The organism is Deltaproteobacteria bacterium (assembly GCA_003194485.1).
GTDB lineage: Bacteria > Desulfobacterota > Dissulfuribacteria > Dissulfuribacterales > UBA3076 > UBA3076.
Genome location: PQXD01000010.1, coordinates 23,571 through 80,401, shown reverse-complemented (window position 1 = coordinate 80,401; position 56,831 = coordinate 23,571). Strand labels below are relative to the sequence as shown.

At 47.3% G+C, this 56,831-nt stretch carries 51 protein-coding genes and 1 pseudogene; 23 read left to right on the top strand and 29 right to left on the bottom strand.

The features are described from left to right. Window positions 1–228: 228 nt before the first annotated feature. Together C4B57_07250 and C4B57_07245 are read right to left on the bottom strand one after the other, a co-directional pair. Window positions 229–1,695: an IMP dehydrogenase gene (locus tag C4B57_07250; protein PXF54449.1), complete on the bottom strand. Its 1,467-nt coding sequence runs from the start codon at window positions 1,693–1,695 to the stop codon at window positions 229–231. Continuing rightward, window positions 1,658–2,683, bottom strand: coding sequence for a hypothetical protein (locus tag C4B57_07245; protein PXF54448.1), 1,026 nt, complete (start codon window positions 2,681–2,683; stop codon window positions 1,658–1,660). The genes C4B57_07250 and C4B57_07245 overlap by 38 nt, the downstream gene beginning before the upstream one ends. A gap of 414 nt (window positions 2,684–3,097) precedes the next feature. On the opposite strand from C4B57_07245, the gene C4B57_07240 reads away from it, so the two are divergent. The 6 genes from C4B57_07240 to C4B57_07215 all read left to right on the top strand — a co-directional run bounded on the left by C4B57_07240 (window position 3,098) and on the right by C4B57_07215 (window position 8,571). Continuing rightward, window positions 3,098–4,381: a sigma-54-dependent Fis family transcriptional regulator gene (locus tag C4B57_07240; protein PXF54447.1), complete on the top strand. Its 1,284-nt coding sequence runs from the start codon at window positions 3,098–3,100 to the stop codon at window positions 4,379–4,381. Between the two features lie 425 nt (window positions 4,382–4,806). Beyond that, entirely contained in the window at window positions 4,807–4,995 is a 189-nt protein-coding gene (locus C4B57_07235) for a twin-arginine translocase TatA/TatE family subunit (protein ID PXF54446.1), read from the top strand. 70 nt (window positions 4,996–5,065) lie between these two features. After that, a complete protein-coding gene (locus tag C4B57_07230) occupies window positions 5,066–6,427 on the top strand; it encodes a hypothetical protein (protein PXF54445.1) in 1,362 nt (453 codons plus the stop codon). Continuing rightward, a complete protein-coding gene (ccsB, locus tag C4B57_07225; GenBank protein ID PXF54444.1) occupies window positions 6,427–7,275 on the top strand; it encodes a c-type cytochrome biogenesis protein CcsB in 849 nt (282 codons plus the stop codon). The genes C4B57_07230 and ccsB overlap by 1 nt, the downstream gene beginning before the upstream one ends. Window positions 7,276–7,410: 135 nt before the next feature. Further along, on the top strand, window positions 7,411–7,629 hold the full coding sequence (locus C4B57_07220) for a twin-arginine translocase TatA/TatE family subunit (protein PXF54443.1): 219 nt from the start codon (window positions 7,411–7,413) through the stop codon (window positions 7,627–7,629). A gap of 33 nt (window positions 7,630–7,662) precedes the next feature. Next, a complete protein-coding gene (locus C4B57_07215; protein PXF54442.1) occupies window positions 7,663–8,571 on the top strand; it encodes a nucleotidyl transferase in 909 nt (302 codons plus the stop codon). Window positions 8,572–8,711: 140 nt separating this feature from the next. Here C4B57_07215 and C4B57_07210 read toward each other — a convergent pair whose 3' ends face one another. The 8 genes and pseudogenes from C4B57_07210 to C4B57_07175 all read right to left on the bottom strand — a co-directional run bounded on the left by C4B57_07210 (window position 8,712) and on the right by C4B57_07175 (window position 13,657). Beyond that, window positions 8,712–9,836, bottom strand: coding sequence for a hypothetical protein (locus C4B57_07210; protein PXF54441.1), 1,125 nt, complete (start codon window positions 9,834–9,836; stop codon window positions 8,712–8,714). A 200-nt stretch (window positions 9,837–10,036) separates the two neighbouring features. After that, window positions 10,037–10,711 carry a glycerophosphodiester phosphodiesterase gene (locus C4B57_07205; protein ID PXF54440.1) on the bottom strand — a complete coding sequence of 225 codons (675 nt, stop codon included), beginning with the start codon at window positions 10,709–10,711 and terminating at the stop codon, window positions 10,037–10,039. A gap of 54 nt (window positions 10,712–10,765) precedes the next feature. Continuing rightward, window positions 10,766–10,987: pseudogene (locus C4B57_07200) on the bottom strand (phosphohydrolase). 56 nt (window positions 10,988–11,043) lie between these two features. Next, on the bottom strand, window positions 11,044–11,238 hold the full coding sequence (locus tag C4B57_07195; GenBank protein PXF54439.1) for a ferredoxin: 195 nt from the start codon (window positions 11,236–11,238) through the stop codon (window positions 11,044–11,046). A gap of 44 nt (window positions 11,239–11,282) precedes the next feature. Continuing rightward, complete coding sequence (locus tag C4B57_07190) at window positions 11,283–12,470, bottom strand: hypothetical protein (GenBank protein PXF54438.1); 1,188 nt, start codon at window positions 12,468–12,470, stop codon at window positions 11,283–11,285. A 17-nt stretch (window positions 12,471–12,487) separates the two neighbouring features. Further along, entirely contained in the window at window positions 12,488–12,790 is a 303-nt protein-coding gene (locus C4B57_07185; protein PXF54437.1) for an NrdH-redoxin, read from the bottom strand. Further along, on the bottom strand, window positions 12,787–13,305 hold the full coding sequence (locus C4B57_07180; GenBank protein PXF54436.1) for a rubrerythrin: 519 nt from the start codon (window positions 13,303–13,305) through the stop codon (window positions 12,787–12,789). Before C4B57_07180 ends, C4B57_07185 begins: the two co-directional genes overlap by 4 nt. Window positions 13,306–13,411: 106 nt before the next feature. Beyond that, window positions 13,412–13,657, bottom strand: a complete 246-nt coding sequence (locus C4B57_07175; protein ID PXF54435.1) for a hypothetical protein — start codon at window positions 13,655–13,657, stop codon at window positions 13,412–13,414. Between the two features lie 565 nt (window positions 13,658–14,222). Here C4B57_07175 and C4B57_07170 point away from each other — a divergent pair. Continuing rightward, entirely contained in the window at window positions 14,223–15,944 is a 1,722-nt protein-coding gene (locus tag C4B57_07170) for a hypothetical protein (GenBank protein PXF54434.1), read from the top strand. Window positions 15,945–15,957: 13 nt separating this feature from the next. On the opposite strand, the gene C4B57_07165 is transcribed toward C4B57_07170, so the two are convergent. After that, window positions 15,958–16,395, bottom strand: a complete 438-nt coding sequence (locus tag C4B57_07165; GenBank protein ID PXF54433.1) for an IS200/IS605 family transposase — start codon at window positions 16,393–16,395, stop codon at window positions 15,958–15,960. A 209-nt stretch (window positions 16,396–16,604) separates the two neighbouring features. Between C4B57_07165 and C4B57_07160 the strand changes: the two genes are divergently transcribed. Further along, a complete protein-coding gene (locus tag C4B57_07160) occupies window positions 16,605–17,132 on the top strand; it encodes a hypothetical protein (protein PXF54432.1) in 528 nt (175 codons plus the stop codon). Between the two features lie 190 nt (window positions 17,133–17,322). Here C4B57_07160 and C4B57_07155 read toward each other — a convergent pair whose 3' ends face one another. The 5 genes from C4B57_07155 to C4B57_07135 all read right to left on the bottom strand — a co-directional run bounded on the left by C4B57_07155 (window position 17,323) and on the right by C4B57_07135 (window position 23,655). Next, complete coding sequence (locus C4B57_07155; GenBank protein PXF54472.1) at window positions 17,323–19,971, bottom strand: alanine--tRNA ligase; 2,649 nt, start codon at window positions 19,969–19,971, stop codon at window positions 17,323–17,325. Between the two features lie 367 nt (window positions 19,972–20,338). Continuing rightward, the gene (gene recA, locus C4B57_07150) at window positions 20,339–21,379 is read right to left on the bottom strand and encodes a recombinase RecA (protein PXF54431.1); all 1,041 of its coding nucleotides are present in this window, start codon (window positions 21,377–21,379) and stop codon (window positions 20,339–20,341) included. 230 nt (window positions 21,380–21,609) lie between these two features. Next, entirely contained in the window at window positions 21,610–21,963 is a 354-nt protein-coding gene (locus C4B57_07145) for a hypothetical protein (protein ID PXF54430.1), read from the bottom strand. A gap of 45 nt (window positions 21,964–22,008) precedes the next feature. Next, window positions 22,009–22,833, bottom strand: coding sequence for an MBL fold metallo-hydrolase (locus C4B57_07140; protein PXF54429.1), 825 nt, complete (start codon window positions 22,831–22,833; stop codon window positions 22,009–22,011). A gap of 63 nt (window positions 22,834–22,896) precedes the next feature. Further along, window positions 22,897–23,655, bottom strand: a complete 759-nt coding sequence (locus C4B57_07135) for an MBL fold metallo-hydrolase (protein ID PXF54428.1) — start codon at window positions 23,653–23,655, stop codon at window positions 22,897–22,899. 650 nt (window positions 23,656–24,305) lie between these two features. On the opposite strand from C4B57_07135, the gene C4B57_07130 reads away from it, so the two are divergent. From C4B57_07130 to C4B57_07115, 4 genes are all read left to right on the top strand, one after another. Next, window positions 24,306–26,219: a 1,4-alpha-glucan branching enzyme gene (locus tag C4B57_07130; GenBank protein ID PXF54427.1), complete on the top strand. Its 1,914-nt coding sequence runs from the start codon at window positions 24,306–24,308 to the stop codon at window positions 26,217–26,219. A gap of 277 nt (window positions 26,220–26,496) precedes the next feature. Then, window positions 26,497–26,961, top strand: coding sequence for a hypothetical protein (locus C4B57_07125; protein ID PXF54426.1), 465 nt, complete (start codon window positions 26,497–26,499; stop codon window positions 26,959–26,961). A 35-nt stretch (window positions 26,962–26,996) separates the two neighbouring features. After that, window positions 26,997–28,610, top strand: a complete 1,614-nt coding sequence (gene lnt / locus C4B57_07120; GenBank protein ID PXF54425.1) for an apolipoprotein N-acyltransferase — start codon at window positions 26,997–26,999, stop codon at window positions 28,608–28,610. Window position 28,611: 1 nt separating this feature from the next. Further along, a protein-coding gene (locus C4B57_07115) for a peptide chain release factor 2 (protein PXF54424.1) occupies window positions 28,612–29,734 on the top strand; the annotation gives its coding sequence in 2 pieces (ribosomal slippage) (window positions 28,612–28,707 and window positions 28,709–29,734; 1,122 coding nt in all). On the opposite strand, the gene C4B57_07110 is transcribed toward C4B57_07115, so the two are convergent. Further along, window positions 29,731–30,603, bottom strand: a complete 873-nt coding sequence (locus C4B57_07110) for a biotin--[acetyl-CoA-carboxylase] ligase (GenBank protein ID PXF54423.1) — start codon at window positions 30,601–30,603, stop codon at window positions 29,731–29,733. The two genes, C4B57_07115 and C4B57_07110, sit on opposite strands and share 4 nt — an antisense overlap. Before the next feature lie 229 nt (window positions 30,604–30,832). On the opposite strand from C4B57_07110, the gene amrB reads away from it, so the two are divergent. The 4 genes from amrB to C4B57_07090 all read left to right on the top strand — a co-directional run bounded on the left by amrB (window position 30,833) and on the right by C4B57_07090 (window position 33,850). Further along, a complete protein-coding gene (gene amrB / locus C4B57_07105) occupies window positions 30,833–31,636 on the top strand; it encodes an AmmeMemoRadiSam system protein B (GenBank protein ID PXF54422.1) in 804 nt (267 codons plus the stop codon). After that, entirely contained in the window at window positions 31,633–32,535 is a 903-nt protein-coding gene (locus tag C4B57_07100; protein PXF54421.1) for a hypothetical protein, read from the top strand. Before amrB ends, C4B57_07100 begins: the two co-directional genes overlap by 4 nt. A 261-nt stretch (window positions 32,536–32,796) precedes the next feature. Continuing rightward, window positions 32,797–33,207 carry a transcriptional regulator gene (locus C4B57_07095; protein ID PXF54420.1) on the top strand — a complete coding sequence of 137 codons (411 nt, stop codon included), beginning with the start codon at window positions 32,797–32,799 and terminating at the stop codon, window positions 33,205–33,207. Between the two features lie 37 nt (window positions 33,208–33,244). Then, entirely contained in the window at window positions 33,245–33,850 is a 606-nt protein-coding gene (locus C4B57_07090) for a hypothetical protein (protein PXF54419.1), read from the top strand. A gap of 136 nt (window positions 33,851–33,986) precedes the next feature. Here the strand turns inward: C4B57_07090 and groL are convergent, their stop codons facing one another. The 5 genes from groL to C4B57_07065 all read right to left on the bottom strand — a co-directional run bounded on the left by groL (window position 33,987) and on the right by C4B57_07065 (window position 39,951). Then, complete coding sequence (gene groL / locus C4B57_07085) at window positions 33,987–35,624, bottom strand: chaperonin GroEL (GenBank protein ID PXF54418.1); 1,638 nt, start codon at window positions 35,622–35,624, stop codon at window positions 33,987–33,989. Between the two features lie 50 nt (window positions 35,625–35,674). After that, window positions 35,675–35,965, bottom strand: a complete 291-nt coding sequence (locus C4B57_07080; GenBank protein PXF54417.1) for a co-chaperone GroES — start codon at window positions 35,963–35,965, stop codon at window positions 35,675–35,677. 361 nt (window positions 35,966–36,326) lie between these two features. Further along, window positions 36,327–37,160, bottom strand: a complete 834-nt coding sequence (locus C4B57_07075) for an inositol monophosphatase (GenBank protein ID PXF54416.1) — start codon at window positions 37,158–37,160, stop codon at window positions 36,327–36,329. A gap of 119 nt (window positions 37,161–37,279) precedes the next feature. Continuing rightward, window positions 37,280–38,635, bottom strand: a complete 1,356-nt coding sequence (gene thiD / locus C4B57_07070) for a bifunctional hydroxymethylpyrimidine kinase/phosphomethylpyrimidine kinase (protein PXF54415.1) — start codon at window positions 38,633–38,635, stop codon at window positions 37,280–37,282. After that, window positions 38,632–39,951, bottom strand: coding sequence for a phosphomethylpyrimidine synthase (locus C4B57_07065; GenBank protein PXF54414.1), 1,320 nt, complete (start codon window positions 39,949–39,951; stop codon window positions 38,632–38,634). The genes thiD and C4B57_07065 overlap by 4 nt, the downstream gene beginning before the upstream one ends. Before the next feature lie 164 nt (window positions 39,952–40,115). On the opposite strand from C4B57_07065, the gene C4B57_07060 reads away from it, so the two are divergent. The 3 genes from C4B57_07060 (at window position 40,116) to C4B57_07050 (ending at window position 42,571) form a co-directional block, all read left to right on the top strand. After that, window positions 40,116–41,018, top strand: coding sequence for a hypothetical protein (locus tag C4B57_07060; protein PXF54413.1), 903 nt, complete (start codon window positions 40,116–40,118; stop codon window positions 41,016–41,018). Window positions 41,019–41,060: 42 nt separating this feature from the next. Then, on the top strand, window positions 41,061–41,912 hold the full coding sequence (locus C4B57_07055; protein PXF54412.1) for a pantoate--beta-alanine ligase: 852 nt from the start codon (window positions 41,061–41,063) through the stop codon (window positions 41,910–41,912). Between the two features lie 218 nt (window positions 41,913–42,130). Beyond that, entirely contained in the window at window positions 42,131–42,571 is a 441-nt protein-coding gene (locus C4B57_07050; protein PXF54471.1) for an aspartate 1-decarboxylase, read from the top strand. Here the strand turns inward: C4B57_07050 and C4B57_07045 are convergent. The 3 genes from C4B57_07045 to dnaN are packed head-to-tail and all read right to left on the bottom strand — an operon-like array spanning window position 42,517 to window position 46,314. Continuing rightward, window positions 42,517–42,720 (bottom strand): cytosolic protein, encoded by a 204-nt coding sequence (locus C4B57_07045; protein ID PXF54411.1) that lies wholly within the window; start codon window positions 42,718–42,720, stop codon window positions 42,517–42,519. The two genes, C4B57_07050 and C4B57_07045, sit on opposite strands and share 55 nt — an antisense overlap. 30 nt (window positions 42,721–42,750) lie before the next feature. Further along, the gene (gyrB, locus tag C4B57_07040) at window positions 42,751–45,162 is read right to left on the bottom strand and encodes a DNA topoisomerase (ATP-hydrolyzing) subunit B (GenBank protein ID PXF54410.1); all 2,412 of its coding nucleotides are present in this window, start codon (window positions 45,160–45,162) and stop codon (window positions 42,751–42,753) included. Window positions 45,163–45,174: 12 nt separating this feature from the next. Continuing rightward, the gene (gene dnaN, locus C4B57_07035) at window positions 45,175–46,314 is read right to left on the bottom strand and encodes a DNA polymerase III subunit beta (protein ID PXF54409.1); all 1,140 of its coding nucleotides are present in this window, start codon (window positions 46,312–46,314) and stop codon (window positions 45,175–45,177) included. 457 nt (window positions 46,315–46,771) lie between these two features. Between dnaN and C4B57_07030 the strand changes: the two genes are divergently transcribed. Both C4B57_07030 and C4B57_07025 read left to right on the top strand, forming a co-directional pair. Continuing rightward, entirely contained in the window at window positions 46,772–47,911 is a 1,140-nt protein-coding gene (locus C4B57_07030; protein PXF54408.1) for an SAM-dependent methyltransferase, read from the top strand. Window positions 47,912–47,916: 5 nt separating this feature from the next. Then, window positions 47,917–48,537, top strand: coding sequence for a beta-phosphoglucomutase (locus tag C4B57_07025; GenBank protein ID PXF54407.1), 621 nt, complete (start codon window positions 47,917–47,919; stop codon window positions 48,535–48,537). 42 nt (window positions 48,538–48,579) lie between these two features. Here C4B57_07025 and C4B57_07020 read toward each other — a convergent pair whose 3' ends face one another. From C4B57_07020 to C4B57_07005, 4 genes are all read right to left on the bottom strand, one after another. Continuing rightward, entirely contained in the window at window positions 48,580–49,857 is a 1,278-nt protein-coding gene (locus C4B57_07020) for a serine--tRNA ligase (protein PXF54406.1), read from the bottom strand. Window positions 49,858–49,985: 128 nt separating this feature from the next. Then, window positions 49,986–50,732 (bottom strand): hypothetical protein, encoded by a 747-nt coding sequence (locus C4B57_07015; protein ID PXF54405.1) that lies wholly within the window; start codon window positions 50,730–50,732, stop codon window positions 49,986–49,988. Window positions 50,733–50,796: 64 nt separating this feature from the next. Continuing rightward, the gene (locus C4B57_07010; GenBank protein ID PXF54404.1) at window positions 50,797–52,326 is read right to left on the bottom strand and encodes an ATP-dependent protease; all 1,530 of its coding nucleotides are present in this window, start codon (window positions 52,324–52,326) and stop codon (window positions 50,797–50,799) included. Between the two features lie 230 nt (window positions 52,327–52,556). Further along, window positions 52,557–53,411 carry a hypothetical protein gene (locus tag C4B57_07005; protein PXF54403.1) on the bottom strand — a complete coding sequence of 285 codons (855 nt, stop codon included), beginning with the start codon at window positions 53,409–53,411 and terminating at the stop codon, window positions 52,557–52,559. Between the two features lie 714 nt (window positions 53,412–54,125). On the opposite strand from C4B57_07005, the gene C4B57_07000 reads away from it, so the two are divergent. Together C4B57_07000 and C4B57_06995 are read left to right on the top strand one after the other, a co-directional pair. Then, a complete protein-coding gene (locus tag C4B57_07000; protein ID PXF54402.1) occupies window positions 54,126–54,560 on the top strand; it encodes a hypothetical protein in 435 nt (144 codons plus the stop codon). 45 nt (window positions 54,561–54,605) lie between these two features. Beyond that, the gene (locus C4B57_06995) at window positions 54,606–56,804 is read left to right on the top strand and encodes an ATP-dependent protease (protein ID PXF54401.1); all 2,199 of its coding nucleotides are present in this window, start codon (window positions 54,606–54,608) and stop codon (window positions 56,802–56,804) included. Window positions 56,805–56,831: the final 27 nt, after the last annotated feature.

Here is a 56,831-nt window from a genome sequence, read left to right as displayed (position 1 = left end):
GTTTTCTTGGTCTTCGCAGCATGGGAAACCCCCGGCTCCGGAGCGCAGCGGAGGAGAACGGGGGAGGGTCTCCCATGCTGCAAAGGCCTTAAGAAAACAAGGGGCGAGAGCATGTTGGAAGAAGGAGTTCCCCTGTGTGACCGGCTGCCAGTGATCCATGGATTCACCGAATATTTACGCTTTAAGGCTGGGATCTCAGGTACGTATGCGCTGATAGCAATAAAAGCTTCAGTGTTCTATCCAGTAGTTGGGTGACTCTTTGGTTATTATGACGTCATGGACGTGGCTTTCTTTCATACCTGCAGGAGTTATGCGCACAAAGCGGGCATTTTGCCTAAGCTCCTCTATGGTTCTGCAGCCAATATATCCCATTCCTGCCTTCAATCCTCCTGTCAGCTGGTAAACAGTATCGGAAATCGGACCCCTATACGGCACTCTGCCTTCAATTCCCTCCGGGACCAGCTTTGCCTCTGTCCTGACGCTTTCCTGGAAATACCGGTCCTTGCTCCCATCTTTCATAGCCCCTAACGAGCCCATACCGCGATAGACCTTGTATTGTCTGCCCTGATAAAGCTCCGTCTCTCCAGGGCTTTCATCTGTGCCGGCGAACAGACTCCCTATCATGATGCAATGGGCACCGGCTCCTATGGCCTTTGTCAGGTCGCCGGAAAATTTGATACCTCCGTCAGCTATGACAAATTTCCCGTGTTTTTGTGCCACGACGGCACAATTGTGGACAGCGGTCAGTTGCGGTATTCCTACACCTGCAATAACCCGGGTGGTACAGATGGAGCCCGGCCCCACTCCGACCTTTACGGCGTCAGAGCCGGCTTCGAACAGGACCTCGGCAGCCTCCGGTGTGGCGATATTCCCTGCGATTACCTGGATATTGTGAAAGGTCTTTTTGATTTCAGATACCGCATTGATCACGTTTTTGGAGTGTCCATGGGCCGAGTCTATAACAACCACATCCACATCTGCTTTGACCAAGGCCTCCACATGTGCCAGGCAGTTTTCACCTACACCCACTGAAGCTCCAACCCTCAGGCGGCCAAGGTCGTCCTTGCAGGCCAAGGGATATTTCCTGACCTTTTCTATGTCTTTGATCGTAATCAGGCCCTTGAGGTTTCCATTGTCGTCCACTACCAGGAGCTTTTCAATACGGTGTCTGTGTAAGATGGCCTTTGATTCTTCAAGGGTGATCCCGACCGGGGCTGTGATCAGGTTTTCACTTGTCATTACATCGCGGACTTTGAGATCCCAGTTTGTCTCGAATCGCAGATCCCGGTTGGTTACAATACCCTTTAGCTTTTCTCCTTCCAGTACCGGTACACCTGATATTTTGTACTCACGCATTATCTGTTGCACATCCCAAATACGCTGATCCGGGGTGACTGTCACAGGGTCTATAATCATGCCGCTTTCAGACTTTTTGACCTTCTCGATCTCCTTTACCTGGGCCTTAACGGGCATATTCTTATGGATTATCCCGATGCCACCTTCTCTGGCCATGCTGATGGCGGTTCGGGCCTCAGTGACCGTATCCATGGCTGCGCTTATTATGGGAATATTAAGACGAATTTCAGGCGTAAGCTGAGTGGAGATATCTACTTCTGTAGGCAGAATGCCGGAAAAAGCCGGTACTAACAGCAAGTCATCAAAGGTATAGGCCCCTGGTATCGGGTGGTTCAGCATGGCTATCAAACTCCTTTTCAATTAAACTTGTTAAAAGGCCAAGAAGAAGACCTCCATTGCTAACAGTCAACTCTTTGAATTCAATCATATCCAATATTTCTCGAAATATTGCTATTCCTGCTATAATGATATCTGCTCGTCTGGATTCAAGCCCGGTTATACCTCTTCTCGCTTGAATTTTCATGCCTGTCAGATAGTCCCACATTTTATCAAGCTCTTGAGCGCCCAGAGTATACCCTCTTATTCGCTGAGGGTCATACTTTCCCATGCCCAGTACCATTGCCGCCAATGTAGTAGCAGTTCCGCCGACTCCTACTACAACTCTGGGAGATCGGGGAAGTTTGGAAGACAGACCCGACAGCTTTTGCCTGATATGAAATCCGAGTTTTTCAAGCTCTTCGAGAAGCGGGGGATCTGTCCTGATAAACCTCTCTGTAAGATTCACCGCCCCGATATTCAGACTGCAATTAAATAATATTTTGTTGCCGGCAGCCAATGCAACTTCACTGCTTCCTCCGCCAACATCCACAACCAGAAAGGGATCGATTATATCAGGTAATGAAGTACGCACGCCCATGACCGATATGGATGCTTCCTCATCTTTTGATAATGTTTTTACATTAAATCCTTCTGCCTCTGCCAGGTCCAGGAACTCATCGGCATTGGCGGCATTTCTCAGGGCAGCCGTGCCGCAGACTATTACATCAGAGACCCTGAATTTATCAAGGCACTTGCGGAAATCCCGAAGCGTTTCAATCCCTCTTTTTATGGCATCTTCATCCAGTCTTCCATTAGCGGCAAGACCCTGGCCCAACCTTACGTTGTTAAGTTTTGATACAAGGACATGGAGGCCATTATCCACAATTCGGACTACAGCCAGTCTGAATGTCTGAGAACCAAGATCAATCGCAGCTATCGTCTTTTTACGGGAACTAACTTCCATATTCAGGAAAGCCTCAGCATTCCAGCCTGCCTGTCGTGCCGGCACAGGCAGTGCAGGCGGTCATTTCGAGCAGAATAATATTTTTCAAGGATTCCGTAATCTGTAATCATAGCTGATTATAAGAATTTTTTCACTGTTGGGGTAAATATTCGGTAAATCCGTTATATCCTGCCTTGAAGCGGTTACCTTTTTCCGGGTTTCAAAGCTCACTCATTGCAGACCGGAGAGGCAGTGCAATCCGGCCCGCGACCAGAAACCCTGCAAAAGGCAAACCGCTTCTGCGGCAAGGAGCAGATAGCAACTCCAAGGCGCAGTGGAACACGGACGGTTTCACCGAATATTTACCTGTTGGGGTAAGAGTTCGTAATGGAGCTTATGAAAATGATTCTACTGTCCGTAAAGTCTAATGAAGCGTCCGGCACGGAAGAGTAATTTTAAAAGGCTCAATAGACCTTATTTATGAAACATAACATCCTGATAGTTGAAGACAATCAAAAACTGGCAGGCCTTTTTCAAGAGGCATTGGGTGCTGCGTATAATACACGTCTGGCTTTCAATTTGAAAAAGGCCAGGAACTCCCTAAAAGGTATCCACGGCCTTTTATTGGATCTGCAGCTTCCCGACGGCGAGGGGCTGAGTCTTATAGAGCCGGCCCGGCGGATAAATTATTCCTGTGTGATAATTGTGGTTACGGCTTATGGCAGCATCCAAAAAGCAGTCGAGGCGTTAAAATTGGGGGCCACGGACTTCCTGGAGAAGCCCGTTGATCTCGAGGCCCTTGTTCAACGCTTTCATGATCTGCTTCCCATGCGGGCAGTCAAAGACTTGGTGGCTGAATCATCCAAAATGCTTGAGATCCTGCAAATAGCAGACAGTGTAGCCTCCACGCCCTTCCCGGTTCTTATTACAGGAGAGACTGGGACCGGAAAGGAGGTGCTGGCCCGTTATATTCATCAGCGCAGCGGCCGGGGGAAATTCATAGGGCTTAATTGTGCAAGCGTGCCTCAGGAATTGGCCGATTCAATGCTTTTTGGTCATTTGAAAGGCAGCTTTACAGGGGCAATCGAGAACCGCAGAGGCCTTCTTTCAGTAGCCGAGGGGGGTACTCTTTTTTTGGACGAGATCGGAGAGTTGCCGCCTTCTCTTCAACCTAAGCTCTTGAGATTTTTAGACTCTGGTTGTTATCTGCCATTAGGCAGCAGCCAGGAATCAAGGAGTGATGCCCGGATAATCGCAGCAACAAACAAGGACCTGAAAAAGGCTGTAAAGGATGGCCTTTTCAGGAAAGACTTACTCTTTCGCCTTTCAGCTTTTCCTATTCATATCCCGTCCCTCAAAGAGAGAAGGGACGACATTTTTCCCCTGGCTGCCCATCATACTGAAAGGATAGAGCAACTGCTGGGCCGCAGCGTCTGTTTGTCAGATAGCGCAAAAGAACTTCTTCTGAGATATCATTTTCCAGGTAATGTAAGAGAACTTTTTAACTTACTGGATCGAACCGCAGTTCTGACAGGAGGCAAAATTACCGACAACTCCCTAAGACCTTTTTTAAGTCCTTCTCCTGAAGATGAGCCGGTGCCTGGTGATTTCTGGTCGGAAAGCAGGGGCCACGTCTTGAAAAAGGAAAAAGAACTCATAGGCGCAGCCCTGGCAGCGGCTCGCGGGAACAAGGCCGCTGCAGCCCGCGACCTTAAGATCAGCTATAAGACCCTTCTCAATAAAATGAAAAAATTGGGCCTATAAAGGCCAGCTCGCAACCGTTCGCTGTATCCGGCAGGAAATGAATAATATGACTATTGAGTTAGCTCCGCATCATATGCTGATTGTAACGGATTATTGGGTAATCATCCCTTGGAGCGACTCGCGGAAGTCCCATAGTTTTCCTGGCTTTTGCAGTACGGGAAACCCTGGCTCCGGAGCGCAGCGGAGGAGAACAGGGAGGGTCCCATGCTGCAAAAGTCTCAGAAAACAAGGGACGAGAGCATTGGAGGGACAAGGGATGATTACCCAATAATCAAAGACTATATATCGAAACGGAGCTAACTCAATAGCCATAATGAATAATTAGGCTGATTGACATAGGATGAGCAGGGCTGTACATTTGATAAAATTTTCGATCTGTCATATATTATACAATAATTCTTTATCCGGTTAGGAGAAAACAGAGGATGTTTGGGTTGGGGATGCCTGAGTTGCTGATAATTCTGGTTATAATTCTCGTCGTTTTTGGTGCCGGTAAGCTGCCACAAATCGGCGAGGGCCTTGGAAAGGGCATCAGCAACTTCAAAAAGTCTTTAAAGGAGAATAAAGAGGCCGGAGACGATATCAGCCAGGATGAAAAAAACAAATTGCCGTAGGGCCGTTATTAGCTTAGCTTCTGGACGCTGAAAATAACTCCGAAACAGATTTCCATACCCGATCCGTTCCATGAAGGCATCATCCTCAATCTATCAAGATAATCCAATCTGGCGTTTTTTTTCGTCGGTCCGTCTGGCAGTATTTCTCTTAATCACTCTTGCCGTAACCTCTATTGCCGGTACCTTAATACCCCAGAGAGAATCACTCCAATTCTATCTGGAAACATACGGCCCCAACTTTTTTCGGATTATAAAATCTCTCCATTTGTACGATACATATCATTCCTGGTGGTATCTGACCTTGCTCGGACTTTTCAGCACTAACCTGATAGTCTGTACCTTAAAGCGCTTGCCGTTTACCCTAAGGCTTTTCAGGAAAGACAACCTGTCCATGGATTCCGGGCGTCTGTTAAGGATGCCTTTTAAAAAGGACTGGGAAGTAAAAGAGGAACTGGATAATGATTCCATCCGGTCGATTATCTCGGCATTTAAGGATGTTGTCGGCAAGTTTCACGAACGTCCGGATACAGCAGACGGGGGCAGGCTGTTTTTGGAGGAGCGCGGAAAATGGAGCTACTGGGGCATATATTGCCTGCACGGCAGCATACTGATTATTTTTCTTGGCGCCCTTGTCGGGTTATTTATGGGGTTCAAGGGCAGCGTCATGTTACCGGAAGGGGAGACAATAGATCATATTGTGAATAAACAGACAGGAGAGCAAATACCTCTTGGTTTTTCCGTCCGTTGTGATCGTTTTGATATCTCCTTTTACGATAACGGCGCACCAAAAGAGTATCGATCCGACCTGACTGTGTTAAATGGCAATAAGGAAGTCGTACGTAAGTCCATCGTTGTTAATGATCCCTTAAAATACAGGGGTATCACTTTTTATCAGGCAAGCTATCGGGCTATTCCTGAAGTAACCGTTCGGGTCGCGGAGTCTGAGAGCACACAGCGCTTACTCACTATTTCCGCATTTCAAAAGACCTTGTGGCCGGAAGCACAATTGACCTTTGGCCTGATACAGTATCTGCCCAGCGTCCATGGAAGGCCTGCAGCCCAGATATGGATCGGAGACCGGGAAGGCCGTGAAGGTTCTTTATGGCTCCTGAAGGGAAATAAAAAGGAATTTAAAAAGGGGGAAAACTCGTATGGGATTTCCCTGGTTAATGCCAGGCAACGGTATCTGACCGGGCTGCAAATCAAGAAAGACCCTGGGGTATGGATAGTATGGTTGGGCTGTGCGTTCCTCATTATTGGTTTTACCGTAGTGTTCTGGGTCCCGCACAGACGCGTGTGGCTCTGGATAGGTCGCCGGGAGGGCAAGACTATTGTAATTTTGTCCGGTCAGACCAGCAAGAATAAATTGCAGTTTGAAAAAGACATCAGAGAGATCGAAAAGGCCTTGGATTCCAGATTAGGAGCACGGTAATGACCTTTTCCAGTTCATATTTTTTAAGTTTGACCACTTTTATATATCTGGGGGCCGCTGCGCTCTATTTGATACACTGGATCTTCAGGGTACAGAAGGTGGGATTACTGGCTACAATAGTTACGGCCGGAGGCCTTGTCATTCAGACAACAGGAATAATCCTCAGATGGGTAGAGTCTTACAAATTGGGATACGGGCATGCCCCGCTCTCAAACCTTTATGAGTCCCTGGTATTTTTTGCGTGGATGACGATCCTGGTTTACCTGGTTATGGAATGGCGGGTCAAGCGACGTGTGATCGGGGCCTTCGCAACTCCGTTCGCATCCCTTGCCATGGCCTATGCATCCTTTAGTCCTGAGATTGAAGATGAAATACAGCCCCTTATCCCAGCTCTTAAAAGCAATTGGCTCATTGCACACGTCGTTACGTGCTTCCTCGGATACGCCTCTTTTGCTGTTGCCTGCGGACTCGGCATTATGTACCTTTTCAAAAACAGATCCAGCGGGGATTCAACGGGGATCATGGGTATTATACCTGATTGCAAAGTCCTTGATGAGTTGATGCACCAGACAATAATCTTTGGTTTTCTCTGGTTGACCCTCGGCATAATTACAGGAGCCGTTTGGGCCAATGATGCCTGGGGTACGTATTGGAGCTGGGACCCAAAGGAGACGTGGTCATTGATAACCTGGTTTGTATATGCCACGGCACTGCATGCAAGGTTCGTCAGGGGCTGGGCCGGACGCAGGATCGCCTACTTATCGATAATAGGTTTTGTCTCAGTGATGTTTACATACTTCGGGGTGAATTTCCTGCTTTCAGGCCTGCATAGTTACGGATCACAATAATGATTCCGCTGAAAAAACCCGATCTGCGGCGCACAATAATAAATAATGTTGAATTAAGGTGTATGTCTCTTAAATCTTCTTCTCCAATTCAGCATTCAACATTCACAATTCGACATTGTCTATAAAGGGGTTTAAATGTTTGGCTTAGGAACACAAGAGCTGTTAATCATCCTGCTGATCGCCTTTTTTGTCTTTGGGGGCAAGAAGCTTCCGGAAATAGGGGCCGGGCTTGGAAAAGGCCTGAAGGCCTTCAAATCCGGTTTGAAGGACCTTGAAAATGAGGTCGATCCGGAAAAGCTTTTAGATGACAAATCCAGCAGCTCATCGGACACAGAAGGCAAGAAAAAGGTTTAGTGGCTCCACGGATTATACGTGGTCTCGTGTAATATGCCTTTCTTTACGCAAGCCATGATCCTGGCTGCAGGCCTGGGTACGCGCCTGCAGCCTATTTCACTTTATTTACCCAAGCCTTTATTTCCAGTATTAAACAGGCCTTTGCTCTACAGATTACTTTATCAGCTTGAGGAGGCGGGATTCAGGAAGGTTGTGATCAACTGCTTTCACCTTGCACATCTGGTGTTGGAGATGGCAGGATCTTATAAAGGCAAGGCTGAAATTATTACATTGATGGAACCATCACTGCTTGGAACCGGCGGGGCGATCAGAAATGCCCTGCCTCATATCTCAAAAAATGAACCCCTGCTGGTTATAAACGGAGATGTGGTAACAGATCTGGATCTGGCCCGGGTAATTAATCTGCACCGGCACCAAGGGGCTGTTGCATCGCTGGTGGTCCACAAGAGGGAGCCGTGGAACAACGTGGCTGTTGTGCCGGACGGAAGGGTCTCGGGTTTTAATTACAACGGGCCGGACGCCATGGCCTTTACCGGTATTTCCGTACTGGAACCGGAATTTATAAGGACTATTCCTGAAGATCGTCCCGGTTCTTTGATTGATATATTTAAGGCAGTAATTGATAAGGGCGGTCGTTTACAGGCATTAAGAGCTGATCAAATTGCCGGTCACTACATATGGGAGGATATCGGATCGCCCAGGAGGTATCTTTCCGTCCATAAAGTGCTTCTCGCAAATGAAAATAACATGTGCCTGGTTGGGAAGGGCACCGAATTGCCTGACGATCTCATGTGGAAAGACTGGGTCTCTATAGGACATAGAGTGAGCCTGGGATCCGGTGTCACTCTTTGCAGGACGGTGATCTGGGAGGGAAGCGATGTCCCTTCAGGCACAGTTCTTGAGGATTGTATTTTTACTCCCTATGGGAATATTGGTTCTTGATTAACCCTGCAGATGTCAGAGGAAAAAAATGGGCCAGCATGTACGTCAACATGTGGTGGTTCCATCCTGCAAATTTTCTTATCATGAAAAGCCCTTAGCTCTTCCATGAAAGACCCAACGCCTTTCCTTTCACAGGACAGCTACTGATGGTCAAAATACTCTTTCATGGCCTTGCGGCCCGCATTAATAAGTGCTTGCAGTCTTGCATCGCTCATATCGAACTCGGTAGTGCCATAGGACTTTGCCGGAAGACGGCAAATTTCTTTTTCGTGGGCTTCAATGGCAAGCCTGTCATGCGCGCTGGTCATGGTGTCTATAAGGCACCTGATACGCCGGATGGTTTTAAGACGCTTTATGTTATCGAGTAAACCGTCTCCTAAACTTTCTGAGCCTTCTTCAATTTCCGCCTCCCCGGAACCTTCGACAGGGAGTTTTTCATCAATCAGAAAACCGAGGTTCGGCACCTCGTCCGGATCGGTGTCCCCCATAATTTTGACTACCTCAGCATCTCGCGAGGTAAGCAAATCTATAGGAAAGTTTGAAAGGACTCCGCCGTCCACAAACGTATGTCCTGTTATGTCTTCACCAAGGTATGGTCCCCACTGTGCCTGCCACCTGACTTCCTGCCATACAAAAGGAATACTCATGGACATCCGCACGGCCCATTTAACAGGGCAGTCCGGGGCCGTTCTGTGGTTCAAAACCCGCATTTCCTTGGCCTCGGTGTCTGAAGCCACCATCGAAAGGTCACTTTCAGTACAATCCTGGAATTCCGACAGAGTTGTATGGCCGAGATTGCGACCTCCTGCATTCAGTTTCTCTGTAAGCCATTTAAGAAATTCATCGCCTGCATACAGGCCGCCTCTTTCGATAAAGGAGAACATTTCCCGGTAGGCATCGATTTTCATTAAAGCGTCGAATATGCGGTCATCTACCACTCCTTCCACCAGTTGGGGAATAAATGGGATGTCAACTTTTTTGAATATGGCATAGGTAAGGCTGTTATGAATATCCGGATCATCGAATTTCTTCGGGATATCCATGAAAGTTGAAAAACGGGGTTTTCCGTTTGGCAGTTTCTCATTAACTGCTTCCAGCATTTCCTCGGGTCCATAGCCCGCGGCCATGAGGGTGGCAGTTATTGCCCCTGCAGATGTTCCGATGAAACGTCTTGCGGTATGTCCTCGAGCAAAAAATTCCTGTAACGCACCGACAAACACCGAGCCCTTTGCTCCGCCACCTTCAAAAACGAGATCATATTGCATGATTCTTCCTCCTGAAGAAATTGAGTTAATTGCCTATTCAGGCAAAAGAGGGACATCTTTTCCCGAAAACCCCACAAGGTCCAAGAATCAATACCAAAATAGGTAGTTATGGTTAAAAACTCCGTAGGCGTTCGCAGGTTCAGAGTTACCTTTCTTTCGTTGACCCTTGAACCTCTGAACCAGTGATCTGAACAGCGTGGTTACCTGAAATACTCAACCAGGACCCGAGGATCATTGGTTCCTATGGCATCCACACCCATATCAACATAAGGCCTCAGGAGCTCCCGGTCATCAATATTCCATATAAACACCTTGAGGCCTTTCTCGTGGGCCATTTCGACTAATTCCCTGTCTACAAAAGTGTATTTCATCACCAGTGTGTCTGCAGATGCCTGGGTGGCAACACATGCATCCACAGGAGATCCCACAAGCAGCACGCCTGTTTTGATGCGGCTGTCCATTGCTTTTACAGTCTTTACGAGCCTGTGCCAAAATGAGATCACACAGGATTTATCGAACAAGTTGTTCCTGACTATCAAGTCGACGACCGATCCTTCCGTTCCCTCTTCCTTCAACTCAATGATCAGCATCACGCGTTTATCAATCAAGTCGATGACTTCCTGAAGAGTAGGTATTGCCTCACCTTTGCCCGCATCCAGCCTCTTGATTTCCTGTACGGAATAACCGCTGACCGGCCCTGTTCCATTTGTGGTCCGGTCCACGGTCGCGTCATGTATCACGACCAGCTCTTTGTCTTTGCTGAGATGGACGTCGATCTCGATCGCATCCACCCCGATATCGATGGCCCGCTTTATGGAAAGCAATGTATTCTCCGGCTCCAGGGCCGCGGCCCCGCGATGTCCTATTATAATCATTTGAATATCCCCTGAAAATCTCCTGATGTTGCTTTAGTGTTTCTTTTTTACCAACTTTGGATCGAACCCCAGGCACTCTCCAGCATGCTCGCACCAGTTGGCGCACCCCTGGTTGAGCCTGGGATTCTGTATGGTGTGACCACAGTTTGGGCAGCGTCGCCTGGCGTCGTCTTTGAAAAACTCCACCAGGAAACCGCATTTAACGCAAGGTATTTCAAAAATATCGCCAGGCTTCCAAAACGTGGTATCCTGCCCTGGGCACATTGTTTTAGCCATTTCTTTTCCCCATAAAATAGACTCGTCCTGTCCCGGCCAGGCTGGGATAGCCTGTCTCAATCTTCTTTCCATGTGATACATTGGCCAGGGCAGTTCTTGATGATCTCCTCTATCTCTTCTTCCGGGTATTCAGGCAGGTCAACCACTTCTATGTAGCCTGCTGCGTCGTTTCTTCTGAAGACCGTGGGACACAGCTCCAGACATGCCTCACAGTCCTCACATTCACCAAGATCAATGACCGGTATCTTCATGATCCAAAAACCCGTGATTGAAAATCCAAAATCATAACCCGCACCTATCTCTGCTTTATGATGTAATCATAGGCCGACAGGGCAGCCTTGGCCCCTTCACCTGCTGCAACAATGATCTGCTTGTAAGGAACGTCAGTCACATCCCCGCAGGCAAAAACCCCTGAAACACCAGTGTGACACTTTGAGTCTACCACGATCTCTCCTATACGATTGGTTTCCACAGTATCCATTACAAGCTCGGAGTTGGGGAGCAGGCCAATTTCAACAATGACTCCCTGTACATTGAGCCTCTTTTTCTCTCCGGTCTCCAGCGACTCGATCTCAATCCCCTCAACTGCCGACTTACCTTCAACCCGGAGTATCTTGTATTTGGTAAAGATCTCCACCTTTGGCGAACTCATAACCTTGTCTCGAATGATTTCATCACCGGTAATGGGCGTCAGAGAGACCATGTACACCTTCCGGGCAACTTTCATAAGGTCAATGACCGCCTCAAGGGCCGAGTTCCCTCCGCCCATTACCGCCACGTCAAGGTCTGCAAACAGTGGGGCATCGCAAGTGGAGCAGTAGGTTACCCCCATGCCGATCAATTCCTTTTCCCCGGGCACATTGAGCGGCCGGGGACGCTTTCCTGCGGCGATGATCACCGTCTTGGCAAGATATTGCTTCCCGTCGTTTGTGATGACCTTTTTTATCTTCCCGGTCAACTTCAGGGCCTTCACCTCAACCCCCACGAGTTTTTCCACATTGTACTTCTCCACGTGCTCTTCAAACTTTGCGATCAGATCGGCGGTCTCCACCTGGCTGAAACCCATGTAGTTATCTACATCGTAAGTCCAGGCCACCTGCCCCCCGATATCTCTGCTTACGAGAAGGGTCTTGAGGACCTTTCTGGCAGCATATATTGCGGCACTCAGGCCGGCCGGGCCGCCTCCAATAATGATCACGTCGTAAAGGGGGGCAACCTCCCCTTTCTCGGCCAGCCCAAGTTTCTGGCTCAACTCACCGCTGGCCTCCAGGTGAACCAGATCACTGTATCCTCCGACCGGTTCATCTCCGATCAGGATCTGCGGGAGAGAGCCGCTGCCGGCCTTCTCTTTCATCTCCTTCCAGTCACTTGACTCCGGCCGGACCTCAATTTCTTCGTAACTGATCCCTTTTTCCGCCAGGAATGACTTTGCCTTGGCGCAAAAAGGGCAACCGTCTGTGGTATAGATGGTTACGCTGGCCATAATCACCTCCTGGCTGCTTATTCAATCTTTGAACTTTGTTTAAGACAGCTCAAGGCCTGCTCAAGGCGACTGCGGTCAAATCCAACCATCACTTCGTTGCACACTAATATTACAGGCACCCTGAGAGCACCGCCGGATATTTTCTTCATCTCCTTCAGGGCGTCCTTATCACTTTTGACATCATAAGCAGTAAACGGCACTCCTTTTTTCGAAAGAAACTCCTTCGCCATCTTGCAATAGGGGCATGCGGGGGTCGAATAGATCTTTACTTCTTGATTCATGATCACTCCTTTTTTAACCAACCTGAAACGAGGAGTCATTTCACTCCAGTTGCCAAGAGTTTTTTCTGCAACCCGGATAGAAATCTGATATGCCCCATTTCCTCTTTTATGATCTTGTCGATTTTGTCCTTTCCAAATTTTGTCGGAACCAATTCCTTCATTCCCAAGTAAAAGACGATCGATTCCTTTTCAAGACCGATGGCTGCCTTAAGGATCTTTCTTATCTTTTCTTGTTCAATCAAATCCCCGGACAGTATGAAATTCTCCTCTTCCTCCTTGCCAAACACCTGGAAATCCGCCAGCGCTCGCAGATACAGAGCTGCTTCTCCTTCCGGATCGAAAACTGTAGGTTCTCGTTCCTCATCTGCCAGATCGGCCCTCATGGATGCAAAAACCTTTTCATGTTCGGCTTCCATGGCGGCGAGATCGAGAAAGAGGGAATGGACTGAGGCATCTGATATATTTTCAGCCGCCTCGCGGTAAAATCTCACCCCGTTTCTTTCAATTTGTTCCGCTATTTCAAATACTTCATCTGCATTAAAATCGTAACTCATAGTATACTCCATTCCTCTTGAGCCTTTTGCAAAACTCCGTCTTTGGTCAGAACTTTTGTTCCTGCGACCCCAAATTAACGACTCGACCACTTAACGACTTTATGACCTACAGGCGTGTATCAACGTGGCCTGGTCCTCCGCACTCCGGCGTGTAACATGTAACATTCCCAAAATCGCACTTCTCGCCGCATGAAGGACAAATGTCCGGCGGCACTGCCGCTGTAATGAGAAAGCCGCACCTTGAGCATTTCCAGTAAGTCTGGTTGCACTGAGGACAGATGTCTCCCGCGAATCTGCCTGAAGCTGTATAACCGCAATGAGCACACACCCATTCTTTCTCTTTATTTTCCATATTTTCCTCCTTATGACAATTTTTGTTACGTCGTCCGTAAGCGTTCATAGGTTCAGAGTTCACAGAATATTTACAGTTCACCTTGTTGAATTTCCCGAAGGAACCTTGTTTAACAGGGTGAACCGTTCGGGACTACCTTTCTTTCGTTAACCTTGTTAGTATGCTATCAAATACTTGATGAAACCTCGGATGGTAGCGCGCCTGTCAATCTAACCCAAACTAACCATCGATCAGCCTAATGACAAGTACGAGCAGGAAGCGGATAGAGTAGCCGAACAGATTATGAACATGTCTGATCAATTGTTAGGGATGAAACCTGACACTTTTCAAAAGGTGCCTTGTGCAAGTGTGATGGTACCGTGGAGGCTATAGATATTCCCTGGCCCGGTTATTCGGATTTTGAAAAGCTTACCATATACCTGATCCTGAAAATGAACCGCTTGTCCGGCAACGTGTAACTGGATTTGAAAGATCAGAAGAGAGAGGAGTTGTATTGGAGACATGGCTTGATAGCTTTGGATACTATTTATAGAGATGTCAGGCACAACTTGCCAAGAGAACCTTGATGAATATCGAAAAAACAAAAAATGAAATGAAAAAGATCAACTTGGCCATGACCTTTTATGGAGGGGTTTCTCTTGCCGTTTTTGAGGCCGGAGTGGCGGAGGAATTTCTTCGCTTTCTTCAATTCTGCAGGGAAAGAAGACACCAGCACGAGGACCTTAATAATCTGGACATAAATGTCCGTGTTATTTCTGGAACATCAGCAGGCGGGCTGGCTGCGATACTTCTCTCTTCCGCTCTGGTAAACTCGGAGGATCCTTCACGCCATATCCGGGAAATGCGCAGGATATGGTTCGATGTGGCGGACCTGTCCACTATCCGGTACCGGCGAGGCCAGAAAGTACGTTCTCTCCTGAATAATGATATTCTTGAGGACGAGGTCATCCGTTTTCTTAAGCTCAAGGAAGGTAAGAATGGATTGTCTGAAGACCTCAAGATACTCATCACCGCAACCAACATGCAGGGTTTCTTTGATGCGGTCCCTGTGGAGCATGACTTCACAGCTACCAAGAAATTTGCCGAAAGGGCATTCTCTACCACCAGACATACCGAGGTTTTTGTCTTTTCTGAAAAGGACATAAAAGACGAAGATCGGCAGGTTCAGGAAAGGATCGCCAAGGCTGCGCGAATCACATCCACCTTCCCTGTTGCATTTCCTCCACAATTTACGCTGAGCCCGAGCTTTTCAAAAGAAAACATCCAGTGGTATAAAGAAACCGGGAGAAGGGATAAACCTCTCCACTTCTGGTATTTCGACGGCGGAGTTTTGGATAACAAACCCCTCGGACATGCCATTGACCACATGCAGTCAAGTCGCCATGAAGGAGACTGGTGGTACTTCTTTGTGGAGCCCAAACCCCAGAGCTATCAAAGAAGGCATCCGGAATGGGCAACAGACCCCGACACCCCTCCGGATCCGGCAGAGACGGTAATGGCAGTGCTGGAGGCCCGGGGAGCGGAAACGATCTATCATGACCTCAGACGTATCCAGAAGATCAACCATCAGCTTATGCAGATCAAGCGTCTTCTTGAAGATGTCTGGGAACTTCTCGATTCTTCCAGGCTTTCCGGTTCCCTGTTTGAAACCTTCAAAGATAATGTCCTAACCTCGCGCCTTCACCGCTTCTTGCCCGATTATCTAAAATGTATCACCCTGATCCGCTACCTGTTTATAAGGAAAAATCTCCTTTCTCAGGAAGAGAAAGATCGCCTTAAGGAAAAGCAGGAACTTATTCTGTCCGAAATCCCTCCCCTGGACCTTCCAAGGACATTCGCAGACAGCCTCTATGATAAAACGATCAAAAAAATTCTTTCGTCCGATATGATCAAACAACTGAAAGAAGACCAAGAGATCCGGAAGGTCCTTAAAGACTTTGATAAAAAAGCTGCAGCAATAAAAGAAGCCCAGTTACTCTTCAGGCAAATAGCCTTTTGGGTGGAGCGCGACCATAAGAAAGACCAAAAAATATCTAATAGGACATGGAAGAGGTTTAAAGAATCGGAAGCAGCCCTTGAAAAGGCCTTGAGCAAGGCAAATGGGGCATTTCAGAATTTTATGAAAAGGCTGAAGGAGGTCATCAAGGATGACCAGATCTTGGCCAAGATCAAGTGTTATGTCCTTCTCAATGAGGCAGTTCACGCTGCAGGCGGCCTGGAAACCCGAGAACGATTAAACCACTACCTGCTGAAAGCAGGTAGATTTCTTATACGACTGAAAGTCTAACATGGTTCAATCTTTAGTCATTAGCAATAGTGAAGGCCTCTTTAGGGCTCGCCTTTTCTTGGCTTGCAATATAAGCGGCTATCATTTTTTCTGTAACATTCCCAACTGTTGCACAAAAATAGCCGCGAGCCCAAAGATGCCTTCCCCAATATCTCTTACGCAAATGCGGAAATTCTTGCTGAATCAGTCGAGAACTTCGTCCTTTCACATATTGAACTATCTTGCTCGGAGCAAGTTCTGGAGGACATGAAACATGCAGATGAACATGATCCCTGCTAACATGACCATTAAGAATTGTAATATTGCGGGCCTCACAAGTCTGACGGATTATCTCCCTGGTTCTAAAAGCCACTTCTCCTTTCAAAACATGATAACGATATTTCGTAACCCATACGAAATGATACTGGATATCATAGATCGTGTGAGGCCCCTTGCGATATTCTTTGCTTATGGCGATAACCTCCCATGAGCAAGTTTACCACGATCCCTTAACTGCTGAAGCCTTTCGCCTGAAAGGCGAAGGTTTTAGACCTGGCGCATGGAAAAATAAAAGTAATAAAAATCTACAATGATATCAAAGAATATGGTGAGCTTGCCGGGGCAAAACTTGCCAATTTTGCTGGCTTTCTTGACAGGAGATGGCGGAAACATGACTACTTGATGGGTCTTATAAATACCCGCGAGATGCTAAAAGGCAGATTATGCGAAGTAATCCCTTCCGATGATTTCTGGAAGGATTACGAAGATTGGCGATCCAAATCCGAGGGAAATTTTGATCAAGAGTATTCCCTTACCTCTAAAGACATACTGAAAGACCATGAAAAGGAACTCGAAAGCCTTCCTGCCGGTAAAGTAATTGCCGACATTAACGCAGTTCTTCATTCATCAAAGGTGATTATTCAAAAATCAAAAAGTAAGTTTTTTTCCATTCTCAGGGCCATAAAAGTGCAGTGGATACTCCCTGTTATACAGGGCATCCTCTGGCTCTTCAGACAGGCCACAGCAGGCAGCCCGACAGAAAAGAAACGGATGGGGCCTCACTCCCTGGCTGTTTTCAAAAAGAAAAGCAGGCAGTATATCGGGTTTATTCTTATTGGAATCCTCCTTGGTCTTCTCCTCTCTTTTTTCCTGCCCGACTTTTTGGGGAATTTTGCAGACTGGATATTGAAGCAACTGATACCGGACTAGATGAGGCCACCATCTGTAACTTTAGAAACTACATTGGCTGCATAGGATTGGCCGATTACCTGCTTGGAGAAACCAGCAAACAATTTGAACAAAAAGGGCTTACTGCAAGAACTGCACTTGACTGATCTTTTGCAGCGCTTGAGACAAACTATAGTAAATTCAGCTAGTTGTGGGGACATGTCATAACTTCTCAATAATCCAGGGATAGTTTTGTGTGTACGATATCATAGACTGCCTCAAGGGCCTCTTCGAGCCTTTCCGGTTTCGGGCCGCCTGCCTGCGCCATTTCAGGGCGCCCTCCTCCGCTTCCGCCGATTATCCGGGCTACCTGTTTGATCATATTTCCTGCATGCAGCCGGTCAGTGAGATCTTTGGTTACAAGGACCAGTAGCAGGGCCTTGCCGTCGGCCCGCGATCCTATCACTATGACCCCCGAACCAATCTTATCCCTGAGCCTGTCTCCCAGGTCCCTCAGGGACCTGACGTTTTCTGCTTCAACTCGTGCAGAGAGTACCTTAATGTGGTTAATTTCCCGGGTCCCGGATAACAACTTATCCAGCCCCTGCGTGGCGCGGACCTTTTTAGCCTGCTGGAGCTGCTTCTCCAGGTCCTTTGTCATCTCAAGGAGTCTTGCAACCTTTTTGGAAGCCTCCCATCTGGGGCACTTCAGTTGAAAGGTGATGATGGAAACCGCTTCTTCCAATTCATGCACAAAGTCCAAAGCGGTTTGGGCGGTACAGGCCTCAAGCCTCCGCATTCCCGAAGCCACACTGGATTCGCTGATGATCTTGAAAAGACCTATTTGCCCTGTACGGGAAACGTGGGTACCGCCACAGAGTTCCTTGCTGAAATCCGGGACACTCACCAGGCGAACAGTCTCTCCGTACTTTTCCCCGAACAGGGCCATTGCATCACAGGCCATGGCCTCTTTATAGGAAAGGATCTCTGTTTTGACTTCTCTGTCCTCTCTGATCTGTTCATTTACCAGGTCTTCAACCTCTCTGATCTCATCCGGTGTCAAGGCAGAAAAGTGGGTAAAATCAAAACGCAGCCTGTCCGGGGCTACCATGGAGCCCGCCTGCTTCACATGTTCTCCAAGGACTTGCCTGAGGGCACTGTGGAGAAGGTGGGTGGCGGTGTGGTTGCGGGCAGTATCTTTTCTGAGATTCTCTGACACCTCAAGCTTTATGGAATCTCCTGACTCCAGATAACCATGTCTTACCTCTATACTGTGTACTATGAGGTCTCCCTTGTGGAAGGTGTCTATTACTTCGGCCCTGCCCGAAGGCCCTTCCACCCAACCCCTGTCACCTACCTGGCCGCCTGACTCCGCATAAAATGGCGTTTCCGCGGCAATGAGCTCTCCGCACCATCCGGCTGGAGCTCGCTGGATCGGCCGGCCCTGCTTTAAAAGGGCAAGAATCTCTGATTTGTGGGATGTGGTATCATACCCTATGAATCTGTTACCCAGATTTGAACTCAACAACTCCCTGTATACCTGCGGCAATTCTTCAGTAACCGTATCATGGCGCGCCTTTCTCGACCGCTCCCTCTGCTCTGACCGGGCTCGTTCATAACCATCCCGGTCAAGCCCCATATCCTCTTCCCTGGCCACATCAAGGAGTATATCTACAGGTAAGCCATAGGTGTCATGGAGCTTAAAGGCAAAATTCCCTGAGATTTGGGTCTTGTGTTCCTTCTTGAGTTTGGCTATCTCCTCGTCAAGAAAGCGCAGCCCAAATTCAAGTGTCTCTGCAAAGCGGGACTCCTCGTGGTCTATGACCTTCCCCAGAAATGCCGAGGCCTTTTTCAGTTCCGGATAGGTCTCACCCATTTCCCTGACAACGACGTCAGCCACAGAACTTATGAAGGGATCCTTAAGCCCGATGACTTTTCCGTATCGGACTGCCCTGCGGATAATACGCCTTAATACATATCCCCTTCCCTCATTGGAGGGGATGAGTCCATCCGCGATCAAAAAGGTACTGGCCCTTGTATGGTCAGCTATGACCTTAATCGCCACGTCTGATTGCCTGTCTTTGCCGTAGGTCCGGCCTGACAGCTCTTCTATGCATGCTATCAGGCCTGCGAAGATGTCGGTATCGTAATTACTCTGCCTCCCCTGGCATATCGCGGCCATGCGTTCAAGCCCCAGACCGGTATCGATACACGGAGTTGGGAGGGGGGTCATTCTGCCGGATTCATCCCGGAAGAACTGCATGAACACCAGGTTCCAGAGTTCAAGAAAGCGATCGCAGTCACAGCCCACTTTGCAGTCCGGCCTGCCACAACCTACATCCGGTCCCTGATCGACGAGTATCTCCGAGCAGGGTCCACAGGGCCCGGTATCACCCATGGCCCAGAAATTGTCTTCTTCCCCGAGGCGAACCACACGATCAGGGGAAATGCCGGTTATCTCAGGCCAGAATTTTGCCGCTTCGTCATCTTCCCGGAATACCGTGACCCACAGATCTTCTACAGGCAGCTCGATTTCTTTTGTAAGGAAATCCCAGGCAAAGGAAATTGCCTCTCTTTTGAAGTAGTCCCCAAAGGAAAAATTTCCCAGCATTTCAAAAAAAGTATGGTGACGGGCGGTGTATCCAACGTTTTCAAGATCGTTGTGTTTGCCTCCGGCCCTCACGCATTTCTGGCAAGAGGCCGCGCGCGTATAAGACCTTGTCTCTTCGCCAAGAAATACCTTCTTGAACTGTACCATGCCTGAATTCGTGAAGAGGAGTGAAGGGTCTTCCGCCGGGATTAGCGGGGAACTTGGGATTATCTCGCTGCCATTTCTTGAAAAGAAATCTAAAAAGAGACTGCGAATCTGCTTACCGGACAACTTCTTCATGGGCAGAGCCTGTTTAGATTTTTGGATCTGTATGGTCAAGAACTACTCAAAGTTAATCACGAAAACACGAAGGTACGAAAACACGAAACAAGACATAAAAAAAGATGAACGTCCAACATCGAACATCGAACGTCCAACATCGAATGAAAAACGAATATCCAATACCGAACATTCAACGGCTATTTTTGTATGTTAGCCATTTAGGTTAAAGGCTGAGGTATACTGATATACGGTCTCCTGCAATAATTAGCCGCCTTTCTTCCAGATCATAAGTCTTTTCCCCCATTCAACATTCGATGTTGGACGTTCGATGTTCGATGTTCATCTTTTAGCTGTTCATTAGTCCATCCAATAGAAATCAGACGGATTCCTCGACCTGCTCCTGAAGCCCGGGTTTTTTAAGCTCGTATGCCTCCCTCACCTGCTGCTCTATTCGGTCTGCAACATCCGGATGGGCCTTCAGAAAGGTCCGCACATTTTCACGACCTTGCCCAAGTCTTTCACCATCGTATGAATACCATGCACCGCTTTTTTCGATTATATCCACTGCCGCGGCCAGGTCGATCAGGGAGCCTTCCCTGGAAATTCCTTCACCGTAGAATATATCAAACTCGGCGGTTTTGAACGGAGGAGCTATCTTGTTTTTGACTATCTTTACCCTGGTCCGGTTTCCGATAAGGTCCGCCCCTTCCTTGATAGAAGCTATACGCCTTATGTCCATCCTCATGGTTGAATAGAACTTGAGGGCATTTCCACCTGTTGTGGTCTCGGGACTGCCGAACATCACCCCTATTTTCATGCGGATCTGGTTTATGAAGATCAGAGCGGTCTTGGTGCGATTGATATTGGCCGTGAGTTTCCTGAGGGCCTGAGACATCAGCCGGGCCTGAAGGCCCATATGCTGATCTCCCATTTCACCTTCTATCTCCGCCTTTGGGACCAGGGCAGCCACGGAATCCACTGCTATGATATCCACTGCTCCACTGCGCACCAGGGCATCAACTATTTCGAGCGCCTGCTCACCATAATCCGGCTGAGAGATCAGGAGGTCGTCGGTATTTACGCCAAGCTTGCCGGCATATACCGGGTCCATGGCATGTTCTGCATCAACAAAGGCAGCTATGCCACCCTGCTTCTGGGCTTCGGCGATCAGGTGCAGGGCCAGGGTGGTCTTTCCTGAAGACTCAGGGCCGAATACCTCTGTTATCCTGCCCCGAGGTATGCCTCCAACACCGGTTGCCAGGTCAATCGCAATGGAGCCCGTTGGAATTACAGCGATATCTTCCACACCTCCTCGGTCCCCAAGCCTCATTACGGCTCCTTTCCCAAACTGTTTCTGTATTTGGGTAATGGCTATATCTACCGCCCTTTCTTTATCTTTCCTGGTCGGCTCAGACATACTGTCCTCCTGGTGAAAATGATCTGGCAATCGAGTACCAAAACGAATCATAACTTACTTACCAGCGCCTGTCCATCATCCTCATCAAGTTCAATAAGTATTTCCGCATGCATAATCACCGAAATGGCTGATTAAGCAAGATTTAAGCCAAGAAAAAAGTAAATATCCGGTGAACCCGTGACCCTACATAACCGTTCACTGGAAGGGGATATTTCTTTTCACTTCACACTTCAGCCCCTTGTTTTCTTAAGGCTTTTGACATGGGGGAGTCTTGCCCCCTCCCCGTTCTCCTTCGCTGCGCTCAGGAGCCGGGGTTTCCCCACAGCAAAAGCCAAGAAAACTACGGGGGCTTCCGTTAAACTGTTCAAAGAAATATCCCCTTCCCGTGAACGGTTGCCATCCGTGCCCTGCCGCAGGAGCGGTTTGCCTTTTGCAGGGTTTCGATCGCGGGCCGGATTGCACCGCCTCTGGTAAGGGCAACGAATTAGCTTTGAAACCCGGAAAAAGGTAACCGGTTCAAGGCAGGATATAACGGGTTCATAAGAGTATTTACAGAAAAAATTGGGTGGCCTTGTCGAACCCATTGAGGTGATCAAAATACCTCTTTAGTCAACTGGATAAAACTTATATTACAGGGAATCAAAGGAATCCGCGCCAAGAGGGATGACAGCCCCACAGCCACCTTCAACAAAGTCCTTACCCCAGCTCTTTTTGAAGAGGCCTATGGCTTCCTCTCCGGTACAGTGGCTCGGAGCGACCTTCTCTACACCGAGATCCTTCAGTCCCTGGATGATTTCGCGAATTCGGGTGGTGGATGTCCCGGCGAGATGAAATCCTCCAACCACCATGTAAATATCTTTTTTGAGCAGGTCCTTCGCCTTCTCAACTATGTGTACTATGCCTGGATGCGCACAACCTGTTATAATAACAAGATTTTTTGGAGTTTCCAGGATCAGGCTCTGCTCTCTGATCCATTCGCCCATCTCCCCTGTTGAGTAAACATGGGGTAAAAGCTGTGCCGGTTTACCCACTTTTCTGACATGCGCTCCGGTGTCCTGAATTGCCTGGATGAATGAAACAGGAAAGGACTCTGGCAGGTACACTGTAACCTTTGGATTGCGCCGGAGAAATCTCTCCAGACCACCACAGTGATCCGCATGGATGTGAGAAAGGACCACTGCACTGACTGTTCCTGGATCAATACCCAAGCCTTTCATATTGGAAAGGAGAATATCCCCGTCACTGCCAGTATCAAAGAGGATAGTCTGCTGGAAGCCTTCAATCAGGCACGCAAAACCCCAGCCGGTCCGGAGGTTTGTGGCATAAGGTATGTTGTTGAAGACAACAGTGAGTCGATAAGAAGGATATCCTTCAGCGGCCTCAAGCCCTGAACAGGCTGTAGTGCCAATCAGTACGGATCCTGCCATTATTATAGATGTTTCCAAAAGACTCATCACTATTCCCCCCGAAGGCCTCTAATAAACCCGTGACACAGTCACTCTTAAGCCTTATGGATATCACTCTTTTCCCTCCGGTATTGTGTCAATAGAGGCGAATTTGGGTTCATGAAGCGGCAGAAGTATATCGGCCATATCTCTGACTTTTAGCACTATGTCATATGCCTCGTATACATTGACATGGGTCCCGGGCGGGATAACATCCATCTCCATTGCCGTTATCTCTTTTGGGGGATAGAAGTTTTCCATGATTATACAGAATCCTGTTATGGCCGCTTTCCCTTGAGAGGTATCTATCAGTACCGTTAACCCTCCCTCTGTATGAGCCGGCGTATGGATGACACGGATTCCCGGAAGGATTTCCTCATCTCCGGTTAACGTTTTGATCTGTCCGGCCTCTTCCACGTCCAGGATATAGTCTTCCAGATATCGGAAATCCAAAGGATGGGGATTGTGTATCCGCTCCAGTTCTTTCTCATGTACGTAGAATGTGGCGTTAGTGCACTTGTAGTCGTTTTCGCAATGATCATTATGCAAATGGGTATGGATAACGATGTCGATAGCCTCCGGAGTCAGGCCCCAGAGGCCCAGACCTTCCTCAAATTTATAGATCTTTCCTCCAATAGATCTTTCTCTATCCTCAGTCTGCAGCGGACTCATTTCTCCCGTATCTACCAGGACCTTCCGGTCGCCGCCTTCCAGATACCAGCAATAGATAGGTATGGTATAAGGTTGTCCATAGCCATGTTGATAGGTCATCATACCTTTATCAAAGATCTTTGTTCCCATTACAATGGGATGTATCTTGTACTGGCTCATGATTCACCTCTATGGTCCCTGATTCTGTGGAAAGGAATCCTTTTTTGCTATAATTTGATTATACAATTCTCGTTACAGAGTCAATAAATTAATTCCGCACCTATGCTCCTTTTTTATAGAATTAGAAATCCGTTTTCCTGCTTTTTACGGACGATTAAAGCCATCTGGTTCCAAAAAATAATTTTATACCGTCCAAAATTTAAGGCAGGAAGTTGGAGCTGATGGACAATTGAAATCAAAGATATTTTTATCTAACAATTGTAAATACTTGCTGAACCCGTTATATCCTGCCTTGAAGCGGTTACCTTTTTACGGGTTTCAAAGCTCACTCATCGCAGACCGGAGAGACAGTGCAATCCGGCCCGCTACCCAAAACCCTGCAAAAGGCAAACCGCTCCTGCGGCAGGGCACGGATGGCAACTCTCACAGTGGCCACGGGAGCGAAGAACCAGAAAAATGCGTCGAATGCCTTGAAGATCTTAAGGCCTATCATAGAGAAAGGCATCGTGATACAATATAAACTATATCGGCATCACCAACAGGAAAGGGAGGGGGTACCCTGCGCGCCGCGCCGGGAGACCCGGGAAGCTCCTGGGCCATCGGGTCCAAAATCCTGCTCCTGATCGAGGATGTGTGAGAGGACAAAACGTATGAAGGAAGAGCAACGATATTTTCTCACCGACTACGACCTCCATCTCCTCATCGAAGGGAGGCACTATCGTGCCTGGGAGAAGCTCGGTGCCCATCCTGCTGAAGTGGACGGCGAAAGAGGAACCTGGTTCGCGGTATGGGCACCCAATGCCCGAGACGTCTCCGTCGTCGGCGACTTCAACGGCTGGAAGGCAGGGACGCACCCCCTCAGGAGTCGCGGTGACGCCGGCATCTGGGAGGGATTCATCCCCGGAGTGGACAAGGGGGCACTCTATAAGTACGCGATTACATCTAATGCCAACGGGCATCGGGGCGACAAGGCGGATCCCTATGCCTTCGCGTGTGAGATAAGGCCGCAAAGCGCCTCCATGGTATGGGATCTGTCGGGATACGAGTGGGGCGATCAGGATTGGCTGGCGGAACGGGGGCGCCGCCATGCGCTCGATGCGCCGATGGCAATCTATGAAGTCCATCTCGGTTCCTGGATGCGGAATCCAGAGGAGGGAAACCGCTGGCTCACCTATCGCGAACTCGCCCCGAAACTCGCAGAATACGTCAGAAAGATGGGGTTTACCCATGTGGAACTCCTCCCGGTGAGTGAACATCCCCTGGATGCGTCCTGGGGTTACCAGACAATCGGATACTTTGCTCCCACCAGCCGCTTCGGAACCCCTCAGGATTTTATGTATTTCGTGGATGTCTTCCACCAGAACGGGATTGGGGTGATCCTCGATTGGGTTCCGGCCCATTTTCCCCGGGATGGGCACGGCCTCGGATTCTTCGACGGCACGCACCTTTACGAGCATGCGGACCCCCGCAAGGGAGAGCATCGGGACTGGGGAACGTTCATCTTCAACTACGGTCGCCGGGAGGTAAGCAACTTTCTCCTGACGAACGCCCTGTTCTGGCTCGAGGTCTATCATATCGACGGGCTTCGGGTGGATGCCGTGGCGTCCATGTTGTATCTCGACTATTCCCGGAAAGAGGGAGAGTGGATCCCCAACGAGTACGGCGGGCGGGAGAACCTCGAAGCCGTGGCCTTCCTCAAACGCTTCAACGAGCTCGTCTACGAGCGGTATCCCGACGTGATCACCGTGGCCGAGGAATCGACCTCATGGCCCATGGTATCCCGGCCGACATATCTGGGAGGGCTTGGGTTCGGGTTTAAGTGGAACATGGGGTGGATGCACGACACCCTGCTCTATTTCTCAAAGGATCCGGTCTACCGGAAGTATCACCACAACACCATCACCTTCAGCCTCCTTTACGCATTCAATGAAAACTTCATCCTGCCCTTTTCCCATGATGAAGTCGTCCATGGCAAAGGGTCCATGATCGGAAAGATGCCCGGAGACGACTGGCAGAAATTTGCGAACCTGAGGCTCCTCTATGGTTATATGTATCTGCATCCCGGCAAGAAACTCCTCTTTATGGGAGACGAATTCGGTCAGTGGGCGGAATGGAACTACGATGCGAGCCTGGAGTGGCATCTCCTCCAGTACGACCCTCACCAGGGACTCCAGCGATGGGTTCGGGATCTCAACACCTTTCTCAGAGGCAAGCGGGCCCTGTTCGAGCAGGACTTCGAGCCGGCCGGATTTGCCTGGATCGACTGCCACGACAGCCAGCAGAGTGTCCTGAGTTTTCTCCGGCAGGGCCGGGACCCAGGGGATATCATCGTCTGTGCCTGCAATTTCACCCCTGTACCCAGGCACAACTACCGGCTCGGAGTACCCCTGGGGGGCTGGTGGAAGGAGGCCATCAACAGTGACGCACCCCTTTACGGGGGAAGCGGGCAGGGGAATATGGAGAGGGTCCCCGCCAGTCCCGTGGCATCTCACGGCCATTATCATTCCTTGAACATCACGCTGCCTCCCCTGGGAATCGTTGTGTTTCATCCCGCCGATGACTGACAGGAAATCGCTTTTTTGCAATTCGGGCCGAAGAGGCGCCCCACAGACACCACACACTGACTTCTATGGTACTGCCAGAATTGGACAATATCCGTTTGATGCGTTAAGTTTTTACCGGAACTGAAGTACATATTCGGTGAACCCGTGGTTCACAGAATATGTACGAACTGAAGAACTGCTTGAACAGATCGAGTAAAAAGAGGTGTAAAACATAATGTCACTTACTTGCGATTCCTCGGTATTCGTAAAAATTCCATGTTATTTTACCGGAAAACTCGTGCTTGATACGGACAGGGAAAGGATCAGGCAGAAAATGGGCCCGTTTCTGACGGAGGAGCTCGGCTACAGGATCTCTGACTTCCAGTTGGACCGGGAGATCCTGTTAGAGATAGACAGCCGGAAAGTAATCTCCCTTGCGGATCTGGTGGTGCATATTGACGGTCGCTTTCTCATGGTTATCAGGGGCGGACCGGGTTCTGTAGTTACCCGGGAATCGGGTACTATTGCGATAGCCCGGCTCCTTGAGCCTGATTACATAATACCCTGGGCGGTCCAGGCCAGCCTTTTTGAAGCTGCCCTGCTGGATGTCCGGAAGAAAAGGGCGGTCGCCTATGGCTGGGATGCAATACCTTCCAGGTCCAGGCTCCTTAAAATGACTTCTGACTGGCCTCCTCCAAAGCTCCCTGAAAAGCGCATACCAGTGGAACGTCAGATTCTATACTCCTACGATACACACGGGTGAAAGAACCGTTTAGAGACGTCAGGTGACGTCTTAATATGCAAATAGTCGGAATCAAGGTGTCCTGGTTTCCCGCCGTACTCTCAGGTCTCCTGTTGAGTGTCTGCTTTCCGCCTTTTTCCTGTTTTCCTGTAGCTGCATTTGCCCTTGCGCCCTTGATAGAGGCCGTATGGGGCAGGGAATGGCGCTATGCGGGCCGGATGGGATTTCTGGCCGGTATTGTCCATTTCGGCACACTCCTGTGGTGGATATCGCCTACCATTTCTCAATATGGGAATCTGTCTGATTGGGTTGCGTGGCCAGTGTTCGGGTTACTGATGTGCTATCTCGCTGTTTATCCTGCCATCTGGTCCGGCCTTACAGGTTATTGGACTGCCGGCAGGTCCCGCCTGCCTTCATCGCTTGCCCTTGCCGGAACCTGGACTCTGCTTGAATGGACCAGGGGCCATGCCTTGAGCGGATTTCCATGGGGATATCTGGCCTACACTCTGGAACCTGTTCCATCCATGATCCAGACAGCAGAGATTTGGGGGCCTTACGGGCTTACTTTTTTGATTGTTTTGCTGAACGTACTGATCTGGAAGTTTTGCAAGTGCATTCTGAATGCAGGCACAGAGGATTCGGCCTTTTCGCAGAGCAGGCGTGTAGGCCTGACGCAACTATGCCTGTTTCTGGCCTGCCTGGTGTGTTTGTGGTTTTTCGGCAAATGGCGTATGGTGGAGGTTGCTCATAATGATGATCGACTCCCTGAGCTCGCGGTTGCTGCCATACAGGGTGCGATTCCACAGGATAGAAAGTGGGATCCGGCCTTTCAGGTCTCGACGCTCAACACTTATGCCGGGCTCAGTTCAAAGGCCGCTGAAGGATTCGATGACTCAGGAGCGAGCAGTGACAATGGAGTCAAGGTATCTTCCGGACTGGTTGTCTGGCCGGAGACCGCCACTCCTTTTTATTTCCAGGTTCCAAGTCCATTAAGCGAAAAGGTGCGGTCCGTGGCGAGGGATCTTGATATTGTCCTGTTGTTCGGGAGCCCAGCGTACCGTTTCAATGGCGCGGGGAAAGCAGAATACTTGAACAGCGTCTATGTCCTTGATTCTGACGGTGCCGTTGCAGGGAGATATGACAAGAGGCATCTTGTCCCATTCGGGGAGTATCTTCCCTGGGGATGGGTGACCTCGTGGGCCCGGGACCTTATTCCTGCGGTAGGCCAATTCAGTGCGGGAATAACATCCAGGCCCCTGTCCTGCGGGGACCTTCGTATCGGCGTATTGATATGTTTTGAGAGCATATTCCCGAGCCTAAGCAGAGAAACCGTGCTGGAAGGGGCCAACTTCCTGGCCGTTCTCACAAATGATGCCTGGTTTGGCCGTACGGGGACACCTTATCAGCATGAGATCATGTCGGTATTCCGGGCTGTCGAGACCCGCAGGTGGGTGGTTCGGGCAGCCAATACGGGTATCAGTTCCCTGATCGGCCCATGCGGCGTGAGAACGGCAAAAACTTCCCTGTTTGAGCCAGATCATATAGAAGGGCGGATTCACCTTCGCAAAGGTCATACTTTTTATGTAAAATATGGAGAAATATGGTTATTATTATTTTGTCTATTTTGGGCCGTAGTTCCATTCTGGAGAAAAGTTCCAAAGGAGGTATAAAATGAATACAACTACAGATAAAACAACAATAAATATACAGGAATTAAAGGAGCGCTTGCAGGACCTTGGCGGACGTTTAGAGCTCCTGAGGGGTTATCTTTGATCGGGAGGGACTGGATAAACGTCTTGCTGAAATAGACAAGGAGATGCTCCGCAGGGATTTCTGGGAAGACCCTAAGTCCAGGGAATTATTAAAGGAGCGCTCTTTGCTGATAGAGCAAAAAGATAATTTGGACGGCCTTTCCGGGCAGTATGAAGAGTTTCACTTACTGCTTGAAATGGCAGAAGAGGAAGAGGATTTATCCGCCCTTGAGGATGTAAGTGATGGAACGAAACGACTTGATAAAGAGATACGCAGGCTTGAACTCTCAAGACTCCTTTCAGATCCGCACGACCGCAATAATGCCATTGTGACAATTCATGCCGGTGCAGGAGGGACCGAGGCCCAGGACTGGGCCGATATGTTGCTTAGAATGTATCTCCGCTGGTGTGACAGGCGGGGGATCATGGTCGAGATGCTGGATCTCATGCCTGGAGATGAGGCAGGCACAAAGAGCGTGACATTTCTTGCCAAGGGACTTTATGCATACGGCTACCTGAAGTCTGAGGCCGGTGTGCACCGCCTTGTCCGCATTTCGCCCTTTGATGCTTCGGGGAGGCGGCATACCTCCTTTGCCTCTGTATTTGTAGCTCCGGAACTTGATGAGACCATAGAAGTTGACATTAATGAAAAGGATCTGCGCATAGATACGTACCGGGCCAGTGGAGCCGGCGGGCAACACGTTAACAAGACCAGTTCCGCTGTCCGCATCACTCACCTGCCAACCGGGATAGTTGTCCAGTGTCAGAATCAGAGGTCCCAGCATAAAAACCGTGCCATTGCCATGAAGATATTGCAGGCCAGGCTCTTTGAACGGGAAAAGGCGAAGAAGGACGCGGAAAAGCAGCAGGTACATGACAAGAAGAAGGAGATAGCCTGGGGAAGCCAGATCAGGTCCTATGTGCTTCAGCCCTATCAACTGGTCAAGGACCATCGCACAGGCGTAGAGATAGGCAATGTGGGTGATGTGCTGAACGGAAATCTGGATCCGTTGATCGAGGCGTATTTGCAGGAACAGGCCTAAACGTAGCGGATCTCTCCTGAGTTAACCCTGACCTCTTCACCATTATCCAGGATCAGCCTGAGGCTTCCGTCAGGTGCAAGTCCCTGGGCAAATGCTTCAAGCTCCGGGTCGAGTTCGGCATTCAGTCCGTAGACCACCCTGCGCCCCGGGGTGTCGCTCAGAAGATTCCATGCCCTTATCACAGGGTTTTGCGGCACGCAAACAGGTTCGGCATCCAGGCAGTCTGATTCCCACTGGTGGATAAGCCCGAAGAGCCAGCCGATCCGTGCCAGGATCTGGGCTGCAAGCTCTTTTATGGACCAGTGTTTACATGTAGCTATGGAAAGAGATGTGGCAAATACGAGATCTTCAGGGAAGGTCTCCATATTTACATTGATCCCTATGCCAAAGAGGAGATATGTCTGGCCTGAGTTGGGCGCTCTTACCACTTCCGTGAGGATGCCGGCCACCTTGCGTCCATTTATCAATACATCATTAATCCAACGGATCTTTGCCGATACCCCTCTTTCCCTCAGAACCTGGGCAATAGCTACTCCCGCTCCCAGATTGTAAAATGACCAGTTCCGGGTCAGAAGTGATGGATACAGGGCCAGGCATAAATACAGCCCGCCTTCGGGGGCCCACCAGATCCGTCCCATTCTGCCCCTGGCCCGGGCAAGAGAGTCCGCCCACCAGATGCAGCCGGATGGAAGATCGGTTCCGTTGCCGTCGGCCTGGAGTATAGCTTGCCTTGCAAGGGACATAAGCCTGTCGGCACTTGTGTAATGATAGACCTCGCGGCCGACAATCCCTGCCCTTCTCAGGATTTTTTCTCTTGTCTCTGCGTCCAGGTCCGTATTTATAACAAAATCACGGCTTTGATGATGCATGATGAGCCTTTTCAGCTCCTCGGACCGTAGAGTGTTTCTTGACACAAGTTTAGCCACAATTCATAGTTAAATATGTCATAATTGGGTTGAACGGTTCAACGTTCACGGTTCCCGGTTGAAGATCCCTGACTGGCTGTCAGCAAAATGTGTTATAAAGTTCAGGATATCAGTAAACTATAACCTTTGAACCTGGAACCGATCACTTTAGGTTCTTGGAGGATATTAAACCATGGTACGCCAACCTGCAGTAGCCGACCAGTTTTATGATGGAAATCCCACCAGGCTTCATTATGAGCTCAGCAAATTAATAGGTCCTGCAAGGGAAGCAAGACCGGCAAAGGCTATAGTTGCACCTCATGCCGGTTATATGTATTCCGGAGCCGTGGCCGGAGCAGCGTATGCCCAGGCAGAGGTGCCTGAAACCGTTGTCATTTTGGGTCCGAGCCATACAGGAGTTGGATCTCCGGCAGCAGTGATGACCAGTGGGGCATGGTCCATGCCTATGGGCACCGTCCCTATCTCGGAAGACCTTGCAGCCAGGATTGTCGAACTCTCCGATTATCTTGAAGATGATGCACTGGCACATACGTATGAACATTCACTGGAAGTCCAGATACCATTCCTGCAATACCGCCAGTCCAATTTGAGCATAGTTCCTGTTTGTCTTAAGGACCTGTCTTTTTCTGTATGTAAGGAGATAGGCTCTGCAATAGCAGAGGCGGTGAGACGGGCAGGAAGACCTGTATTGCTGGTCGCCAGCACCGATATGACTCATTATGAATCCCGGGAGCAGGCCGAGGCCAAAGACCGCCTGGCCATTGATAAGATCCTGGCTTTGGATCCCCAGGGTCTTTTGGAAACCGTAAGAGGCCATAATATATCGATGTGCGGAGTAATACCGACTACCATAACTCTGGCGGCCTCCCTGGCCCTGGGAGCAAGTTCCGCTGAACTCATTCGATACGCCACATCAGGCGATGTGACAGGAGACTACAGACAGGTCGTTGGATATGCAAGCTTTATTGTTGAGTGATTCCGGATCCTGAGAGACCAAAATTCTCTCGTCATGTAAGGGCGATGGGTCCCTGGTCTGCATCTCATGCTCGGGTTATGGGGATTAGGTTGGCATTCGGATTTGAACAGATCATAGTATTATTCTGCGTTTTTTTCCTGGTTTCAATTGTATTTATGATGTTCGGCCAGGGGGGCGGAGCGGTTTATGTCCCCATGCTTCTTGCCTTCGGCCTTCCTCTCTACAGGTGTGCCGCCACAAGCCAGGTGTTGATTCTCGCGGCCACGATCTCCGCCCTGATCGTGTTCCAGAAGGCCGGACTTTTGGACTGGTCGCTTGTCTTTATTGTGGAGCCCCCGACAAACCTGGGGGCATTTTTAGGCGGATACCTTTCGCCTTATTTCCCCGCTGCATTTTCCAAACTTGCCTTTGCCTGCATTATCCTTATCGGCGCATATTTTATGATAAGGCCGATAAAAGACAGGCAAATCGAGTCAGCAGATAAAAACGAGCACTGGTTCTGCCTAAGACGTAATTTTGGAAGCGAATCATACTCGTTGAATCTCCTGATCATTATCCCGATGATGATTCTCGCAGGCTTTGTGGCCGGTATGCTCGGTGTCGGCGGCGGCCTGGTAAAGGTGCCTGCTCTCGTTCTCCTGGGCGGTGTGCCCATGAAGATTGCGGTGGGCTCATCAAGCCTGATGATCGGCATTACCGCACTTACAGGCCTTTTAGGACATACCCTAGTCGGACACCTTGATCTGAAGCTTGCTTTGACCTTGGGGGCAGCAGTCCTTGCGGGCTCCCAGATCGGCGCGAGACTCGGCGTAAAGATCGATAAAAAGCGTCATAAAAAATACTTTGGCTATCTGCTGATTCTTATCGCCTTCTGGATGGGATATATGGCGTTTAAGTAGATGAATAGGAAAAGATAAAACAGAAGAAGGTTCTTGTTCCTTTTGAAACAGTTTGGCTGTATACTCATAGCCTGACAAGGTCATATAACCATTTTATACCTGCCGAAGGCATGAATAGGCCTTCTTCACAGACTACCTCGCTTGGCTGCTGTGGCGCCTTTTTTCACTCCTCTTTTTCAGACGGCTTATCCCCGGGTCTCAGCATCTGTCACGATTCATTTTCTCTTGACAATATATAGATATATAGCTATATAACTTATTATGAATAAATTGATGAAAAAGACATCCAGGTATCTCAAGGCCATTGCCGATCCGACTAGGTTAAAGATCCTTAAGCTTCTCCAGCATCGTACCTCTTGTGTATGTGAGCTGACCAGCGTTCTGGGTCTTGCCCAGCCCACGGTCTCACGCCATCTGCGAGTGCTGGAAGATGCGGGTTTTGTTGAGTCTGAGCGCAGAGGGCTCCGAATGGATTACGTGCTTACTGAAGATGATGCTCCGCCCATGGTAAGGCAACTCATGGGACTGGTGGAGGAGTGGCACGAAGATGATCAGGAGATCAAGACATTGAGGGATCGCCTGGATGTAACCGTGGCTGAGATATGCGGCAGCATTCCTGTGAAAGAGGATCATGTCTCAGCTCAGCCTGAAAGATCTGAGTATTCGTCCTGAGCTATAAAAAAGGCCGACCTGAAGGAGGACTCAGAAAATGGATAAGAGTATTCTTAAAGAGGCGTTTCTCTTTCATGGCCACGTTTGTTGGGCCAGCGCCGTCGGCGTACGGGCCGGCCTTGCCGCCCTGCGGCAATTGGGTGTCAGCCGTACCGGGACATCGGGAGAATTGCACTGCATTCTGGAAATCGGCGAGAACCACGGTGCCCAGTGTTTTGCCGACGGTGTCCAGTACGCCACAGGATGTACACTCGGCAAGGGCAACATTGAAAAAGCGGGTTGGGGCAAGCTGGCCTTGACCTTGATCGATAAAAAAAAGGAAAGGGCCGTCCGCGTTTCTTATAAGCCGGGGCGTCACAAAGCGATTGCCGAATCAGCTTTCATGCGCAAGCGTGGCCAGGGCATTCCACCGACAAAAATACCCGAAGAAGAAGCCTGGGAGATGGCTGACATTGTATGGGACGCACCGGAAGACGAGGTACTGATAATCGGTTCGGTTGATGATTATCCTTGGGGTGATGATTTCGGTGAAATCATGGGCCTGGTTCCCTGCGATAATTGCGGAGAACTGGTGTCCAAGGTTTACCTGCGCGTGGTGGGCAAAAGCCATATGTGTATTCCCTGCTCGGGGTATGGGCGATAGACTCTAAATTTAAAAACAGTCAACGCCATGAAACCGGACTTTGCAAAGGCAATAAAAAAAGCCCTTCTGTTAAACAAGAAGGGCTTTTATGACTTAATGTCGCCGGATATTATAGTCCAGCGGCCTGTTGTTCATCTCACATCATGGCGCCTGAGGGCATTCCGCCGTGAGGCATGCCTCCTCCTGCCGGCTCCTCCTTGGGAATCTCGGCGACCATGGCCTCTGTGGTAATGAGCAGAGCGGAGACGCTGGCTGCATTTTGAAGCGCTATGCGGGCGACCTTTGTCGGGTCAATGATTCCGGACTGCATAAGGTCTTCATATTCTCCCTTTTCGGCATTGAAGCCGGTGTTTCCGGTCTTGGACTTGACGTGTTCAACAACAACGGAACCTTCATGCCCTGCATTGCAGGCAATCTGCCGGAGAGGCTCCTCAAGGGCCCTGTTGACGATGTTGACCCCGTGCTTTTCGTCTTCGTCATCTATCTTGAGATCTTTCAGTGCATCCATGCAACGCAGGTAGGCAGTACCGCCGCCGGGGATTATTCCCTCTTCCACCGCAGCCCTGGTGGCGTTAAGGGCATCTTCCACCCTTGCCTTCTTTTCCTTCATCTCGGTCTCAGTGGCTGCGCCGACGTTAATGACAGCCACTCCGCCGATGAGTTTGGCCAGGCGCTCCTGCAGCTTTTCCCGGTCATAGTCAGAGGTTGTTTCGTCGATCTGTGTGCGGATCTGCCTCACGCGGCCCTCGATCTTGTCCTTGGAGCCTGCGCCGTCAATAATGGTGGTGCTGTCTTTGTCGACTACAACCCTCTTTGCCGATCCGAGGTCATTGACAGATACGTTTTCGAGCTTGATGCCCAGGTCTTCTGCTACCATATTGCCTCCTGTCAGGATGGCGATATCCTCCATCATGGCCTTGCGCCTGTCACCGAAACCCGGGGCCTTCACTGCGCAGACCTGGAGGGTCCCCCTGAGCTTGTTTACTACCAGTGTAGCCAGGGCTTCGCCCTCAACATCCTCGGATATGATCATGAGGGGTTTGCCCATCTTTGCGATTTGTTCAAGGATCGGCAGAAGGTCTTTCATGTTGCTGATCTTTTTCTCGTGGATCAGGATATAGGGATCTTCCAGCACGCACTCCATTTTCTCGGGGTCAGTTGCAAAATAGGGAGAGCTGTAACCGCGGTCAAACTGCATGCCTTCCACCACGTCAAGCGAGGTCTCCATGGCCTTGGCCTCTTCTACAGTAATGACCCCTTCCTTGCCGACCTTATCCATGGCCTCGGCGATAATGTTGCCAATGGTAAGGTCATTGTTTGCGGATATCGTACCTACCTGGGCGATCTCCTTCTGGTCTTTGGTGGGCTTGCTTATTTTTTTGAGCTCTTCTACGATAGTATCGACTGCCTTGTCAATTCCCCTCTTGAGTGCCATGGGATTAACTCCGGCAGCCACAAGCTTTGAGCCTTCTGTATATATGGCCTGGGCGAGTATGGTGGCGGTGGTGGTACCGTCTCCGGCAACGTCACTGGTCTTGGAGGCCACCTCCTTTACCATCTGTGCCCCCATGTTTTCAAACTTGTTCTCAAGCTCGATTTCCTTGGCCACTGTAACGCCATCCTTTGTGATGACAGGAGAGCCGAAGGATTTCTCGATAATGACGTTGCGGCCCTTGGGGCCAAGTGTGACCTTGACTGCATTGGACAGGGAGTCTATGCCTGCTAACATGGCCTCTCTGGCCTTTATGTTATACTTGATTTCTTTGGCTGACATTGTTACTTAACCTCCATTATTCGGTTATTGTGAGCGATAAATTGCAACAACTATTCTTCGATGATACCAAGGACGTCGTCTTCCCTCATTATAAGGTACTCTTCTCCTCCGACCTTTACTTCCGTGCCTGAGTATTTTCCGAACAGGATGCGGTCTCCCTCCTTTACATCCAGGGGTTTGATCTCGCCGTTTTCAAGGATCTTGCCGTTTCCGGCAGAGATTACCCTTCCCTCGGCCGGTTTTTCCTTTGCGGTGTCGGGGATGATGATTCCACCCTTGCTCTTCTCTTCTTCCTGTAAGCGTTTTACCAAAATGCGGTCGTGCAGAGGACGAATTTTCATAACACCTGTTCTCCTTTTTGCTATAAAATTATTCAGAATAAGTTATTAAAATAATAAGCCGCCAACCAACCCGGGGCAGATAGGTGAGCGACCTGTATAAGTCCTTAAAGAGTGCCTGTATATGCCTTTTGCCGACAATTAATTAATAATTAAGAGGATGGCCATCCTATATTTATTAGCACTCACCAGCGACGAGTGCTAATATAATTATGCTGCTTTGGAATGCAATACCTTTCTGGAATAAATATTTTATCGTAGCCGTTCACAGCTTGAAGCTTGGGATTTGAAACCAGAAATTTGGCAGGGATGAAGCGAGATTATGATTGGATGTTTACAAACTAACAGAGAGTTAAAAGAGCTATCAGATATGGTCTGGCACGGCCTTGATCACGGATAGCAATTCTTCATGGATCAGGCCGTTAGTTGCCAATATTTCAGGAATAAACGGAGAATAGGTGCCGCCCCGAAGGTCTGATATTTTACCTCCGGCTTCTTCCAGCAGTAGTTGGCCTGCGGCTGTATCCCAGGGCTTGAGTTTAATCTCCCAGAAGCCGTCCAGCCGCCCGCAGGCCACATAGGCCAGGTCCAGGGCAGCCGCCCCTGCCCGGCGGATCCCCTGTGCCCGGGTCAAGACCGCCTCAAGCAGATCCATGACTTCAGAGGGTTTCTGGCGGACATCATAGGGAAAGCCTGTTGCCAGGAGGGATTCATCTAAGACCCGGACCCTTGATACACTTATGGGCTTGCCGTTGAGCCAGGCCCCGCCATCGACACATCCGCAAAAGAGTTCGTTTTGCATAGGGCAATATATGACTCCTACCCGATTTCTGTCCCCTTCGGCATAGGCAATGGATACGGCAAACCATGGAAAACCATGGACAAAATTAGTTGTGCCGTCAAGGGGATCAATGATCCAGACCGGACCGGTCGGGATCTCGTTATAGACAGGGTGTGATTCTTCGGTAAGGATTTCGGCATTGAGTCGGGCCTTGTGCAACACGGCAAATATAGTTCTCTCTGAGGACATGTCGGCTTCAGTAACAAGGTCTATATCACCCTTATGGCTTACCTGGTGAGGCTTGTCGTATAATTCCCTTAAGGCCTTTCCGGCCTTTAGGGCAGCCCTTACCGCTATTTTTAATATGTTCGCCAACTCCGGCCCGCAGCATGTCATACAGCTTTCAATTCTTTTCATATGTTTTCTTCCAGTGAGGCTTGATGCCTCCGCGATCATCTGACCTGAAACAAAATTCGGAGCGCACCCGGTGTCGACAATATGGCAAGTATAAGGAAGGGGCCCCGCCCGTATAAAAACTACAAAAAACCAGCCAATCTCAAGGCCTTGTCCACCGCCTCCAAAGGATCATGTCCCAGGATTCGAATTATCGGCTCTTTTCCTATATCCCCTGAATCATGTATGATGTCAGGTACCATACCAGCTCCTTCAATGGCCCTTCTTACCCCCCATACCAGGGTAGAACCCTCCCTGGCTTTTACTTCTATAGGTTCATCCTTTCTGGAGAACCCGGCCATTAAGTAACCGAGGTCCTGTGCCCGTTTAAGATATCCGGGATCATAGCGGATATTCATGGCAGACCTGCATGTACGATCATGACCCATCGCGGTCAATATTATCCTGGCCACATGACTTGATGCCCCATAGGCCGGACCCCTTATCCTGGCCACACCTTCTTCCAGGGCCACGATTCTCCCCGGAAAAGCAGCCACATCCTGCACAGAGCTTGCCCACGGAAGGGCATAACCAAGATTTATTTGGACCTCTGGGACCAGAGGGCGACAAGGAAATGACAACAGGTGCTTCCATGCCTTCTCAAGGGCCTCGATTACAGGGTAACGAGCAATATCGTTTTCGATCATACTCAAAGGATTGGTTGGGCTTATTCCTTTGCCCACAGGCACTGCTCCCCTGATTGCCTGGGTCACAAATTCCTTGGCCTTGCGGACGGCCTTTTCCATTCCCAACCCACGAGCCAGAAATACTAAAAGTGCGGCAGAAAAAGTACATCCGGTTCCATGGGTGTGTCGTGTTGTGGAAATACGGTTGCCTGTTATTTCAACAACACCTTCTTTATAGGCCAGAATATCCACTGGATCATGGGCATGGAGATGCCCTCCTTTCAGAACGACAGAAGGGCAATCCGCAAGCTCGAGGAGATCAGCGGCGGCAAATCGCATATCTTCCGGAGTCTGAATACGCCGGCCGAGAAGGGCTTCAGCCTCCGGAATATTGGGTGTAAATACGTCCGCAACAGGAAGGAGTTTATTCTTTAAGACATCTACGGCGTCTTGATCCAGGAGTCTATGCCCGCTCTTGGAAATCATGACGGGGTCCACCACTATTACGGCACCCTTGTTGGCGTATCGACCCAGACGATCCGCAACGGTCTCCACAATTTCTGCAGTAGCCAGCATACCGGTCTTGACGGCTACCGGGCGAATATCTTCAAGTACGGCATTGAGCTGCTTCACCACAAAATCCGGATCTACAGGCTCAACCGCCTGAACTCCCAGGGTATTCTGAACAGTAATTGCGGTAACAACGCTTGAGCCATAGGTTCCGAGAACCGTAAAGACCTTCAGGTCTTGTTGAAGACCGGCGCCACCGCCAGAGTCGGAACCGGCAACGGTAAGTACTGGGCCCGGATTCATTTCCTCTCATTGCCCTTTAGGGCATTACGGCCTCTTCTCATAGCCCTTTGGTAGGTCTTGATCGCGCAGTATTCCCCGCACATCGTGCAGGTCGGTCCATGGTATTCTCCGCCTTCTTCACGATAGAGGCGGGCCTTTTCAGGATCTATGGAAAGCTCTATCTGTGTCTTCCAATCAAGGTGGCGCCTGGCCTCGGCCATCATTCGATCTTTTTCTATGGCACCGGGAACTTCCTTTACTATATCAGCCGCGTGAGCCGCAATAAGGGAGGCGATCACCCCTTCTTTCACATCTTCCAGTGACGGTAGCTTCAGGTGTTCGGCAGGAGTCACGTAACAGAGAAAGTCAGCCCCGGCTGCTGCTGCAATGGCCCCGCCGATGGCACTGGTAATATGATCATACCCGGGGGCGATATCTGTTGCCAGGGGACCAAGTACATAAAAGGGGGCTCCGTGACAGAGCTTCTTTTCCAGAAGGATGTTGGCCGGTATCTGGTCCATTGACATGTGGCCGGGCCCTTCAATTATCACCTGTACACCCGCATCCCATGCCCTCACTGTAAGCTCTCCCAAGACTATCAACTCATGCACCTGTGCACCGTCTGTTGCATCCATCAGGCACCCCGGCCTAAGACCGTCACCAAGGCTCAATGTGAGTTCGTGCTCCCGAGCTATTGCCAGGATATCATCAAAACGCTCAAAGAGTGGGTTTTCCTTCTGGTTGTATGTCATCCACTCCAGGATAAAGGAACCTCCCCTGCTGACCACCCCCATTACGCGCTCCCTCAACCGGAGGTGCTCCATAGCCTTGAGTGTCAGGCCACAGTGAATTGTCACGAAATCCACCCCCTCCTGGCCATGCTCCTCAATTACTCTCAACAGGTCGTCTACCTCCATTTCGCATATCGAACGCTTTCGCCGCTCCACTGTCTCAACAGCAGCTTGATATATGGGAACTGTGCCCAGAGGTACGGGACAGGCGTCCCTGATAGCCTGGCGTATTTCCTTTATCGGGCCTCCTGTGGAGAGATCCATTATCGTGTGAGCTCCGGCATCCAGGGCCACTTTGAGCTTCTCCAGTTCGGGTTTCAGCTCAGGATGATCCTTTGAAGTGCCTATATTTGCATTAACTTTGGTGGAAATACCTTTTCCTATTGCCATGGGACGGCTAAGATGCACATGCCTGTTATGCGGTATAACCACTTCACCTGCCCCAACGGCCTGAACCAGAATCTTGGGATCCAGGTTCTCGTCCAGGGCGCAGCGCTCAATAAGTTGGGATATTATGCCTTGTTTTGCTTGATCTTTTATGGTCATGAAAGAACTCTAATGATGGCACAAAGGGTTTTCAAGATGGTTTTCATGGGTTATTAAGTTAATCTGAGTACTAACAACAATTTTATCCTTTTAGACCAGGATTGTCACTAACAGATTGGTCAACAAAGTCCTCCCTCGCATCATATAGGAATATCAGGATGTCTATGAAGCACGGATCACTCCAGAGGCTGATATACCTGTCTTTCTTTGCCTGTGTTGTCATAATTGCCCAGGCGCTGCTGATAATAATCAAGGGAGAGGTCTTCTGCGTTGATGAAGGGTGTAAGGTTATAGAAGGTCTGACCATTATTTCACCCTTTTATTTCAATCTATTAGGTTGTGTATATTTCTTTACCGTATTCTGTACGGCCATAATAGCAAAGGGCAGATCTGGCATGGAGCCCCTGCTCCGCACCCTGCTTGTTTCCGGTCTTGCAGCCGAAGGGATATTACTGGGATACCAGGTCTTTATTGCCCGCACGTTCTGCTCTTACTGCCTGCTCATCTTTTTTTTGGTCGTAATATTGAACTTCTTGATGGGTTTTCGACAATTAACACTGGGGTTGACAATAATTGTGGTACAGTTGTTTGTGTTTTCTCTGTTGAGATTTGAATCCGCGGAAGACCGGCTGCGCGGACTCACCCTGGACAACGGGACATATGCCGTAAGGAGATGCTCGGATCCGGTGAAACAACTCTATCTGATCTTTTCAGAGGACTGTCCTCACTGCCACAAGGTTATAGAGGTGCTGAAAGGATGCACGCGATGCGAATTTCACTTCAATCCAACAAAAAAAATAAATACTGACCTGCTTCCCGGATTAAGACCTAATGAAAAATATCTGCCCGAAATAAATACTGCCGCCCTGAAAATATTAGGTATTGAAAGCATTCCCGTACTGATTGCCAAAGATCATGATGGACTGACCTTTATTAGCGGTGAACAGAATATCATAAACTATATTCAAAACAAATGCTTCCGGGAAATACCACTATTGGATGGAAACCTGCCGGACTTTTTTGAAAAAGAAGATGGTATGTGTTCTGTAAATGAAGATTGCCGGTAAGCTTACCTGTTTTAAGAAATGATCAGCGGTAACCTTTGTTAAATGAAAATTACCAGCTCCATATCCGATATAAGGAAAATCGTTCTCAACTGGAAGGGGAGGGGGTTGTCTGTTGCCCTGGTTCCCACTATGGGCTTTTTCCATGAAGGCCACCTTGCCCTGATGAGAGCGGCTGGAAGCAAGGTTGACCGTATTGTGGTAAGCCTGTTTGTAAACCCTGCCCAGTTCGGCCCCAATGAAGACCTGAACCGATATCCAAGGGATTTTGAGCGGGATGCAGGGCTGGCTGAAGACGAAGGAGTTGACTGCCTGTTTTGTCCGGATGCCAGGGATATGTACCCATCCGGTTTCCAGACATGGATCAGGGTCGAAGGCCTGAGTCAGGGTCTTTGTGGCGCCTCAAGACCTGAACACTTCCGCGGTGTAGCCACGATAGTTGCCAAACTCCTCATTATTGTGCAGCCAGACATAGCAATATTCGGCCAGAAGGACTTTCAACAACTCCAGGTCATTCGCCGCATGGTATCTGACCTGAACATACCGGTCAATGTAATAGCCCATCCTGTCGTCAGGGAACCCGACGGTCTGGCCATGAGCTCCCGCAACATATATCTTAATACCAGGGAGCGCGAATCAGCCCTTTCCCTTTTTCAGGCCCTCAGGCTGGCTGAGGAAATGGTGGCCAGAGGCTGCAGATCCGGCCCGGAAGTCGTCAGGGCTGTCAGAAAACACATCCAATCTTATAACAAAACAAAGATTGATTATGTTTTTCTTGGAGACCCCAAGACACTGAAACAGAAACAAGATATTGTTGGCGAAACCCTCCTCGCTTTGGCGGTATGGGTTGGGAAAACCCGTCTGATCGACAACACCTTGCTAAACAGTAATGAGTAAATTAAATTACAAAACATAAATATTCGGTGAACCCGTTATATCCTGCCTTGAAACGGTTACCTTTTTCCGGGTTTCAAATCTTACTCATTACAGACCGGAGAGGCGGTGCAATCCGGCCCGCGGCTGAAACCTTGCAAAAGGCAAACCGTTTCAAGGCACAAAGCACGGATGGCGACTCCGAAAGGATTTCAACCATCCCGAGAGGGACGTTAAAGATTATGTTACGATCAATGTTAAGATCAAAGATCCATAAGGCCACGGTCACCGAGGTAAATCTCGATTATGAAGGAAGTCTTACTATAGACCGTGTCTTAATGGACGCTGCCGACCTTCTCCCGTTTGAGCATATAAAGGTCTATAATATTTCAAATGGTAACAGGTTTGAGACATATGTTATAGAGGGAGATAGGAGATCGGGATCTATATGTCTGAACGGGGCTGCTGCCAGAAAAGGATCGCCCGGCGACCTGATTATTATAGCATCATATAGTATGTATTCTGAAGACGAAATAGTTGGAGGCAAAAGCATCTTGGTCTGGGTGGATGCAAAAAATCAGCTGAAAGAGCGAACCGAGGTGCCCTGGCAGCTTATTGGTAAGCGAGATTATATAACCCCTTCCTGTACAAGCCTTGCGAACAGCTCAAAGCTTCGGTCATAAGTACGCTCTGCCTCAGCTGGAAAGCAGCAGGCTGGGAGTTGGCGCATTTTTAGGTGATGGCGTATACACTCGCAACAAACACCTTTTTTTGGACACGGTTCATATGTGCAGTTACACCTTTTGAGGTTTTCCTCTTTCTGACACTCCATCAAAATATATCTCCTCAATAACCTAATAAGTTATATATCCAACTCCCTGACCTCGAGTGCATGGGTCTGAATAAATTCCCTGCGCGGTTCGATCTTTTCACCCATAAGGGTAGTAAACAGGCTTTCCGCTTCATCTGCGTCGTTTATGGTTACCTCAAGCAACGTCCGCTTTTCCGGGTTCATTGTTGTATCCCATAGCTGGACGGGGTTCATTTCACCCAAACCTTTGTATCTCTGGATAGAAATTCCTTTTTTTCCTTCATTTCTGAAAAATTCTAAGATATCACTCAAGTTATCTACTGTCTTTACAGGCTTATTCTCATACCAGACCTCGATGGATTTATCGACAAACAATTCTATTTTTTTATAAGCCTTTAAGAGACGACGGAATTCCGCCTGCTGTACAAAATCAGGTCCGACCTTGCCGGCTAAATAGGCGAAATCCTCCATCCCGACATTGAATTCATAGCCTGAAATTTCAGACCCTGAGGCCTTGACCTTTCCTACTTTATACCCTTTTTTTAAAAGATTCTTCGCCAGACCTGTTACAAAGGATTCTTTATAAAACTGATCCGGACTACTAACACCCAAAACCATTAAATCCTGAATTAGTTTCCTCCATAAACCCTTTCTGGCCACCGCTTCCAAGGTATTTTCATAAGAGACCACATTTTTCAGTAACATCTTAAGTCTTTCTTCTTTAAGAATATATCCATTATTTTCAATCCTTAAAGCCATATTTTTTATTGATCTTTCAAATAGATAATTGTCGAGTTCTGCCTCATCTTTAAAGAAAAACTCCTTTTTTTTCCCTAAGACAATCCTGTATAAGGGCGGTTGAGCAACATAAAGCATACCCTTTTCCACAAGCGCCATCATCTGACGGTAAAAAAATGTCAGTAAAAGGGTCCTTATATGAGCACCGTCTACATCGGCATCTGTCATAATAATAATCTTATGATATCTTACCTTTGACGGATCAAACTCATCAGCGCCTATACCAGTACCGATAGAGGAAATAAGATTGCGTATCTCTTCGCTGGCGAGCATCTTGTCAAATCTTGCCTTTTCCACATTCATAATCTTCCCTCGAAGAGGCAGGATTGCCTGAAACCGCCTGTCTCTCCCTTGTTTTGCGCTACCGCCTGCGGAATCACCCTCGACTATAAATATTTCTCTCTTTTCAGGATCTTTTTCCTGGCACTCAGCTAATTTCCCGGCCAAAAACATATCCTGGCCGCCTTTTTTTCTTGTAAGCTCTTTTGCCTTTCTGGCGGCTTCTCTTGCCCTTGCAGCCTCCACTACCTTAGTAAGTATTTTTTTGGCCACATAAGGATTTTCTTCAAGATATGTTGAAAATTTCTCATAAACCATTGATGCTACAATTGACCTTACTTCACTGTTTCCTAACTTTGTTTTTGTCTGACCTTCAAACTGAGGATTTGGAACCTTGATTGATATAACACATGTAAGCCCTTCTCTTACATCTTCACCTTCCAGTCTTTCTTTTAATTTTTTAGGAACAACTTCATCACTAGTATATTTATTGATACATTTTGTAAGAGCAGATCTAAATCCGACTACATGGGTGCCGCCTTCTTTGGTACGTATATTATTTACATAACTTAATATCCTCTCAGAATAAGTCTGATTATATTGAAAAGCTATCTCAATTTTTATCTGATTTCGCTCACCATAAATATAGACAGGTTTTTCATGAATTAATTCTTTATTCTTATTAAGATATTCCAGGAAAGAAATAATTCCTCCTTTATAATGATATTCTTTACTTCTTCCTGTCTTCTCATCTTCCAGATAAATTTTTACAGAAGGATTTAGAAAAGCTAATTCCCTCATCCTGGCCTGAAGTACATCATATTGAAATTCTGTTGTTTCTTTAAAAATTTGACTGTCAGGCTTAAAAGTTATCTTGGTACCTCTCTTTTTAGTAGATCCCAGAGATTCTATCGGACCCACTGGTTCTCCTCTTCTATAACTCTGTCTATAAATATTTCCATCCCTGTAAACTTCTGCTTCTAAGAATTCAGATAGGGCATTAACCACTGATACACCAACTCCATGAAGACCTCCGGAGACCTTGTAGATCTGGTGATCAAATTTACCACCAGCGTGCAAACGTGTCATTATCAACTCAAGACCCGGTATTCCTTCGCTTGGATGTATATCTACAGGTATTCCCCGACCATTATCCTCAACTACAATACATCCGTCTTCTTTTATTATAACTTTAATAAATGTACAGAATCCAACCAAGGTTTCGTCAATACTATTATCTACTACCTCATAAACCAAATGATGAAGACCTTCTATTGATGTATTTCCAATATACATAGCAGGTCTTTTACGTACTGCTGTTAATCCGGAAAGTACTTTTATTTGTTTAGAAATATAAGCTTGTTCAATTTTATCTTTATTTTTCATAGTAGCATACTTTCAATTATTTTTTTCTTCTACAAGATTCATAGGCATAATTAATGCTAAAAATCCTATATCTTTATTACCTCTAATTAAACATGGAGATTCCGTATTATTAATTGTTAATTCTATCTTGTTTGAATCCATTACATATAAGGCATCCATAAAATATTTTGCATTAAAAGCAATTTCAAATGGATCTGCATTATAATCTATATTAATAACTTCCTTTGCTTCTCCAATTTCCTTATATAGTGACTCTATTTCAATTAATTTTGGTTTAATTTTGGCTTTGACTCCTCTGAAAGTAGTATCTGAAGAAAGAATTGATATACGTTTTAATGCATTAAACATTTCCAATCTATCAAAAATTAAATAACGATTTTTACTTTCAGGTATTATATTTCGGTAGTCTGGAAATTTTCCATCAATAATTCTTATAACCAGAATGTCATTACCACATATAACAAAACAAAAATTATTATCAATACCCCAAAACATTCTTTCGTGACCTTCTATAATTTTTCTTATTTCTTGTGCCCCTTTTCTGGGAATAATAATACCTGACTCAAGATTTAGTCCTTTTTCAGGAATATATTTTTCCATAAGACTCAGTCTGTGACCGTCTGAACTCACCATGCGTATTTTAGATCCTTTTTGATTATGTTCTTCCTCAAAAAATATTCCTGAAAGACTGTATTTACGATCATCGTAAGATGAAGAAAATATAGTCTTTTCGATCATTTCCTTTATAATTGAAACTTCTAAATCAATTATATTTTTGCTGTCTATATGTTTAAACCTGGGAAAATTATCAGGAGATAATCCTCCGATTTTGTATTCGGTTTTTCCATCAGCCCCAATTTTTAACCATGAATTTTCATCTTCTTCGAAATATATCGTTTCTGATGGAAATTCTTTGACTATTTCATAGAATTTTCGTGCATTAATAGTAATAGCTCCTTGCTCTATAATAGAAGATGGAATTTTACTTTTGTAACTTACTTCTAAATCAGTAGCTTCAATAAATAGACTATCTTCTTTTGTATAAATAAGTATATTATTAATAATAGTCATTGTAGATTTTTTATCTATAATAGTCTGAATATTTGAAAGAGGAATTAAAAAATCTGTTTTTTTGACTGAAAATTTAATCATAATTACTAATTCCTTAAAATTTAAGTAAGAAATAATAGATATTGTTATTTTAGTTAAAAAGTTTTTAACTAATTGATATTATATCAAATCAATAGTTGATATAATATTTAAATAGTTTTGGATTATATATTAAAAAATATATATAATTTAAGAGCTAACAATTTTTTAACAAAGAATTAACAGTACTTTGCATATCTGATAAAAATGCTTTATAAGCAGTATTAAAAATGTAAATATTCGGTGAACCCGTGGTCCACCGTGGAAATTGCCATCCGTGCCCTGCCGCAGGAGCGGTTTGCCTTTTGCAGGGTTTCAACCGCGGGCCGGATTACACTGCCTCTTTCGGTCTGCAATGAGTAAGCTTTGAAACCCGAAAAAAGGCAAACCGCTTCAAGGCAGGATATAACGGGTTCACCGAATATTTACTTAAAAATAATATCTTGAAGGTTACCATAAAATGAAGGATTTTTCCAACGAATTAGTCAAAATCATCTATGATAAAATAAAAAAAAGCGGGCCGATAACATTCAAGGATTTCATGGAGATGGCCCTTTATTATGAGAGATATGGATATTATTCCAGGTCATATATCCCTATCGGGAAAAAAGGAGATTTTATTACAAGTCCACACACACACCGTATTTATGGTGCATTACACGCGAGACAGATAGAAGAATTCTGGAACATATTGGGCCGCGGGATGTTTACTATTATAGAAATGGGAGCCGGGGCGGGTTATCTTGCAAAAGATATACTGTCGTTTTTGTCAGGCAGGGAAATTTTCCAATTTATTAATTATATAATAGTAGAGCATAAATCCGAGACAGCTTTGTATCAAAAAGAAATTTTAAAACCATTTATTAATAAAATAAGTTGGGTAAAAAGACTTTCGGATTTAAATTCCGTGAAAGGTTGTCTTATTTCAAACGAACTTTTAGATGCCTTTCCCGTCCATCTTATTCAGAAAGAATCTTCAGGTTTCAAGGAAATATATTTAGATTTTAAAGACGGGTATAATTGTGCGGAGGTCCCGGGAGAGCTGAGTAATATCCAATTAATTGAATATGTAAAGGAATTTCCTTTTGATATTCCTGATGGTTACCGTACGGAAGTAAATCTTGGCATTAAGACATGGATTTCGGAGATATCCGGTATAATGTCCAGGGGATTTGTGGTTACAATAGATTATGGATATACAAAAAAAGAATATTTTCATCCGGCAAGAAATAGAGGTACGCTGCTGGCTTATAAAAATCACCGTGTAAGCGAGGAATTGTATGATAGGCCTGGGGAACAGGATTTGACAGCCCATGTTAACTTTAGCGATTTACATAGATGGGGAGAGGATGTCGGTTTTAGCACCATGGGTTATGCTCCTCAGTGGGCTTTTTTAGCCAGTCTTGATTTTGAAGAGACCTTTAAAGAGCTTTATGGCGGTGAGGTTGATCCATTTTCTCCGGAATTGGCCGCGGTAAAAATGCTATTACTACCACAGGGGATGGGAGAGTCTCACAAGGTTATGATACAAGGGAAAGATGTTTCCTTTAATCTGGCTTTAAAAGGTTTTTTATTAAAGAATATCAAGAAAAGGCTTTGAGAGAAATGGGTCGTTTTGATTTGGTCATATTTGATTGTGATGGTGTGATCCTGGATTCCAGGGAGGCAAACAGGGCTTATTATAATACAATACTTGAGCGATTTGGACGTAGATTAATGAATGATAAAGAACTTTCTTTTGTACATATGCATACAGCAGAGGAATCTGTTGAATACTTGTTTAAAGATGACATTGCAATACAGAAGGATGCACTAATTTATGCCCGGACATTAGATTATACTTATTTTCTTGATTATTTGACAATGGAGCCCGGCATAGAAGACGCAATAAGGTCTGTCAGACCTCCATTATTGACTGCCGTGTTCACGAATCGCAGCACAACAATGTCAAAGATTATTAAGATATTTGGCCTGGACAGGTGGTTTGATATAGTTGTTTGCGCCCTTGATGTGAGTAGTCCTAAACCCGATCCAGAAGGTATGTTTAAGATATTAGATATATTAGGAGTCGAGAAAGATCGAACCGTTTATATAGGAGACTCTGTTATAGATGAAATAGTCGCTTATAGAGCTGGAATTCCATTAATTGCCTATAAAAACAATAAGTTAAAAGCTATGTTTCACGTGGAACATTTTGAACAGATAAAATCAATTCTTTCTGATTAGAAAGTAATCCACGGATAACCCCGAACCTCTGAACGGTTACTATTATTGTCTAGTTATCCTTTTCACACCGCACATATATTTAATCAGGGCATCAGGAATCATGACACTTCCATCTTCCTGTTGGTAATTTTCAAGTATGGCTACAAACGTCCTGCCCACTGCCAACCCTGAACCGTTTAAGGTATGTAACAACCTAGTGCTTGTCTGTCCTTTGGGTCGATAACGTATATTTGCTCGCCTTGCCTGGAAGGCCTCAAAATTACTGCATGAAGACACTTCACAAAACCTGTTTTGCCCAGGGAGCCACACCTCTATATCATAAGTCTTTGAAGCTGAAAAACCGAGATCTCCGGTACACAACTCGATAGTCCTGAACGGGAGATTGAGTTTTTTAAGGACTTCTTCAGCGTCTAAGAGTAATAACTCCAACTCACTATAAGAGTCTTCCGGTTTACAGAATTTAACCAACTCTACCTTATTAAACTGGTGTTGTCTCACTATTCCTCTGGTGTCTTTACCATATGATCCCGCCTCTGATCGAAAACAGGGTGTATATGCCATATATTTGATCGGCAATAATTCCTCATCGAGTATTTCATCGCGATGCAGGTTAGTGAGGGGTACTTCCGCGGTCGGTATAAGATAATAGTTCCGGCTTTCAAGTTTAAACAGGTCGTCAGCAAACTTGGGTAGTTGGCCTGTACCGATGAGGGATTTATCATTTACAATGAATGGTGGAAGTATTTCTGTATAGCCATGAGAATTACGGTGCAGATCCAGCATAAAATTAATTAATGCCATTTCAAGTCTTGCTCCTGTCCCGTAGTATACCGCAAACCTCGTACCCGTTATCTTTGCAGCCCTCTCAAAATCCAAAATACCCAGCCTTTCTCCCAACTCCCAGTGTGGAACCGGATCGAATTCGAATTCGGATATATCTCCCCAGGTCCTTATAACCGGATTTTCTGTCTCGTCTCTGCCAATCGGAACAGAGGTATGGGGTATATTGGGTATTGAAAAAAGATGTTTTTTGAGAGATATTTCTTTTTCTCTACGGAGGTTATCTAGTTCTTTAATCCTGAAAGAGACTTCTTTCATCTGTGTTATAAGTTCAGCAGCATTCCCCCCTTCTTTTTTCTGTCTTCCTATCTGTTCTGATACCTGATTTCTGAGATTCCTGAGGACTTCTACCTCTCGAACCAATCTCCTTCTTTTGGAATCGACCTCAAGAAGAGACTCAACAGTCATATTATTACCACGGGCTTTAAGGGCCTTATTGACCAATTTTTTATTTTCTCTGATAAATTTTATCTCTAACATATAGACTTCCTTACCGGGATTTCCAAAAGACAAACCGCTTCTGCGGCAAGGCACGGATGGCAACTCCAAAGCGTTCGATCGGCCGAATCGTATAAAGTTATGCCATATACCAATTACATAAGGAGAAATCAAACCATCAGGTGGTCAGGCTCCCCGTTTTTTGTTCTATTCAACAGCACGCGCACCGGAGTCAAATCCGACAACAAGTCGGCCATGGTTCTCCATTTATACCCGGTCAGCAAGTGCATCCAGCCGCAAATATGTACGTGGTCTGTTTTTGTCTTCGAATATCCCGCATTTAACAAACCGTTTTTATGGATTCTCCTGATCCTGTTTTCGAGAGTTTTTTCTCTTTCTATCCAGGACCTGTCAGAAAGATGCGAAAGGCAGCTCAAGGATTTTACTGAATCATAAGGGTCTTTGAGTAAGATTTTTGCCTGGGAGTAACAATTTTTAAAGTGGTCATCCAGATCAAAGTCCGGACCATCCGTAATTTTTATGAGGTTTTCCATCGAGAGAAGTCTGTTTTTCCACAAAGGTAGTTCTTTTCGAGCAAGGTCGCCGCTGTCAATCGAAAGACAAGGAATATTATGGATCTTACTGTATCTATAGGCCGTATCCCATTCAAAGGGCAGGCGAAGCTGGAGATTAAGAAGCTTCAGGCCCGCGTGAGACCTTCTTTCTTCAGGAAGCCTGCATGTCAGGTCTTTAAGACGATGCAGCCACCCATCCTGGTTGGACAGACGGTATCTGACGGAAAAACTGCTTATTTCTATGGTTAAAACACCCGGGCTGAACCTTTCAATTGTTTTATAAAGACTCTTTCTGCCCTCCGGATCAAGGTGTACGGTGCCAACGAGTACAAGATCAAACATTTTAACAAAAATGAACTACTTAAAGAATCCAGTTTCTCCGTGGCTTATCAGGATTAAACTAAATTTATATGTTTTCACGATCAAGACTCCTGTATTGTACGGCCTCGGACAGGTGAGCCATGGTTATTTCTGTTGATTCATCAAGGTCTGCGATAGTCCTTCCTATTTTTATTATCCTGTGAAAGGCCCGAGCGCTCAAGGCCAGCTTGTTTGCCACGGTCTCCAGAAACGATCTGTTTTCTTTGGATAATTTACATAAAAACCTTAGCTCCTTTGAAGACATTTGGGAATTACAGTGAATTGAAAGTTTTTTGAATCTCTGTTCCTGTATTTTTCTGGCCCTGACCACCCTCTTTTTGATTGTTGCCGAGCTCTCACCGCGCCTTGCCTGGCCGAGTTCCGAGTAAGGTACGGCAGGAACTTCGATTTGAATATCTATCCGGTCCAGCAATGGTCCTGATATCCGGTTGCGGTAACGAATTATCTGACCCGGAAGACATGAGCACTTGTGTCTTGAATCTCCCAAATGTCCACAAGGACAGGGATTCTGTGCAGCTACAAGGGTAAATCTTGCCGGAAAAGAGAGTGTAATAGATGCTCTTGAAATGGTAACGACTCCATCTTCGATGGGTTGCCTGAGGCTTTCCAGGACATTCTTTTTGAATTCCGGTAATTCATCCAGGAAGAGTACGCCGTTGTGGGCGAGGCTCACCTGGCCCGGCCTCGGCACTGTTCCTCCGCCAATTAATCCGGCATCCGAGATAGTGTGATGGGGTGAACAAAAAGGTCTTGAAGTAATTAGCGGCTCTTCTGAAGGCAAAAGCCCTGCCACGCTGTATATAGTCGTTGTCTCAAGGGCCTCTTCAAAAGTGAGCGATGGCAGGATAGATGGAATGCGTTTAGCCAACATCGTTTTTCCAGATCCGGGCGGACCTGTCATAAGCACATTGTGACCGCCGGCCGCAGCTACCTCTAAGGCCCTTTTTGCATGTTCCTGGCCGATTACATCTTGAAAGTCACCGTATGGGGATTTATATTCCTTAAATAATTTATTGAGATCAATGTGCAACGGTTCGATCTTTGTGTTGGCCAGCAAAAAATCCACTACCTCTGAAAGATGATTTGCTGGATGTACGGAAGTTTCCCTTACTACAGCGGCCTCTGGGGCATTTGCTTTTGGAACTATGAATCCGTTAAGGTTCCAGTTCCTGGCAGCCAGAGAAATAGGAAGCATGGCCCTTGAAGACTTCAGTGTGCCGTCAAGGGACAATTCTCCCGCAATACAGTATTTACTGAGCGCTTCCTGCGGAATTATCTCTGTGGCGCACAGAATGGCGCAGGCTATTGGTAAATCCAGGGCCGACCCTTCCTTTTTCATGTCTGCAGGTGCGAGGTTTACAGTAATCCTCTGGGTAGGAAATGGATAGCCACAATTCTTAATAGCGCTTTTGACCCTTTCCCTGCTTTCTTTAACCGCTCCTTCCGGGAGTCCGACCATATTGAAAGAAGGTAGCCCTGGCGAAACATCTATCTCAATCTCTACAGGAAAGGCCTTTATCCCTATAACAACCCCGCTTTTCGCTACAGCAAGCATGAGCTACCGTGTCCCGCCTGATCAATTTTTTTGATCCCGACAACGCAGTTTTTTGTCAATTGCATATTTTTGTATTGATATGACATAACAAGCTGATCGGCTGAAAGGGGATTTATCTCAAAATTCTATTGAGAGTATACATTGGTTTCCGGTTATAGAAAATAAATAGCCGTTCACCATGTAAATATATCCTGCCGCAATAGAATGCAGGTTTCACCCGGTTATGATATTTACTTTTGCAACCAGCCCTCGATTTCTGCTCCTTGATATTCCTCCTGCTGGACTGTGAGGTCTAGGTTGATGACAAGGCCCGAATGCTTCCTGACTTCGCTGTCTTCCCTTAACTTCAGGTGGCGCTCCCTGGCTGTCCGGACATCCTCCAATGCCTTTTTCAAGGCCTGTCCAATGGCATTGCTCCTGTCTATCTCGCCAGGTTTTAATTTCGGGGCAATACCATCTTCCGCAATATCTTCAGCAAAGTGAGCGAGCTGTTTCATCTTTTCCATGGCCTGATCCATGATCTTCCAGCCCATGGTTCCATCTTTTTGGAAGAGCCAGGAAGTGCGGAGATGTTGCAGCATCTCTGTATACTTGCTTGTGACCTCTGCCTGCAACCTGTCCAGCAGTTCCCCGGGCAACCTTGTCTCTCCCCCGGGAAGGCCTGCTGCCTCCTCAGAGCTCAACTTGTCCAGTTTCCTCCGGAACTTTCTGGCGTGGATGGCCGATTCCCAGGCCTCTCTCTCAAGTGCTCGCCTGATATGGGGATCATCCGTCTTTTCCGCTTCTCCATTGTAGTGAGGGATCAACCTCTCCTCATATTCGATGTAAGACCTGAGAATAGTTGCCCGGTTGGTTGGATCGTAAGGATATAGTGCTGGTGTAAAATTGGGCTCTCCTCCCAATTTGCCTATGATCATCCCCAGCCAGTGAAAATGCCACATCTCCTCCCTGGAAATGGAAATAAGGCTCGCACCCAAAGGTGTATCTTCTCCTTCCATATAGCCGTGAACCAGATAGCGTATGATGGCCGCATGCTCATCGGCAAGATCCCTGTTCAACTTGTCAATCAAGGCCTGTTTTTCCATAAACAACCTCCTCGCAGTGATTTGATGACTTTAAGATGTCAATACCTATACGGTAAATATTCTTATGAACCCGTTATATCCTGCCTTGAAGCGGTTACCTTTTTCCGGGTTTCAAAGCTCACCCATCGCAGACCGGAGAGGCAGTGCAATCCGGCCCGCGATCGAAACCCTGCAAAAGGTAAACCGCTCCTGCGGCAGGGCACGGATGGCAACCGTTCACTGGCAGGGGATATTTCTTTGAGCAGTTTAACGGAAAGCCCCCGTAGTTTTCTCGGCTTTTGCTGTGGGGGAAACTGCATCGCCTTAAGCGCAGCGTAAGGCGAATGCAGAGGGGGCAGGACATCCCCCATGTCAAAGACCTTAAGAAAACAGGGGGCTGAAGTGTGAAGTGAAAAAGAAATATCCCCTCCCGTGAACGGTTACGTGGACCACGGGTTCAACCAAATATTTACACAGGTAAAACAGGCTGAATACTTGAAATCTTTGCAGTGCTCTCAGGAAATTTCAGAGTGTCTCATATTTAGTTTTGATACATAACTGTATCATAAGACAGGCTGGAAATCAACAAAGAAGCCGGACCCGATTAGAGCAAAGCCATCAAGCACGAGAATCTGCCTGAGCCGGGTTAAGAAAAAAGGTCTGCATAGTAAGCGTTCTCTTCCGAGACATTTTGTGTTAATTTTATAAAGATGCCTAACCATTAAGGAGGTCGCCATGTCTGGATTAACTTTGTGGACGAATCAAGAGATCAAGAAATTAAGACGGGACATAGACTTTCTTTACGACCACATGTGTCGCGATTTTGGTATAAGTAAATTCATGGATTTGCTCAGAGAAGAACCATTGGTGGATATTGTCGAGAAAAAGGATGGCTTTGTGGTCAGGGCAAACCTTCCGGACCTGGATCCTGAGGATTTGGATGTTTCTGTCATTGATGATCAATTGATTATCAGGGGAGAAAAAAGAGAGAAAATATCCAATAAAAAAGACGAAATTAAGCGCAGCAGGTCTTTCTCCAGCAGAGTTAGGCTGCCTTCCAGAGTTAAGATTGAAAATATCCGTGCAAGTTACAAAGAAGGAGTTTTGGAGATCGTTCTGCCTAAATACAGGTCCCCTGTTTCTCTACCTGTAAAAATCCTTAAGAAATAGAACAGAAGAGTTTCTTTTTGAGAAGCAGCCTTTCAGGAGGACATAATGGCTAAACAAAAATCCTTTGAAGTCCCTGCAAAAAATCTCAGGTGGAGCCTTGATCCGGCCACTTTGGCCTTTAAGACGACTGAGGACCTGAAACCACTTAAAGGAATTATCGGCCAGAAAAGGGGGGTTGAGGCCCTGCGATTCGGCATGGGAATGGATAAGGCCGGTTACAATGTATTTGTCACCGGGCTACCACGGTCTGGCAGAATGGCAGCGGTAAAAAAGGTCCTTGAAGAGGTCTCAACAGATAAGACGGTGCCGAATGACCTGTGCTATGTAAACAATTTCAAGAATCCCGAGGCACCAATACTCCTCAGTCTAAAGCCCGGGCTGGGCATCGAACTCAAAAGGGATTTGCACGAACTGATTGAAACCTTGAAGACAGAGGTACCCGGGCTTTTCGAAAGCCAGGATTATATCAGCCGCAAAAAAGAGATCATGGAGACCTATGAGAAAAAGACCAGAAATTTTTTCATGGGCCTGGAAAAAAAGGTAAAAGAAGCAGGATTCGCCCTTGTCAATCTCCAGATCGGCCAACAGACAAGGCCTGAGCTTATGCCTATCGTTGACGGAGAGCCTGTACCCATTCTCGAACTTGAGGCAAGGGTTGAAAAGGGAAGATTTCCCAGACAGGAGTATGAAGAGATCAGAAAAAGGTACGATAAACTCAGGCATGAGATCGACCAGATATTTCTTGAGATCAGGGCCCTGCAAAAAGAGATTGAGGAAAAAGGAAGGCAGATTGACAGGTTGATGTTCAATGAACTGGTATCTAAGCAAATCGACCCGTTAATTGATAAGTATAAAAATGATTCAGTTAATAAGTATTTTCAGGCCGTGATTGAGGACATGTCCGAGAACCTGCGTTTTTTTCTGAAACGGGATCAGCAGACAGGGCCGGGTCTGCTCATGTTCCCCGCAGGAGATCCCTTTGCGTCTTATCAGATCAATCTGCTGGTGGATAATTCCGGGCAAAAGGGACCTCCCGTCATTATTGAATCTTACCCCACGTATCGCAACCTGTTCGGGAGCATCGAACGTATAGTGGATCGCAGCGGCGTTTGGAGGACGGATTTCAGCAAGATCAAGTCCGGTTCTTTTATTAAGGCCAACGGAGGCTATCTGGTGTTAAATCTCATGGATGCCATAATGGAGCCGGGGGTTTGGCCGGCGCTTAAGCGGGCGCTAACGACCAAGAAAATGGAGATCCAGACATACGATCCCTTTTACCTCTTCACAACATCAGGTCTAAAGCCCGAGCCCATCGAGATGGACATCAAGGTAATCGTTTTGGCAGAGCCCCATCTTTATCAAATGCTCCATTACTACGATCATGACGTTGCAAAAATCTTCAAGGTCCGGGCTGACTTTGAAACAACTATGGACAAGACGGATGATACAATCAGCAAATTTGCAGAGTTTATCAAGATGAAGACCGGGGATGAAAAACTCAAGCCCTTTGACAGGACAGCAGTAGCTGCCTTGCTGGAGGAGTCCGTACGCATGTCGGGCTGGCAGGAGAAGATCTCCACCAGCTTTCCGCAGATTGCGGATCTTATCCGGGAGGCAGACTATTGGGCAGCTCAAGACGGTCAGGCCGAGGTCCGGGACAGACACGTTGATAAGGCTATAGAGACCAGGGTTTACCGCTCAAACAAGATTGAGAAGCATATACAGGAGATGATTGATCGCGGCACCCTCATGATTGACGTGGAAGGCGAGGTAGTGGGTCAAGTCAACGGCCTGGCCGTTTATGATCTTGGCGACTATATGTTCGGAAAGCCTTCCAGAATTACTGCATCCACTTCCATGGGCCGGGAAGGTATAATCAATATTGAGCGTGAAGCAGATATGTCCGGTAATATCCACAACAAGGGCGTTTTGGTCTTGAGCGGGTATCTGCGGAAGAAATATGCCCAGGATAAACCCTTGTCTGTGAGCGCAAGCATTGCCTTTGAACAGTCTTACAGCGGAGTGGAAGGCGACAGCGCCTCTTCCACAGAGATCTATGCATTGCTCTCCAGTTTATCCGGTGTTCCTATACGGCAGGACATTGCCGTGACAGGCTCTGTCAATCAAAAAGGCGAGATCCAGGCCATAGGAGCGTGTCCCGTAAATCATATCAGCCGAAGATTTCGATTCGGCCAAATTTTGGCCTTATGCCCCTCTGGACTTTCTGGAAATGCTGATTATTGAGATTCATTGTCATAAGAGCCTTATTCC

Coding starts and splice junctions, on each gene's coding strand:
- C4B57_07055 (PXF54412.1), top strand. CDS start 41,061: ATGAAAATTACCAGCTCCATATCCGATATAAGGAAAATCGTTCTCAAC.
- C4B57_07005 (PXF54403.1), bottom strand. CDS start 53,411: ATGGAAAAACAGGCCTTGATTGACAAGTTGAACAGGGATCTTGCCGAT.
- C4B57_07240 (PXF54447.1), top strand. CDS start 3,098: ATGAAACATAACATCCTGATAGTTGAAGACAATCAAAAACTGGCAGGC.
- C4B57_07110 (PXF54423.1), bottom strand. CDS start 30,603: ATGCATCATCAAAGCCGTGATTTTGTTATAAATACGGACCTGGACGCA.
- C4B57_07195 (PXF54439.1), bottom strand. CDS start 11,238: ATGAAGATACCGGTCATTGATCTTGGTGAATGTGAGGACTGTGAGGCA.
- dnaN (PXF54409.1), bottom strand. CDS start 46,314: ATGATTAAATTTTCAGTCAAAAAAACAGATTTTTTAATTCCTCTTTCA.
- C4B57_07140 (PXF54429.1), bottom strand. CDS start 22,833: ATGAGTCTTTTGGAAACATCTATAATAATGGCAGGATCCGTACTGATT.
- amrB (PXF54422.1), top strand. CDS start 30,833: ATGGTACGCCAACCTGCAGTAGCCGACCAGTTTTATGATGGAAATCCC.
- C4B57_07075 (PXF54416.1), bottom strand. CDS start 37,160: ATGAAAAGAATTGAAAGCTGTATGACATGCTGCGGGCCGGAGTTGGCG.
- C4B57_07080 (PXF54417.1), bottom strand. CDS start 35,965: ATGAAAATTCGTCCTCTGCACGACCGCATTTTGGTAAAACGCTTACAG.
- C4B57_07175 (PXF54435.1), bottom strand. CDS start 13,657: ATGGAAAATAAAGAGAAAGAATGGGTGTGTGCTCATTGCGGTTATACA.
- C4B57_07045 (PXF54411.1), bottom strand. CDS start 42,720: ATGGAGTGTCAGAAAGAGGAAAACCTCAAAAGGTGTAACTGCACATAT.
- C4B57_07030 (PXF54408.1), top strand. CDS start 46,772: ATGAAGGATTTTTCCAACGAATTAGTCAAAATCATCTATGATAAAATA.
- C4B57_07235 (PXF54446.1), top strand. CDS start 4,807: ATGTTTGGGTTGGGGATGCCTGAGTTGCTGATAATTCTGGTTATAATT.
- ccsB (PXF54444.1), top strand. CDS start 6,427: ATGACCTTTTCCAGTTCATATTTTTTAAGTTTGACCACTTTTATATAT.
- C4B57_07170 (PXF54434.1), top strand. CDS start 14,223: ATGAATATCGAAAAAACAAAAAATGAAATGAAAAAGATCAACTTGGCC.
- C4B57_07000 (PXF54402.1), top strand. CDS start 54,126: ATGTCTGGATTAACTTTGTGGACGAATCAAGAGATCAAGAAATTAAGA.
- C4B57_07210 (PXF54441.1), bottom strand. CDS start 9,836: ATGCAATATGATCTCGTTTTTGAAGGTGGCGGAGCAAAGGGCTCGGTG.
- C4B57_06995 (PXF54401.1), top strand. CDS start 54,606: ATGGCTAAACAAAAATCCTTTGAAGTCCCTGCAAAAAATCTCAGGTGG.
- C4B57_07015 (PXF54405.1), bottom strand. CDS start 50,732: ATGTTTGATCTTGTACTCGTTGGCACCGTACACCTTGATCCGGAGGGC.
- C4B57_07060 (PXF54413.1), top strand. CDS start 40,116: ATGAAGCACGGATCACTCCAGAGGCTGATATACCTGTCTTTCTTTGCC.
- C4B57_07230 (PXF54445.1), top strand. CDS start 5,066: ATGAAGGCATCATCCTCAATCTATCAAGATAATCCAATCTGGCGTTTT.
- C4B57_07135 (PXF54428.1), bottom strand. CDS start 23,655: ATGAGCCAGTACAAGATACATCCCATTGTAATGGGAACAAAGATCTTT.
- C4B57_07095 (PXF54420.1), top strand. CDS start 32,797: ATGAATAAATTGATGAAAAAGACATCCAGGTATCTCAAGGCCATTGCC.
- C4B57_07190 (PXF54438.1), bottom strand. CDS start 12,470: ATGGCCAGCGTAACCATCTATACCACAGACGGTTGCCCTTTTTGCGCC.
- groL (PXF54418.1), bottom strand. CDS start 35,624: ATGTCAGCCAAAGAAATCAAGTATAACATAAAGGCCAGAGAGGCCATG.
- C4B57_07025 (PXF54407.1), top strand. CDS start 47,917: ATGGGTCGTTTTGATTTGGTCATATTTGATTGTGATGGTGTGATCCTG.
- C4B57_07205 (PXF54440.1), bottom strand. CDS start 10,711: ATGATTATAATAGGACATCGCGGGGCCGCGGCCCTGGAGCCGGAGAAT.
- gyrB (PXF54410.1), bottom strand. CDS start 45,162: ATGAAAAATAAAGATAAAATTGAACAAGCTTATATTTCTAAACAAATA.
- C4B57_07130 (PXF54427.1), top strand. CDS start 24,306: ATGAAGGAAGAGCAACGATATTTTCTCACCGACTACGACCTCCATCTC.
- C4B57_07160 (PXF54432.1), top strand. CDS start 16,605: ATGGGTCTTATAAATACCCGCGAGATGCTAAAAGGCAGATTATGCGAA.
- lnt (PXF54425.1), top strand. CDS start 26,997: ATGCAAATAGTCGGAATCAAGGTGTCCTGGTTTCCCGCCGTACTCTCA.
- thiD (PXF54415.1), bottom strand. CDS start 38,635: ATGAATCCGGGCCCAGTACTTACCGTTGCCGGTTCCGACTCTGGCGGT.
- C4B57_07180 (PXF54436.1), bottom strand. CDS start 13,305: ATGAGTTACGATTTTAATGCAGATGAAGTATTTGAAATAGCGGAACAA.
- C4B57_07145 (PXF54430.1), bottom strand. CDS start 21,963: ATGGGTTCGACAAGGCCACCCAATTTTTTCTGTAAATACTCTTATGAA.
- C4B57_07010 (PXF54404.1), bottom strand. CDS start 52,326: ATGCTTGCTGTAGCGAAAAGCGGGGTTGTTATAGGGATAAAGGCCTTT.
- C4B57_07250 (PXF54449.1), bottom strand. CDS start 1,695: ATGCTGAACCACCCGATACCAGGGGCCTATACCTTTGATGACTTGCTG.
- C4B57_07185 (PXF54437.1), bottom strand. CDS start 12,790: ATGACTCCTCGTTTCAGGTTGGTTAAAAAAGGAGTGATCATGAATCAA.
- C4B57_07215 (PXF54442.1), top strand. CDS start 7,663: ATGCCTTTCTTTACGCAAGCCATGATCCTGGCTGCAGGCCTGGGTACG.
- C4B57_07065 (PXF54414.1), bottom strand. CDS start 39,951: ATGACCATAAAAGATCAAGCAAAACAAGGCATAATATCCCAACTTATT.
- C4B57_07020 (PXF54406.1), bottom strand. CDS start 49,857: ATGTTAGAGATAAAATTTATCAGAGAAAATAAAAAATTGGTCAATAAG.
- C4B57_07090 (PXF54419.1), top strand. CDS start 33,245: ATGGATAAGAGTATTCTTAAAGAGGCGTTTCTCTTTCATGGCCACGTT.
- C4B57_07050 (PXF54471.1), top strand. CDS start 42,131: ATGTTACGATCAATGTTAAGATCAAAGATCCATAAGGCCACGGTCACC.
- C4B57_07220 (PXF54443.1), top strand. CDS start 7,411: ATGTTTGGCTTAGGAACACAAGAGCTGTTAATCATCCTGCTGATCGCC.
- recA (PXF54431.1), bottom strand. CDS start 21,379: ATGTCTGAGCCGACCAGGAAAGATAAAGAAAGGGCGGTAGATATAGCC.